We start from the raw sequence: 56,301 nt of genomic DNA, 5'->3' as shown, positions 1-56,301 counted from the left end.
CCCTGGGTGAAGGCCTCGAGCCACTGGCACGTGCCGAAGACGGGCTGGTGGAAGCGATCCATGCACCAAGCCTGTCGCCGTTCCTGTTCGCGGTGCAATGGCACCCGGAATGGCAGGCGGCGCAGAACCCGGACTCGGTGAAGATGTTCGAAGCCTTCGGCCAGGCCTGCCGCCAGCAGGCAGCCAAGGGTCAGGCGGCGAAGAAGGTCGGCTCTACGGCCTGATTCGCGCCAACCGTTTCGCCGGCAAGGCCNNAGGAGCCGGCCTTGCCGGCGACGGGCCCGGCCTGTCACCTCACACCCCCAGCGCCTCGATCAGCAACTGCGCCGGCACCGGCAGTTCCACCCCCTTGCGCGTGACCACCTCATAGGGCTCGCTGCGCGAGTTCAACACCAGCGGCAGTTGCGCCAGCATCCCATGCTCGAGCGCGATCCTGGCCGAGTCCCACGGCATCACCGCCACCAGCCCACGGTCCTGCAACAGCAACGTGAGCGTGGTAAAAGTTGATGAAGTTTCAATGGGATACAGCGGAAAGCTCAAACCCGCCTCACGAAATTCACGCTCCAGCGTCAAGCGCATCGGCATGTTCACCGGGAACACCACCCAGCGTGAATCGGCCAACGCCTCGAGCCTCAACTCGGCACACCCCACCAGCGGGTGCTGCAGATTCGCCACCACCACCAACTGCTCCTGATGCCTGGCCCGGCTCACATAGGCGCCCGGTCGCGGGCTCACGCTGGTTCGGCAGATCACCACATCCAGACGGCCCTGATCGAGCAAGCTGAGCAGGCGGTCGCTGGTGTCCTCGACGATCGATACCGACAGGTCCGGCTGGCTCTCGCGCAGACGCGCCAGGCCCTCCACCAGCATCGGTACCGCCCCCATGATCGAACCCACCGACAGCCGCCCGCCGTGGCCCTGCAGAATACCGATCATCTCTTCGCGCAGGTGCGCCAGGTCGGTATTGATCAGGCGCGCATAACGCACCACGCAGCGCCCCAGGTCATTGGCCTCCAGCCCCTTGCTGGTGCGCTCGAACAGCACCGCGCCCAGGGTCGATTCGATTTCATTGAGGGCCTTGGTCGCGCCCGGCTGGGTAATCGACAGGGCCTGGGCGGCCTTGTGGATCGAGCCCAGCTCGTCGAGGCTGATCAGCAGGCGCAACTGGCGCATGCGCAGGCGCGAAGCCATGGTAGTCAGGGGTGGCAGCATAGGTGATTACTTTTGGTTATCCCTCGGTCAACAGCTGTCATTAGGCAGCAAAGCCACGCAAATTTAAAGTGTCGGACACAGCCCTCCCCACAAGAACAATCAGGAGTCAGCATGCGTCTGATCCAATTCGAAACCCCTGCAGCCGCGCGTCACGTCGGCGTCATCGAAGGCGACCTGATCCAGGTGGTACGCAATACCCGCACCATGCGTGAACTGGCCCTGGCCGCGATTCGCAACACCCGCAGCCTGTGCGACGAAGTGCTCGCCCGCGGCCTGGACGCCACCGCCCACAGTTACGCCCAGGCCCTGGCCGACTGCCGGGTGCTGCCGCCGCTGGACCACGACGACCCCGCCCACTGCCTGATCAGCGGCACCGGCCTGACCCACCTGGGCAGCGCCTCGACCCGCGACAAGATGCACCAGCAGAAAATCGACGACAGCACCGCCCTGACCGACACCGCCCGCATCTTCCAGTGGGGCATCGAAGGCGGTCGCCCGCCCTCCGGCACCGCCGGTGTGCAGCCGGAATGGTTCTACAAGGGCGACGGCTCGATCGTGGTACGCCCCGGCCAGCCGTTCCAGAGCCCCGCCTTTGCCGAAGACAGCGGCGAAGAGCCCGAGCTGGCCGGCCTGTACGTGATCGGCGATGACGGCCAGCCCTACCGGGTAGGCTTCGCCATCGGCAACGAGTTCTCCGACCATGTGATGGAGCGGCGCAACTACCTGTACCTGGCCCACTCCAAGCTGCGCAACTGCTCCTACGGCCCCGAGTTGCGGGTCGGCGAGCTGCCCGCTCACCTGGGCGGCGTCAGCCGTATCCACCGCGGTGATAACCTGCTGTGGGAAAAGGAATTCCTCAGTGGCGAGGACAACATGTGCCATTCGCTGGAGAACCTGGAGTACCACCACTTCAAGTACACCCAGTTCCTGCGTCCGGGCGATGTGCACGTGCACTTCTTCGGCACCGCGACCCTGTCGTTCGCCGACCAGGTCAAGGCCGCGCCCGGCGACGTGTTCGAAATCAGCCTGCCCGAGTTCGGCGCCCCGCTGCGCAATGGCATCAGCGTGACGCCTTCGGCCATCTCACCCGGCGAGGTGAAAGCGCTCTGAACCGCAGGCGGCGCCCCGCGCGCCGCCGCGGCATTTCATAACAACCATAAGAGTGAGATGAGCATGAAAGACACCTCCTTGCAGGCCGCCCCGGCACCTGCCCTGGCTGCCACCGATGCCCAGCGGCCCACCACCGTGCGCTGGCGCATCTTCCTGATCCTGCTGTTGCTGGCCGCGATCAACTACATCGACCGCGCCTCGCTGTCGGTGGCGCTGCCGCTGATCTCGGCGGAATTCGAACTGACCCCGGCCATGGAAGGCCTGATTCTCAGCGCGTTCTTCTGGTCGTACGCACTGATGCAGATCCCCAGCGGCATGCTGCTGGACCGTTTCCAGGTGCGCAACATCATCGGTGCTGCCACCATCGGCTGGGGCGCCTTCCAGGCACTGGCCGGCGGCGCGCACAACTGGATCACCCTGCTGATCACCCGCGTCGGCCTGGGTGTGGCCGAATCGCCGATCATGCCCGCCGGGGCCAAGCTCAACGGCGCCTGGCTGACCCCCAACGAGCGTGGGCGTGGCGCCACCCTGGTGGACGGCGGCGCGCCGCTGGGCACCGCATTCGGCGCGATCATCATCGCCGGCCTGATCACCTGGTTCGACTCCTGGCGCATCGCCTTCGTGATCGCCGGGGTGGGCACCATCGTGGTCGGCATCTGGGCCTGGTGGTACATCCGCAACCACCCTTCCGAGCACCCCAAGGTCAACGCCGCCGAGCTGGACTACATCAACCAGGCCAACGCGGTGGCCAGCGACGGCAACGGGCGCAAGGCGATCCTCAAGGAGCTGCTCAAGAGCCGCTCGGTACTGGCCATGTTCGCCGGCTATGCCTGCTACAACAGCGTGTTCTACGGCCTGCTGACCTGGATGCCGAGCTACCTGCACCAGGCCCACAACCTGGACATCAAGGCCATGGGCGGCGCCACCTTCCTGATCTTCATGTGCAGCTTCGTCGGCGAGCTGATCGGCGGCTGGATCGCCGACAAGTGGAAAGCCAGCGGCGGCCAGCCCAACACCGTGATGCGCAGCATGTTCGCAGGCTCCGCCGCCGTAGCTGCCCTGTGCATCCTGCTGGTGGCCTACACCCCGGATGCCGCGCGGGTCATCGCCCTGCTGTGCGTCGCGCTGTTCTTCATCCGTTGGTGCGGCATGTACTGGTGCCTGCCGGCGATCCTGGGCGGCAAGTCCAAGGCCGGCATCCTGGGCGGCAGCATGAACTTCTGCGGCAACATGGTCGGCGTACTGGTGCCGATCCTGATCGGCCTGATCGTGCAGTTCACCGGCTCCTACTTCCTGGCCCTGATCTTCTTCGTGGTCATGGCCTTCGGCCTGATGCTGTTCTCCGGCCTGATCGACTATCGCGAGCGCGGCCTGGCGTAAGCCCGGCCCACGCCTCTGGAGATGACTGAGATGCAACTCATTACAACAACAGGCAGCGACAGCGCCGCCAACGCCGTGATCCGCCTCAACCCGCTGGACGACGTGCTGATCGCCCGCCAGCCCCTGCCAAAGGGCCTGCACCTGCAGGCCGAGCACATCGAGGTGCTGCAGGCCATCCCGGCAGGGCACAAGGTGGCGGTGCGCGCCATTGCCCCCGGCCAGCCGCTGCGCCGCTACGGGCAGATCATCGGTTTCGCCAGCCAGCCCATCGCCGCCGGCGAGCATGTGCACGTGCACAATCTGGCCATGGGCGACTTTGCCCGCGACTACGCCTTCGGCGTGGACGCCAAGGGCACACCGGCCAGCACCGACGATACCTTCATGGGCATCGTGCGCGCCGACGGCCGGGTGGCCACGCGCAACTACATCGGCATCCTCACCTCGGTGAACTGCTCGGCCACCGTGGCACGCGCCATCGCCGACCATTTTCGCCGCGACATCCACCCCGAGGCGCTCGCGCCCTACCCCAACGTGGACGGCGTGGTGGCCCTGACCCACGGCGTGGGCTGCGCGGTCGACCCCGGCGGCGAGGCGCTGGCGATGCTGCAGCGCACCCTGGGCGGGTACGCGGTGCATGCCAACTTCGCCTCTGTGCTGATGATCGGCCTGGGCTGCGAGACCAACCAGATCCCCGACCTGCTGGCCGCCCAGGGCCTGAACAGCAGCCACACCCTGCGCACCTTCACCATCCAGGGCACCGGCGGCACCACGCGCACCATTGCCAGCGGCATCGCCCAGGTCAAGTCGCTGCTGGCCGAAGCCGATCAGGTGCGTCGCGAGCCGGTCAGCATCAGGCACCTGACCGTCGGCCTGCAATGTGGCGGCTCCGACGGCTATTCGGGCATCACCGCCAACCCGGCACTGGGCAATGCGGTGGATCGCCTGGTAGCGGCCGGTGGCACCGCGATACTGTCCGAAACCCCGGAAATCTACGGCGCCGAGCACCTGCTCACGCGCCGTGCGGTCAGCCGCGAAGTGGGCGAAAAGCTGATCGCGCGCATCCACTGGTGGGAAGCCTACTGCGAGCGCATGGGCGCCGAACTGAACAACAACCCCTCGGCCGGCAACAAGGCCGGCGGCCTCACCACCATTCTCGAAAAATCCCTGGGCGCCGTGGCCAAGGCCGGCTCCAGCGACCTGATGGACGTCTACGAATACGCCGAACCGGTGCGTGCCCACGGCCTGGTGTTCATGGACACCCCCGGCTACGACCCGATCTCGGCCACCGGCCAGGTCGCCGGCGGCGCCAACCTGATCGCCTTCACCACCGGTCGCGGTTCGGCCTACGGCTGCGCACCGTCGCCCTCGATCAAGCTGGCCACCAACACCCGCCTGTGGGAAACCCAGGAAGACGACATGGACGTGAACTGCGGCGGCATCGCCGACGCCAGCACCACCATCGAGGAACGCGGCGAACACATCTACCGCCTGATGCTGCGCATTGCCTCGGGCGAGCGCAGCAAGAGCGAACAACATGGCTACGGCCAGAACGAATTCGTGCCCTGGCAGATCGGCGCCATCACCTGAGCCCCTGCCCTCAACCGACAAGGACCCCGCAATGACCTCTGTTCTCGGCCACAACTACATCGCCGGCCAGCGCAGCGCTGCCGGCACCACCGTACTGCAGAGCCTGGATGCGAGCACCGGCGAAGCGCTGGCGTGCACCTTCATCCAGGCCACTGCCGAAGAAGTGGACGCCGCCGCCAAGGCTGCCGCCAGCGCCTACCCGCAGTTCCGTACGCTGCCTGCGACGCGGCGCGCCGAATTTCTCGATGCCATCGCCGACGAGCTGGACGGCCTCGGCGATGACTTCATCGCCACGGTATGCCGCGAAACCGCCCTGCCCGCTGCACGCATCCAGGGCGAACGCGGGCGCACCAGCGGGCAGCTGCGCCTGTTCGCCAACGTGCTGCGCCGTGGCGACTTCCACGGGGCACGCATCGACCGCGCGCTGCCAGAGCGCCAGCCACTGCCGCGCCCGGACCTGCGCCAGTACCGCATCGGCCTGGGGCCGGTGGCGGTGTTCGGCGCCAGCAACTTTCCGCTGGCCTTCTCCACGGCCGGCGGCGATACCGCCTCGGCGCTGGCCGCCGGCTGCCCGGTGGTGTTCAAGGCTCACAGCGGGCACATGGCCACCGCCGAATGGGTGGCCGATGCGATCCTGCGCGCTGCGCAGCGCACCGGCATGCCGGCGGGGGGATTCAACATGATCTATGGTGCAGGCGTGGGAGAATGGCTGGTGCGCCACCCGGCGATCCAGGCGGTGGGCTTCACCGGCTCGCTCAAGGGCGGCAACGCCCTGTGCAAAATGGCCGCGGAGCGCCCGCAGCCGATCCCGGTGTTCGCCGAGATGTCGAGCATCAACCCCGTCATCCTGCTGCCACAGGCGCTGCAGGTGCGTGGGGCGGCCATCGCCCGCGAGCTGACCGGTTCGGTTACCCTGGGCTGCGGGCAGTTCTGCACCAACCCCGGCCTGATCATCGGCGTGCGCTCGCCGGCGTTCAGTGACTTTGTGCACGCCTTCGTCGCACAGATGGCCGAACAGCCTGCACAGACCATGCTCAATGCCGGGGCACTGGCCAGTTATGCCAAGGGGCTGGAGCACCTGCACCGCCATCCTGGCCTCACGCACCTGGCAGGGGCCGCGCAGAACGGGCGCCAGGCGCAACCCCAGCTGTTCAAAGCCGATGTGAACTTGTTGCTGCAAGGTGATGATTTGCTTCAGGAAGAAGTGTTCGGCCCAACCACCATCGTTATCGAGATTGAGGACGATGCGCAGCTGGCGCTGGCATTGCAAGGGCTGCGCGGACAACTGACCGCCACCCTGATCGGCGAGCAGGCCGAGTTGCTCGAATACCGCTGGCTGGGTGAGTTGCTGGTGGAAAAGGTCGGGCGGGTTCTGCTCAATGGCTATCCGACGGGGGTCGAGGTGTGCGATGCGATGGTGCATGGCGGACCGTACCCGGCCACGTCCGATGCCCGGGGCACCTCGGTGGGTTCACTGGCGATCGACCGGTTCCTGCGCCCGGTGTGCTTGCAGAACTACCCCGATGCACTGCTGCCCGAAGCGTTGCAGAATGCCAATCCGCTGGGAATCCAGCGGCTGGTCGATGGCGTCATGAGCCGCGAGGCTGTCGGCGCCTGATGCGGCGCCTTCGCCGGCAAGGCCGGCTCCTGCACCTGCAGGGGCCAGCCTTCCCGGCGACTGGGGTCAACCCTTGTTGGCAGCCAGGCTGTCAACCAGCATTGCGCTCTGCGCATCGCTGGCTTCGATCATCAGCTGCTTCAGGCTCTTGTCGAAGCCCGGGAACGGCGCTTCGAAGTTGAACGTGGACTTGCCCAGCAGCCCGCCCACGTACTGGATACGCGCCGCGTCCCAGCTCACCTGCTTCTGACGGCCCAGGCGCGGGTCGCGCAGGAACACCAGTTGCATCGGGGTAACGCCCGAATAGTCCGCCTTGTCCAGATCGGCACCGGCCGCGATCAGCGCATTGGCCACGGTCTTGTCACGCTGCGTGATGCAGTAGTGCAAGGCAGTCTGGCCCGCGTAGTTCACCGCGTTGATGTCCTGGCTGGCGATCAGGCGCTGGCCCAGTTCCGGGCGCTCCTTGGTCAGGCTGTTGCTCTTGCACAGCTCGTGCAGCGGCGTGTTGCCGAACAGGTTGGCCGTCTTGGCATTGGACAAGGCCAGCAGCTGGTCGAAGTGCGCGTCCGAGCAATCGCGCCACGCGTTCTTCAGGCACATCATCAGGCGGGTATTGCCCTCTGCGGTGGTCTTGAGCGGGTCGGCGCCCAGGCTCACCAGCATGTCGTAGGCATTCTCGGCCACATAGTGGACCGGCAGCTCGGCTTCGGCGACCAGCGGCTTGTTCAGGTCGATGTCAGAGGCCTGCAGCAGGTACTTGAGCGACTCCACATCGGCCACGTAGCCGTCACGGGTAGACTTGCCGGCCAGCGCTTCCTTGAGCTTGTAGTGGTTGGGCGGCACGTCCTGGTACGGCACCAGCACCTGTACATCCAGCTCGCGGTAGATCACGGTCTTGCCGGTGTCCTGCCCCGCCGCGTAGGTTTCGCGTTTTTCGACGGTCTTTTCCGGCCAGTCGGGCGAGACGAAGTACTGGATCGAATCGCCATCGCGCTGGCCATCCTTGTAGGCAGTGACCTTACGCAGACGGTAGGTGCCGTCGTCGAGCAGCACGAACTCCTCCTGCAGGCCCTCCAGCTTGCCCTGGTTGTAGTGCTTGCGCTCCTGCACCTGGCCGGTCGGGTAGAAGGTTTCCTGCACGCCATCGAGCTGGCCGCTGCCGTCCTTGTCATAGTTGGCGACCACGGCCGGCACCTGCTCGCCATTGACCACGCGCCAGGCCGATTGGGCCAGGGTGCGACCGTTCTGCTTGCTGCCCTCTTCGTGCACCGTGACCTGTTCGCGGGTCTGCAGGCCGCTGGCGCAGTCGAACTGGCTATCGGTCTGCTTCTTGCCGGCGATGACGATGCGCTGCTGCGGCTTTTTCTCGCCGCCGCTGCAATACACGGTCGTGGTGCCGGTCAGCTGGCCGTCATCCAGTTGCGCCTCGATGGCCACCGAGCCGTCGGCATTGTGGGTAACCCAGTCGCCCTGGACCTTGCCGTTCTTGACCTTGAACTCGGAGATCAGCGTGTCGCCTTCCTTCCAGATGATGGTGCCGGACACCGGCTCCTTGGTCTTCTTGTCCACATAAATGGCAGTGGGCTTGCCCTTGCTGCCCTTGGAGGTGGTGACCTCGTCCCACTGGTAACTCGACCCGCAGCCAGCCAGCAACGCGGCAATGCCTGATACAGCCAGTACTTTTTTCACAGAACGTCCTTGGAGTTGAATGTGGCGTGGGGAGTTACTTGATGCGGGTCAGGGTCATGCTGACCAGCTCACCGCCGTCCAGCACCACCAGGCGGTTACCGTTGTCTTCGACGCGCGCGTTCATCACCGCGGTGCCGTTCTTGTCGCGGGCGACGACGGTGTCACCGTCACGCTTCCACTCGTCGATCTCGTACTTGTCGCCCAGCAGGGTGATGTAGTCCTCGTCCAGCTCTGCGGTACCCACGTTGCTCTTGAAGCCCATCACGCTGGCCTGCACGTTGAACTTGCCTTCGATGGCATCGCTGCCGCAGCCGGCCAGGGCGGCGAACAGCGAGGTGAGCACCAGCGTCTTGATGATTTTCATTAACCGAGTCCTTAGCACGTATCTGTCTTGTGGGTTGCACGCTGGCACTTTCATATCAACCTGCCAGCATGAGCAACCTATGACCCTGTCCTACAATTTAAGTTCACTTCATAAACAACTTTAGATTATTTACCTAACTATCTGTTTTAAAACAAAAGATGATGAAAATAGCCTGGGAGCCCGGTGATTTGTTTGCTACGCAGATGGGCCCCGCCATGGCCTATGCTCATCAGCTTGACCCGGATCAACAGCCCGCCGCCGGTGCAGGCGCACCCTGCCCCATGAAGTTGCGCGTGTACCCCCTTGAGGAGAAACGACCATGGCCCGCATGAAAGCTGCAATCTTTGTCGAAAAGAACCGCATCGTGCTCGATGAAAAACCGATCCCCGAGGTCGGCCCCTCGGACGCCCTGATCCGCATCACCACCACCACCCTGTGCGGCACCGACGTGCATATCCTGCGCGGCGAGTACCCGGTGGAAAAGGGCCTGACCATCGGCCATGAACCGGTCGGCATCATCGAAAAGCTCGGCGCCCAGGTTAAGGGCTTCACCGAGGGCCAGCGCGTCATCGCCGGCGCCATCACCCCCAGCGGCCACAGCTATGCCTGCCTGTGTGGCTGTTCGTCCCAGGACGGCCCCGGCACGCCGCACGGTTTCAAACCGGCCGGCGGCTGGAAGTTCGGCAACACCATCGACGGCTGCCAGGCCGAATACGTGCTGGTGCCGGACGCCATGGCCAACCTCTCGCCGATCCCGGACGGGCTGAGTGACGAACAGGTACTGATGTGCCCCGACATCATGTCTACCGGGTTCTCCGGGGCCGAGCGCGGCGGCGTGCGTATCGGCGACACGGTGGCAGTGTTCGCCCTGGGGCCAATCGGCCTGTGCGCGGTGGCCGGGGCCAAGCTGATGGGCGCCACCACCATCATCGGCGTCGACACCGTGCCCGCGCGTCTTTCGGTAGCCCGCCAGCTGGGCGCCACCCATGTGGTGGACTTCAAGCAGGGCAACGTGGTGGACCAGATCATGGCCCTCACCCACGGCCGTGGCGTAGACGTGAGCATCGAGGCGCTGGGCACCCAGTCGACCTTCGAGTCGGCGCTGCGCATCCTGCGCCCGGGCGGCACGCTGTCGAGCCTGGGGGTGTATTCCTCCGACCTGACCATCCCGCTGTCGGCCTTTGGCGCCGGGCTTGGTGACTACAGCATCGTCAGCACCCTGTGCCCCGGCGGCAAGGAGCGCATGCGCCGCCTGATGGAGGTGGTGGCCAGCGGTAGCGTCGACCTCAAGCCGCTGGTGACCCACCGCTACAAGCTCGACGACATCGAGGCGGCCTACGAACTGTTCGCGCACCAGCGCGACGGCGTGATGAAAGTCGCGATCACTCCATAAGCACCGCCATCAGGGCTGCATCGCCGGCAAGCCGCTGCTGAGCACCAGGCTGTCGCGGATCTGCCCCGACAGCGCATTGACCCCCGCCATCACCCCGGTGACGGGGTTCTGCATCAGGCCCTGCCATTCCTCGTTGAGCGCCACATTGAGGATCACCCGCAGCTGCTCGACCATGGCCGGGCGCTCGCTTTCGTGCATCATCGCGCCGATGCCCGCCGAGGCCACCGAGATCAGCGCCCCCACCGCCTTGCCCACCGCAGCCGCCACCGCGCTGGCCGCGCCGCGCGGCACCAGCGTTGCTTCGAGCTGGGCGCTGGCGCGCTTGGCCACCGACGACAGGCCCGTGTCGGACGGCGCCTGGCCTGCCGCCACCGCAGCCTTCTGGATCTGCTCGTTCAACGCCAGGTAGGCCGGCAGGCTCAGCAGCGGCTGGGCCGTGATCAGCTGATGCACCGAGGCGTCGCGTGCGGCCGGCGGGCCGAGGGCGATGGCGGGAATGCGGTTCAGGTGCAGGGCGAACTGGTCGGGGGCGGCGCGGTAGCGCTGGCCGATACCTTGCAGCTGCTGGCCGAGCAGTTGCACGTACAGTTGGGTGGCGCGCTCGCGGATCAGCTGCGGGTTGATTTCCCTGGCCACCGGCTCCAGCACCCGTTCGCGGTACTGCTCCTGCAGGTAGAGCGCCAGGCGGTCCTCGCCGGGCGCGGTCTGCTGGTTCTTGCTGACCTTGTACCAGGCCACCTTGAGGGTCAGCCACTGCTGGGTCCAGTAGCCGGTGAACCACGGAATGAAGTCCGCCTCGGTACGCGCGTGCACTGCGTCTTTCCATACCTTCATGGAGCGTCGCGCATAGTCCTGGGCGGAACGGCTGGCGCCCTCGGAGGCGTCGATGATGTCCCAGTCGACACGTTGCCAGGCGGCCTGGGACAGCACCACCGGGGGTTGCGGCGCTGGTGTCGGCCGGGACCGGGCGCAACCGCCGATGGCCAGCAACAGTGCAAGGGTGCAGAGGGCGAGCAAGATGCGCTGGTTCAAGGTCGGCCCCCCGGTGCAGTGAAGCGCTTGCCTGGAGTATAGCGAGCGGCGCGGGAACCACGGCTGGCCTTGGTCGGCGCTGCTCGGTACCCTGTCGGCACCTGCACACATTCAAGGGAGCTTCCATGCGAGGTGAACTGCGAACCCCGGGCGAGCCGTTCAAGCGCCTGTTCATCGCCCTGCCCTGTACCGAGCAGCAATGCCGGGCCATCGGCAAATGGCGCAGCACACTGGGGATCACCCGTGGTCGTCCGGTGCCTGCGGCCAATTTTCACCTGACGCTGATGTTCCTTGGGGAAGTCGGCGTCTCGCGCCTGCCTGCGCTGTGCGACGCCATGGCGGCGGTGCCGCGCCCCGAAGGCCCGCTGCGCCTGGAGCTGGACCGGCTGGTCGCATGGCACCGCGCTGATGCACTGGTGCTGGAGCCCACGCAGACGCCGGTGGCCTTGCGTCAATGGGTGTATGCCCTGCAGCAGGCGTTGCTGCCGCTGGGCGTGGAAGACAGCGTGCGTGAGTTTCGTGCGCACCTGACGCTGGTGCGCGACTACCCGGGTGATGTACCGGAGACGCCGGAGCCACCGGCGTTCAGATTGAACATCGACGATTTCGTGTTGTTCGAGTCCAGTGGCGGCCGCTACAAGCCGATAGCGCAGTGGCCGCTGGCGTGAACCCCTGCCGACCGTGGTGTCGGCGCTGACTGGCAAGGAAGAGCATGTATTACTGGAACAAGGACAATTTCGAAGGCCTCAGGCGCATTGGCGAGGTCTATGCTTCCCGTGAAGGCTTTGCCGGTTTCTCGCGGTATTGCCTGCTGCGCGAACAGGGCCTGAAAAAGCCGGCGCTCAAGGCGCTGGACGAGTTTCTCGACGGTGCGCGTCAGCGGGAGGTGGGCCAGCAGCGGGCGATTGTCTGCGAGATTGCCGACCTTGCCTTCAGCAACAGTGGTGCGCATCAGTTGTTGTCGCATGCCTTGACCCGCTACCTCAGGCAGGTGCTGCGAGCCTGGTGCGACGAGGGCCCGGCGTTGGCCGAGCCTTATCGCTGGATGGGCAAGCTGACGGGCGAGTCGGCGTGGCTCCAGGCGGCACTGGCGCACGACCCGCAGGATCAGGTGGCGTTGCGGCAGTTGGCGCTGGATGAGCTGGGCGAGGTTGATTTCATGGTTCATCACCTGCATGAGTCGGTGTTTCTGGGTGACATTACCGTTGCGGCGACGAAGCTTGCGCGTGCCAGCGCGCTGGCGCGGCTGATCGAGGCCGAGACGACCCGCAGTTACATTGATGGTGAAGTGTGCAGCCTGCGTGAAATGCTCGAGGCCTGGGCGCAGTATCAGGCGGGTGATCGGGCGGTGGGGTTTGCCCAGTGGTGCGAGGCGCAGGCGCATGAGTTCCGGTTTCTGAAGAGCTACTACTACACCGAATGAGGAGTGGCCCACCTCTATTGTAGGAGCCGGCCTTGCCGGCGAACGAGCGCCACGCGCTCGCCTCCCTAGAGATAAGCCTGCTCCCGCCCCGGGCTGCGCTCGAAATGCCGCTTGTACTCGCGGCTGAACTGCGACGTGCTCTGATACCCCACCCGATGCGCCACCTGCGCCACACCCAACCCCTCGCCTATCAACATCTGCTGCGCCTTGAGCAAACGCAACCGCTTGAGGTACTGGATCGGCGACAGCAACGTGCAGCGTTTGAAGTGCTCATGAAACGTCGAGGTACTCATGTTCGCCCGCCCCGCCAACGCCTCCACGCTCAACGGCTCGGCGTAATGCTCGCGCAAATGGCTGAGGGCTGCAGCGATGCGCGCAAAATGCCCCTGCTGCTCCACCAGCGCCCGCAGCACCCCGGCCTGCGGCCCACGCAAGGCCACGTACAACACCTCGCGCACCCGCGCCGCCCCCATCACCCGGCTTTCCAGCGGGTCGTGCAGGCAACGCAGCAGCCGCTCCACACTCTCGCGCATCGGCGCATCCAGCGCCGCTGATGTCATGGACTCGGGCGTCTGCGCCGCCACCACCTGGCCAGCCCCCAACCCCATGCTCTGCACCAGCTCGCTCAGCACCGTGCGGTCGATCGCCACCGACACGCCCAGCAGGGGTTCATCTTCGGTGGCGAAGGTTTCGCACATGAACGGCACCGACAGTGCCTGCACCAGGTAGTGGCCAGCCCCATATTCCAGGGTGCGCGGCCCCAGCCGGGCCAGTTTGCTGCCCTGGGCCAGGATCATCAGGCTAGGTTCGTAGATCTGCGGGCTGCTCGCCACGTAGTGGCTCCAGGACAACACCTGCACCTGCGGCAGGTGGGTGTCGACCGGGCCCGGGCGGGTGGCAAGGGGTTGGATCAGGGCGCAAAGCGTGGCATTGGCATCGGCGTGGCAGGTGAGCTGCATGGGGTACCGCATCAGAGGATCAGACACGCGCATCATCGCAGATTCGCTGCCCACCGCCACTACCGCACGCCCGATCCCGGAGGATCAGGCATGACTATCGGAGCATTAACCCAGGATCAGGTAGGTCTTGCGTACCGTCTGGCGCACGTCCCAGGTGCCCTGGCTGTTGGCGGCAAAGTACAGCGCATCGCCGGCACCGAACGGGATAGGTTCGCCACCCTCGGGGGTAAAGCTGCCCTCGCCGCTGATGATGTAGCTGTACTCGGCCTGCACCACCTGGCGCCGGAAGCGCCCCGGCGTGCATTCCCACAAGCCGGCGCTGGCGCCCTGCCCGGCCAGCTCCTGGTGCAACGCGGTACGCGCCATGGCTACCGGCTCGCCCAGGGGGGCGCCGACTGCCGCGCTGGGGCCGAAGGCGGTGTCGTCTTCAAGGTGAATCAGTACAGGGTTCATGTGCAGTCCTCAGGATTTGTCTTCAAGCCCGGCCGGGGCCAGGCGGGCCAGCATGCAATCGAGACGGCCGGCGATGTGGCCGGCCATTTCGGCGCGCTCCTTGCGTATCACGGCGTTGCGCACCAGCGAACCGCCCACATAACGCAGCGGCTCCGGCGGGAAGGCCTTGCAGTTGCGCCCCACCAGTGCACAGGTGCTCCAGGCATCCTTGCGCCCCAGGGCCAGGCTGGCCAGGATGCGCCCGCCCAGGCGGCTGGGGCCCACGCCGTTGCCGCTCCAGCCGATGCCGTAGTGGATGTTGCCCTGCTCGCCCAGGCCGCCGAAGGTCGGCAGGCTGTCGTAGGTGCGGTCGATGGGCCCCGACCAGGTATGGGTGATGCGCACGTCATCGAGCATCGGGTAGGTACGGCGCAGGTCGGCCTCGGTCAGCGCGATGCTGCCCGGGTCGTGGCTGAACACCGGCCCGATCCTGCCGCCGTAGGCTATCGCCCCGGTGCCCTTGCCGAAGGCGATACGGCCATCCACGGTGGTGCGGTAGTAGTCGACCATCAGTTGCGAATCGGTGATCGACTCGGCGCCGGTCCAGCCCATCTGTTCCAGGCGGGTCGCCACCGGCTCGGTGAGCACGATGGAACTGTTGACCGGGGTGATCAGGCGCGCCAGTTGCGGCAAGGCAGCCGCCCAGGCATTGGTGGCCAGCACCACCGAGCCGGCACGGATGCGCGCCTGCGGGGTCAGCACCTGCACCGGTGTGCCGGGCTGGATATCGCTGACCGCGGTACCCTCGGCAATCACCACCCCCGCCTCCAGCGCCACCCGGCGCATGCCGCGCACCAGGGCGCCGGGTTGCACGGTGGCGTTGCTGCGCTCGAACACGCCGGCCAGGTGCACCTTCGAGCCACAACGGCGCGCCACCTCGGCAGCCGGCACCCGCTCGAACGGCGTTACCCCAAGGCGGGCACAGGCGGCCAGCGTGGCGTTCCAGGTGTCGATGTGCGCGGGGCTGGTGGCCGTCCACAGCCAGCCCTTCTGGCGAAAGTGCGCGTCGATCTGGTGCTGCTGGCAGAACTCGCCCAGCTCGCTGATCGCGCGCTCGGCGCTGTGCCCCAGAAACAGCGCCTGCTCCGGGGTGCAGAAGCTCGCCAGGGTGCCCACCTTGGGCCACCACGACATCACGAAGCCGCCGTTGCGCCCCGAGGCGCCCCCGCCGCACACGTCCTGCTCCAGCACCATCACGCGGATATCCGGCTCATGCTCCTTGAGGGTCAGGGCGGTCCACAGGCCGACGAAGCCGCCACCGACGATCACCACATCGGCGTCGTGCTCACCCTGCAGCGCCGGGCCGGGTTTGAGGCTGGGCTCGGCGCTTTCCAGCCAGTAGCTGCGTTTGAGCGGTGCGCTGGGGGGCAGTTTCATGAGCGTGCCGCCCAGGCGTTGAAGCGCTGTTCGAGCAGTTCGCCGTGGTCGGCCCAGAAGCTTGCGTTCATCGGCAACTGGCCTTGCAGGTTGGGGCTGCCGGTGGGCAGCTCGCTGACCCGCTGCTCGCTCAGCAGGCCCAGGGCCTCGCGGTTGACCGGCCCGTAGGCGATCTGTTCGGCGTAGCCCTTCTGCTGCTCGGCCTTGAGGGTGTGGTTGATGAACTTCAGTGCTTCGTCGCGCTTCTTGGCCCCACGCGGAATGGCCCAGGCGTCCATGTCATAGATGCCGCCATTCCACACGATGCGCAGCGGGGTCTGGCTCTGCACCGCGCTGATCCGGCCGCTGTAGGCCGAGCTCATCACCACGTCGCCCGAGGCCAGGTATTGCGGCGGCTGGGCGCCGGCCTCCCACCACTGGATGCTCGACTTGATCTGGTCGAGCTTGGCGAAGGCGCGGTCCTGGCCTTCACGGGTGGCCAGCAGGGTGTAGACATCGGCCGCTGGCACGCCATCGGCCAGCAGGGCGAATTCCAGGGTGTACATGGCGCCCTTGCGCAGCCCGCGCTTGCCGGGGAATTTCTCCAGGTTCCAGAAGTCGTCCCAACTGGTGGGGGCCACCTTGAGCTTGTCGGCGTTGTAGGCGATCACCGTCGACCACACGAAAAAGCCCACGCCGCACGGCTGTACCGCACCGGGCAGCAGTTGCGCGGCCACGGCCGGGTCGGGGGCGAACTCTTCGAGCAGGCCTTCTTCACAGGCGCGTGCCAGCTCGGGCATCTCCATCTCGACCACGTCCCACGAGACGCTGCCGGTATCGACCATCACCTTGACCTTGGCCATCTCGCCATTGAACTCGCCGGCCACGATGCGGGTGCTGGTCTGTGCCTGGTAGGTGTCATAGAAGGCCGCCACCTGTGCGGCCTTGTTGGCCCCGCCGTGGGACACCACGGTGAGGTCGGCCAGCGCCGATGTGCTGCACGCAGCGGCAGCGATCAGGGTGAGCGAAAAGGCCAGATTCTTGTGCATTGTTATGTTCTCCGGGTCGGGATGGCTCAGTAGGCCAAGTGTCGAGCCGCAGCCGAGTCGCCACAATCAGACGCAAACAAGATTCAGCCGCGCACCTTCATACGTTCGTACAAAGCCGTTCAAAGGCGCGCCATGCCCGGTTACACTGGCCGTCACCCTGCCCCGGAAGCTGCCCCATGGCCCTGTCTGTCAGCGACATCATCGCCCTGCCCGAACTGCGCACCCGCGTCATCAGCGGTGCCGCAGGGCTGGGCAAGCCGGTACGCTGGGCCCACGTGTGCGAACTGGCCGACCCCAGCGAATGGCTGGGCGACGCCGACCTGCTGATGACCACCGGCATCGGCATACCCGCCGATGCCGATGCCCAGCGCGCGTACGTGGAAAACCTCGCGGGCGCTGGCCTGGCGGGCATGATGATCGGTGAGAACATGCAGGCCCCGGCCAACCTCGAGGCCTTGATGGAGCGGGCCGACGCCCTGGATTTTGCGGTGATGTTCACCCACTACGGCGTGCCCTTCGCCGCCGTCACGCGGGCCATCGTCGATGCCGGCCAGCAGGAGGAGCAGGCGCGCCGCAACGCCATCACCCGGGTCTACGAAAGTGCCCGCATGAGCATTCAGGGGCTGGGCCTGGGCGCACTGCTCAAGCGCCTGGAAAAGGACGTGCAGGCGCGCCTGACCCTGCTCGACGCCGCGTCGCTGGCGCCCTGGCGCGACGCACTGGGCGGCCTGCCGGCAAGCCAGCGCCAATGGCTGGCGGCCCGCCAGCGCGACACCTCGGGCAACCGGCCGGTGGTGCAGCGCCATGCGCTGGAGGCGGGCGAGCTGCTGGTGATGGCGCTGCCGTCCCAGGCCGACTGCCTGCTGGTGGCCGAAGGTGACGGGCTGCTCGACTACGGCCTGTTGCACCACGTGGTGGCGGTGCTGGGCATCGAGCTGGAGCGCCTGCGGGTCGACAACGAGCGCAACCTGCGCCTGGGCTCCGAGCTGCTGGACGACCTGTTGCAGCAGCGTCTGCCGGCGCATCAGGCACAACAGCGCCTGGCCGCCTTCGACATCGGCGCCGAACAGGCCTGCCTGCTGCTCGGCCGCGCCGCCGGGGTGTCACCGGCGGCCTGCGACGAAGCCCTGCAACGCCAGGGTCGTCGCGTGCTGATTCGGGTTCAGGGCGATGACCTGATCGTGCTCGGCGCCGCCGAGTGCATCCCGCAGCTGCAGGCGCAACTGCAGGCGCCGCTGGGGGTGAGCAACCCGCTGGGCCACGCCGGGCGCAGTGTCGAGGCGCTGCGCGAGGCGCGCCTGGCACTGGCCCACACCAGCGCCGCGCAACCGCTGGTGACCTACGCCCAGGCCGGCGCCAGCGTACCGTGGCTGGCGCAGAGCCTGGATGAAGCCGAACGTACCTTCCGCAACGTACTGGGCCCGCTGGCCGACTACGACAGCCAGCAGAACACCCAGCTGCTGCACACCCTGCAGGTGTTTCTGCAACACAACCGCTCGTGGCTGGCGGCGGCCGCGCAGCTGCACGTGCACAAGCAGACGCTGGTGTACCGCATGCGCCGCATCGAAGAGATCACCGGCCGCTCGCTGGACAGTACCGAGGACGTGGCCACGCTGTGGTTCGCCCTGCGCGCGGCGCGCATGGCGGGGCTGGCCTGAGGGCTAGGCGGCAGACGCCCCAGCGTGCTGCCATGGCGCCCCCTTGGCGAAGGCCGCCTCCATCCAGTGCTTGAACGCCAGGGTAGTGGCCGTGGTGAAGCGCGCCGAAGGCCGCATCAGGTAGATGCCCGACGCCGAGTCCAGCTGCCACTGGGGCAGCACGCGCACCAGGCGCCCCTCGGCCAGGTCCTGGTGCATCATCCAGTCGCCACCGGCCAGAATCCCCACGCCGCAGCGCGCCGCCACCAGCAGTGCTTCATTGTCATTGCTGATCAGGCTGCCCTGCACCCGCACCGTCTGCTGCCCGCCCTGCCCATTCAGGCGCCAGTCGGGGAACGAACGCAAGCCGCTGAAACCCAGGCAATTGTGCCCGGCCAGGTCGGATGGCCGTTGCGGTGCGCCGTGACGATGCAGGTAGGCCGGCGCAGCACACAGGATGCGCGTGTGCTCGCACAGCTTGCGCGCCACCAGCCGGTTGTCGGCCAGCTCGCCGACGCGCACGGCCACGTCGAAGCCTTCGCCCACGATATCGACGAAGCGGTCGGCATAGTCGACGTCGACGGTCACCTCGGGGTAGGCCAGGGAAAACCCGGCCACCAGCGGGCTCAGCCAGCGCCGGCCCATCGCCCCCGGCAGCGCCACGCGTAGACGCCCGCGCACCTGCGCCGCACCGTTGCAGGCCTCGAGTTCGGCCGTGCTGATCAGGCTGGCGGCATGCTGCAGGCGCTCCACCAGCCGCGTGCCCTCGTCGGTGAAGCGCAGTTGCCGGGTGGTTCGCTCCACCAGGCGGATACCCAGGCGCTGCTCCAGAGCCGCCAGGCGCTTGGACAGCACCGAGGCATGGCGTTGCAGCACCCGGCCGGCGGCAGCGAACGAGCCGTGCTCGTGCAGCGCCAGCAAGGTGGCAAATTCATCGGCCTGACGGCTGTCGAAAGGGTCCATCGGTGAGTTCGGCCTCGTGCGCGTCGGTCAGGGGATCAGCACGACCGCCCCCTGGGACCGGCCTTGCTCGATGGCAGCATGGGCGCTGGCCACGTCGGCCAGGGGGTAGCGTTGCCATATGTGCGGCTGGATGATACCCGCCGCCAGTGCATCCAGCACATCCTGTGCGCGCTGCTGGTACTCCTGGGGGCTGGCGGTATGTGCCGCCAGTGACGGCCGGGTGAGGAACAGCGAGCCCTTGGCGTTCAGCGTGCCCACCTCGACCGCTGGGGGCGCGCCGCTGGTGGCGCCGAACGACACCAGCGTGCCGCGCGGGCGCAGGCTGTCCAGCGACGCCTCCCAGCTCACCCGGCCGACCGAGTCGTAGACCACATCGACCTTGTGGCCCTGGGTCAGCTCGCTCACCTGGGCCGCCAACGTGGCCGCGTCGAACACCAGCACCGCATTGCAGCCGGCCGCCTTGGCGCGCTCGACGCTTTGCGCCCTGGACACCACACCAATCACATGGGCGCCCAGGTGCCTGGCCCACGGCACCATGATCTGCCCTACCGCCCCCGCCGCACCGTAGATCAGCACACGCGTGCCGGGGCCTACCGGGTAGCTCGCCTTGAGCAGGTACTGGGCGGTGATGCCCTTGAACAGCACGGCAGCCGCGTCTTCGAACGACACGGCAGCGGGCAGCCTGACCAGGCGCTCGGCCGGGTACAGGCGTGCACTGGCATAGCCACCCAGCGGCCCGGTGGCATAGGCCACACGGTCGCCCACGGCCACCTCGGTCACGCCCGCCCCCAGCGCCCGCACGGTGCCGGCACCTTCCAGGCCCAGCGCGGACGGCAAGGCAATCGGCACGGTGCCCTTGCGCTGGTTGATGTCCAGCGGGTTGACGCCGATCGCGGCCTGTTCAAGCCACACCTGGCCCGGGCCTGGCGCTTGCACGGCGCCGGCCTGAAGCTGCATCACCTCGGGGGCGCCTACCGCCTGGAGCGTGATTGAAGTCACCATGATGTTGCCTCTTGCAATGGTTGAAGGTCTGCAAAGGCTAATTAGCGCACATGTAAACGACAATACAGCGCCATTGCCGAACATATGTGCACCTGATGCAGCAATGCCACATGCCCTTCGGCCCCCTACAGCGCCCGCACCAGCGCCGCTGCCACAATGCCTGCCGCAATCGCCGGCAGCGGCTTTTTCACCAGCAGCATCACCACCGCCGTGCTCAGCAGCGCCAGGCGTGCGCCGTTGTCGCCGTTCACCGCCAACGGCGTCAGCACCGCCACCAGCACCGAGCCGGACATCGCGCTGATGAACTGCTGCACGCGGTAGTTGATGGGCACGAACGACATCACGAACACACCCCCCCAACGGGTGGCCAGGGTCACCAGGCCCATGATCACCACCAGCAGCAGCGTGCCGGCGCCTGCAGTTTCAACGTTCATGCTTGTTCTCCATCCACACCACACCCAGAATGCCGCCCGCCAGCGCGCCCACCACCACGTGGCTGTTCTCCGGCAGGTACCAGTAGGCCAGCAGCGACGAACCGGCCGCCACGATCCAGATCATCAGCATGCGCAGGCTTTTGTGCCCGCCCAGCACCATCGCCAGCAGAAAGCAGCCCATCACCATGTCCAGGCCCAGGCTGACCGGGTCGTGGATCGCATTGCCGAAATGCAGCCCCAGCCAACTGCCCAGGCACCACGCCGACCACAGCGCGATACCGCCGCCCAGCACCAGGCCCAGGCCCGGCTTGCCGGCGTTCAATGCCTGCATGGCCATCGCCCAGTTGGCGTCGGACACCACCAGCATCACGCCGTAGCGCCGGGCAGTGGGCAGCTCGCGCAGCCAGGGGTACAGCGTGGCGCCCATCAGCAGGTGACGGGCATTGATGGCGAACACGGTGATAATCAGCGGCACCAGCGGTACCTGCTCGCCCCACAGTTCCAGCGCGGCGAACTGCGAGGCGCCAGCGAACACCAGTGCGCTCATCAGCAGGGTCGCCGCGTCCCCCAGCCCGGTCTGGGCTGCAGCGAGGCCGAAGGCCACACCGAACACCACGACGAACAGGGAAATCGGCAAGAGTTGCTTGAAGCCAGCCCAGACGTCGCTCCACGCAAGCCTGGATAGATGCTTCTCTACGGTTGACAAGGCACAGCCTCCTTCGTGTGGCGATCTTGTCATGCACCGGCCCGAAGGGGCGCATGCCGAACCGCTCGTTTTATAGTGACGCACGCGCGCGCTGGCGTGCGGGCGCTACTATGCCCGCACACACGCGCGTCACAAAGCCTGTTGTGCAGTTGTCGGCGAATTTACTCTCGCGTCGGTGCCTGGGGGCGCAAGGCGGCCTCGATGGCGGCGATGTCTATCTTGTCCATCTGCATCATCGCGTCGAAGGCACGCTTGGCCGCAGCCGGGTCGGGGTGAGTGATCGCGCCGGTCAGCGCGCGCGGGGTGATCTGCCACGACAGCCCCCACTTGTCCTTGCACCAGCCGCACACGCTGGCCTGGCCGCCGTTGCCGATGATCGCCTGCCACAGGCGGTCGGTCTCGGCCTGGTCGTCGGTGGCCACCTGGAACGAGAACGCCTCGCTGTGATGGAAGGCCGAGCCGCCATTGAGTCCCAGGCACGGGATGCCCATGACCGTGAACTCCACGGTCAGCACATCGCCCTGCTTGCCGGCAGGGAAGTCGCCGGGGGCACGGTGCACGGCGCCCACCGCGCTGTCGGGAAAGATGCTGGCGTAAAAGGTGGCAGCCTCCAGCGCCGCGCCGTCGTACCAGAGGCAGATCGTGTTCTTGCTGTTCATCGTGGTTCTCCACAGAAAAGCGACAGACCTCTGCAGTCTAGTCGCCCGCGGCGCAACCCTTGAGCCAGTCGATCAGTACCTGCACCCGCCGGGGCAACGGGTCGCGCGGCGGGTGAACCAGAAAGTAGTCATAGCGCCCCGGCTGGGAAAACCCGCCGAACGGCAGCACCAGCTCGCCCTGGTCGATACGCGCCTGCACCAGGCGCTGGCGGCCGATGGCGATACCGGCGTGGTGGATGGCCGCCGTCACGCACAGGTCCGACCGGTCGAAGGTCAGGCCGCGCTGCGGCAAGGCGTCCAGCAGCCGCTGCTGGCCAGCCCACAGTTGCCACTCGGCATCGAACACCGCGTTCTCCCAGGCCAGTGCATCGTGCAGCAAGGTGCACTGGCGCAGATTGGCGGGGTTGTCGAACAGCTGGTGCAGCTCGGCATAGCGCGGGCTGCACACCGGGGCGATGGTCTCGCTCATCAGCGCATGGCTGACCAGGCCGGGAAACTCGCCATTGGCGTACAGCAGCGCCAGGTCGATGTTGTGCGTGCGAAAGTCGACCGCATCGTTGCCCACCCGCACGTCCAGCGCGATGTTCGGGTAGCGCTGGTGGAAGTCGGCCAGGCGCGGCACCAGCCAGCATTGCGCTGCGGACGGGCGTGCGTACAACGCCACCGCCCCGCGCAGCTCGGCCTCGGGCGATGGCTCCAGGGCATCGCCCAGCTGCTCCATCACCCCCTGCAGTATCGCGAACACCCGCTCGCCCTCGGCTGTCAGGCGTATGCGCCGGGTCAGCCGCTCGAACAGGCGCAGCGCCAGGGCCTGCTCCAGGCGGGCGATACGGTGGCTCACCGCACTGGGGGTCAGGCACAGCTCCTCGGCTGCCTGGGCAAAGCTCAGGTGCCGCGCCGCCACCAGAAAGGTGTGCAGGTTGGCAAATTGCGAGCTGTTCAGGCGTGCGCTCAAACGCGGGGGCAGGTTCAGCATCGGGGCAGGTTCCGCTAGTGTCCGGCCAGCAGTGTACGGCCCTGCGCCAGATACGCCTGCATTTCATCGTCCGGCACCATGCTGCCGCCGGTGCCCCACACCAGGTGCGTGGCATTGGCCAAGCGCTGCGCGCTCAGGCCCAGGCGCTGGCGATAGCCCTGCCGTTCCCCGGTCACCCGCAGGAACCCCGGCAGCCCGGCCAGCGCCGAGGGTTCCAGGCGATGGCCCTCGATGGCTTCGAGTTGCGCCAGTTGCCGATACAGCTGCTCGTCGGTAACGGTGTAGTAGCCGTCGATCAGGCGCTGCATGGAGCGCCCGACAAACCCGGACGGGCGCCCCACCGCCAGGCCGTCGGCGGCCGTGCGGTTGTCGATGCCGAAGTCGTACACGCTGACCTGCTCGTGCAGCCCGGTGTACACCCCCAGCAGCATGCAGGGCGAATGGGTCGGCTCGGCGAACACGCAGTGCACCGCGTCGGCGAAGATCTGCTTCAGACCGAATGCCACCCCGCCAGGGCCACCACCAACGCCGCATGGCAGGTAGACGAACAGCGGGTGCTCGGCATCCACCCTGATGCCCGCCGCCTCGAGCTGGCGTTGCAGGCGACGCGCCGCCACCGCGTAGCCGAGGAACAGGTTGATGGAGTTTTCGTCATCGACGAAATGGCAGCGCGGGTCGGCCTCGGCCTGCTGGCGCCCCTGCTCCACCGCCACGCTGTAGTCGGACGCATACTCGATCACCTCCACCCCGCAACTGCGCAAGCGGTCCTTCTTCCACTGCCGGGCGTCGGCCGACATGTGCACGCTGGCCTTGAAGCCCAGGCGCGCACTCATGATGCCGATGGACAGGCCCAGGTTGCCGGTGGAGCCGACCGCCACGCTGTACTGGCCGAAAAATGCCCGCGCGCGGTCGCTGTCGAGGCTGGCGTAGTCATCCCCAGGCTGCAGGATGCCCGCCGCCAATGCGAGGTCTTCGGCGTGCTTGAGCACCTCGTAGATACCGCCACGCGCCTTGATCGAGCCGGAGATCGGCAGCAGGTTGTCGGCCTTGAGCCACAGCGCGCCCTGCACGGGTACCTGCGCTTCGGCGCACAGCGCGGCCTGCACCTGCGCCAACGGCAGCAGGGGCGACTCGATGATGCCCTTGCTCACCGCCGTCTGCGGGAAGGCCGAGGCAATGTAGCTGGCAAAACGTTCCAGCCGCGCGCTGGCGTCGTCCACATCGGCCAGGGTCAGCGGCACGTCGCCCAGCGCCTGCGCTGTCGGGGCCAGGCCCGGGTTGAACCAGGTGGTCGGTTGCAGGCGCACCAGGTCGGCGATCAAGGGGTGGCTGTGCTGCCACTGGTCCAGGGTCTTGTCGTGAATCATGCGGTTCTCCAGAAAAGTGACGGTAGTACGGGCAGGCTCATACCCAGTGCGACAGCAGCAGGGTCATGCCCAGGGCCACGACCGAAGCCAGCAGTGTCGCGGCGGTGAATTTTTTGAGCGCCTCGCCCAGCGACACGCCCAGGTATTCCTTGACCACCCAGAACGCCGAGTCGGTGACGGTAGTCCAGCCAATCGCGCCGGCGCCAATGGCAATGATCACGATCTCGCGGTTCTGCCCCGGCATCGCGTCCAGCAGCGGCAGCACCATGCCGGCGGCGCTGACCATTGCCACGGTGGCCGAGCCGACCGCCAGGTGCATCAGCCCGGCGACGAACCAGGCCAGCAGGATCGGGTTCAGGTCCCACTGCGACAGGGTGCTGGCCAGCACCTTGCCAACCCCGCTGTCGATCAGTACGCCATTGAAGGCACCGCCGGCACCGATGATCAACAGGATACTGGCCAGCGGGGTGAAGGAGCCGGCAGTCAGCGCCTGCAACCGGGCCATGCCCAGGCCACGGCGCAGGCCCAGCGCCCAGTAGGCGAAGCACACCGCGATGGCCAGGGCAGTGAGCGGGTTGCCGAGGAACATCATCAGCCGGTACAGCCCGGCCTCGGGCGCCAGGGTCATGCTGGCCAGGGTCTTGCCCACCATCAGCAGCAGCGGCAGCAGAATCACCAGCAGGGTCAGGCCCAGGCCCGGCATCGACTGGCCAGCGGCTGGCGTGGCGGCAGGCTCTGCCGCGGCCTGCGCGTCGGGCGCAGCGTGCCGCGGGCACACCAGCGTGGCCCATACCGGGCCGGCAATCACCGCGGTCGGCAGGCCGACGATCAGCCCGTACAGGATCACCTTGCCCACGTCGCCCCCCAGCAGCTGGGTGATGGCCATTGCCGCCGGGTGCGGCGGCAGCATGCAGTGCACGGTCATCAGCGATACGGCCAGTGGCAGGCCGACGTAGAGGATGTTGAGCCGGGTCTGGCGGGCCACCACGTAGATCAGTGGTATCAGCAACACGAAACCGACTTCGAAAAACACCGGTATGCCCACCACGAAGCCCACCAGCATCATGGCCCACGCCGTGCGCTGTTCACCCAGGGCGTCGAGCAGCGAGCGCGCAATGCGTTCGGCGCCGCCCGACACCTCCAGCAGTTTGCCCAGGATGCTGCCCAGGCCGATCACCGCCGCAAGAAAACCCAGGGTGCCGCCCATGCCCTTCTCGAACGAATCGGCGATGGCCGGCAGCGGCATGCCGGCCCCGGCGCCCACCACAAAACTGGCCAGCATCAGCGCCAGGAACGAGTGCACCCGAAACCTGACCACCAGCACCACGATCAGGCCGATGGCCGCCATCAATATCAGTAACAAACCTGCGTCTTCGTGCATGACTTCGCCTTTATTTGTTTTAGTGAGCGATTGCCGCGCAGGGCGCGGTCGGAGGCGATTAGGCGGCACGCAGGCAGGCCTTTACAAAGGATGGTTTTTCAGCGCACAGGTGATCTGAGGTCACCTGCCAGGGCCCTCGCCGGGCGGACACCTGAACCTTAAACCGCTATGATTCCCGCCATCACTCATGACCCCTTTGGCCGCTGGTAACCACCGCATGATCGAAGTCACCGAAGTTTCCATTGCGCAGCTGCGCGCCGCCCTCGAATCGGGCCAGACCACCTCGGTCGAGCTGGTGAAGGCCTACCTCGCCCGCATCGATGCCTACGACGGCGCAGACACGCCCACCGCGCTCAATGCGGTGGTGGTGCGCAACCCCGAAGCCCTGCGCGAAGCCCAGGCATCCGACGAGCGTCGTGCCCAGGGCAAGCCCCTCGGCCCGCTCGACGGCATCCCCTACACCGCCAAGGACAGTTACCTGGTCAAGGGCATGACCGCCGCCTCCGGCAGCCCGGCCTTCGCCAACCTGGTGGCCTACCGCGACGCCTTCACCATCGAGCGCCTGCGCGGCGCCGGGGCGATCTGCCTGGGCAAGACCAACATGCCGCCCATGGCCAACGGCGGCATGCAGCGCGGCGTGTATGGCCGGGCCGAAAGCCCGTACAACGCCGCCTACCTCACCGCACCCTTCGCCTCGGGCTCGTCCAACGGCGCGGGCACGGCCACGGCGGCCAGCTTCGCCGCGTTCGGCCTGGCCGAGGAAACCTGGTCCAGCGGCCGCGGCCCGGCCTCCAACAATGGCCTGTGCGCCTACACCCCTTCGCGCGGGGTGATCTCGGTGCGCGGCAACTGGCCGCTGACGCCGACCATGGACGTGGTGGTGCCCTTCGCCCGCACCATGGCCGACCTGCTCGAAGTGCTCGACGTGGTGGTGGCCGAAGACCCCGACACCCGTGGCGACCTGTGGCGCCTGCAGCCCTGGGTGCCGATCCCCAGCGTGGCCTCGGTGCGCCCCGCCGCCTACCCGCAACTGGCGGCGGACAGCGCGGCGCTGGCCGGCAAGCGCTTCGGCATCCCGCGCATGTACATCAATAAGGACCCGGATGCCGGCACCTCGGACAGCCCCGGCATCGGCGGCCCGACCGGCCAGCGCATCAACACGCGGCCTTCGGTGATCGCACTGTGGGAGGCGGCGCGCAAGGCACTGGAAGCGGCCGGCGCCGAGGTGCTCGAAGTGGATTTCCCGCTGGTATCGAACTGCGAGGGCGACCGCCCAGGTGCGCCCACCGTGTTCAATCGCGGCCTGGTGTCCAAGGCATTCCTGCACCATGAACTGTGGGACCTGACGGCCTGGGCCTTCGACGACTTCCTGCAGGCCAACGGCGACCCGCAGCTCAACCGCCTGGTGGACGTGGACGGGCCGAAGATCTTCCCCCACGACCCCGGCACCCTGCCCAACCGCGAGGGCGACCTGGCGGCGGGCATGGACGAGTATGTGCGCATGGCCGAGCGCGGCATCACGCCGTGGGACCAGATCGCCACCCTGCCCGATGGCCTGCGCGGGCTGGAGCAGACGCGGCGCATCGACCTGGAAGACTGGATGGACAGGCTGGGGCTGGATGCGGTGCTGTTCCCGACGGTGGCCGATGTGGCCCCGGCCGATGCCGATGTGAACCCGGCCTCGGCGGATATTGCCTGGAGCAACGGGGTGTGGGTGGCCAACGGCAACCTGGCGATCCGTCACCTTGGGGTGCCGACGGTGACGGTGCCGATGGGGGTGATGGCGGACATCGGCATGCCGGTGGGATTGACCTTTGCCGGGCGGGCGTATGATGACTCGGCGTTGCTGCGCCTGGCCTCGGCGTTCGAGGCTACGGGTTCAAAGCGCTTGATACCGCCGCGAACCCCGATGCTGGCACGCCGTAAATAGATAGAGGTTGGTGCCTATCGCGGGTCAAGCCCGCTCCCACAGAGAACATCACTGGGACCGAACCCAGCGCACATTTCCTGTGGGAGCGGGCTTGACCCGCGATCGAGCGCGCAGCGCTCGCAAGACCGATCGCCACGAACTATCAGACAAAAAAGGGGGACGCCATCACGGCGCCCCCCCTTTTTGTCAGCCTGAACCCATCAGTTCCAGGGACGATCGCCGTTCTCGTCCTTGATGCGGGTCGGCAGGCCCATCACGTCCAGCGCCTTCAGGAACGGCTCGGCCGGCAGTTCCTCGACGTTGGCCATGCGCTGCACGTCCCACTCGCCACGGGCCACCAGCAGGGCCGCCGCCACCGGCGGCACGCCCGCGGTGTAGGAGATACCCTGGCTGTCGGTCTCGGCATAGGCCTCTTCGTGATCAGCCACGTTGTAGATGAACACTTCGCGTGGCTGGCCGTCCTTGGTGCCCTTGACCAGGTCGCCAATGCAGGTCTTGCCGGTGTAGCCCGGCGCCAGCGAAGACGGATCCGGCAGCACGGCCTTGACCACCTTGAGCGGCACCACTTCCAGGCCCTCGGCGGTCTTCACCGGCTGCTCGGACAGCAGGCCCAGGTTCTTCAGTACGGTGAACACATTGATGTAGTGCTCGCCGAAGCTCATCCAGAAACGCACGTTCGGCACGTCGAGGTTCTTGGACAGCGAGTGCACTTCGTCATGGCCGGTCAGGTACAGGTTCTGCGAACCCACCACCGGCAGGTCGTCGGTACGCTTGACTTCGAACATGGTGTTGCTGGTCCACTGGCTGTTCTGCCAGCTCCACACCTGTCCGGTGAATTCGCGGAAATTGATTTCCGGGTCGAAATTGGTGGCGAAATACTTGCCATGGGAGCCGGCATTGACGTCGAGAATGTCGATCGAATCAATGCGGTCGAAATACTGTTGTTGCGCCAGTGCTGCATAGGCATTGACCACACCCGGGTCGAAGCCCACGCCAAGAATGGCGGTGATGTTCTTCTGCTGGCATTCCTCGAGGTGCTTCCACTCGTAGTTGCCATACCAGGGCGGCGTCTCGCAGATCTTGCCCGGTTCTTCGTGAATGGCAGTGTCCAGGTAGGCCACGCCGGTATCGATGCAGGCACGCAGCACCGACATGTTGAGGAAGGCGGAACCGACGTTGATCACGATCTGCGATTCGGTTTCGCGGATCAGCGCCTTGGTCGCCTCGACATCCAGTGCATTGAGCGAAAAGGCCGTGATGTCGGCGGGTACCTTCAGGCTACCCTTGGCCTTGACGCTGTCGATGATGGCCTGGCATTTGGAGATGTTGCGTGACGCGATGGCAATACGACCGAGTTCGTCGTTGTGCTGCGCGCACTTGTGGGCCACCACCTTGGCGACACCTCCTGCACCAATGATAAGAACGTTTTTCTTCAATTTCTTTATCTCTCCTTTCCGCCAGCTTACGAGAGGCTGGACAGGTAGTCGTCAAAACCAAATTCGCGAACCACCTCGACAGTACCGTCAAGTTGTTTCACTACGATGGATGGCATCTTCAAACCGTTGAACCAGTTTTTCTTGACCATGGTGTAGCCTGCCGCGTCGATGAACGACAGCCGATCGCCGATGGCCAGCGGACGATCGAATTGATACTCGCCGAAAATATCCCCGGCCAGGCAGGATTTGCCGCATACCATGTAGGTGTGCTCACCCTCGCTGGGCGCCAGCTTGGCGTTGAGGCGATAGATCAGCAGGTCGAGCATGTGCGCCTCGATGGAGCTGTCGACCACGGCCAGGTGCTTGCCGTTGTACAGGGTGTCGAGCACGGTCACTTCCAGCGAAGCGCTCTGGGTGATCGCCGCTTCGCCCGGCTCCAGGTACACCTGCACGCCGTACTTCTGCGAGAACGCCTTCAGGCGCGCGCAGAATGCATCCAGTGCATAGTCTTCGCCGGTGAAGTGGATACCGCCGCCCAGGCTCACCCACTCGACCTTGTGCAGCAGCTCGCCGAAGCGCTCTTCGATGGTGTTGAGCATCTGGTCGAACAGGCCGAAATCGCCGTTCTCGCAGTTGTTGTGGAACATGAAGCCGGAGATCTGCGACATGACCGCATCGATCTTGACCGGGTCCCATTCGCCCAGGCGGCTGAACGGGCGCGCCGGGTCGGCCAGCAGGTAGTCCGAGCTGCTCACCTGCGGGTTGACGCGCAGGCCGCGCACCTTGCCTTCGGTGGCCTGGGCATAGCGCTGCAGCTGGCCGATGGAGTTGAAGATGATCTTGTCGCAGTTCTCGATCATCTCGTCGATTTCATCGTCGGCCCAGGCCACGCTGTAGGCGTGGGTCTCGCCTTCGAACTTCTGGCGGCCGAGCTTGAGCTCGTAGAGCGAGGACGAGGTGGTGCCGTCCATGTACTGCTGCATCAGGTCGAACACCGACCAGGTGGCGAAGCACTTGAGCGCCAGCAGGGCCTTGGCCCCGGACTGTTCGCGCACATAGGCGATCTTCTGCATGTTGTGCAGCAGCTTGGTTTTGTCGATGAGGTAGTACGGCGTCTTGATCATTTCGAGGCCCCCGGCAAGGCCGGCCAAAAAAAGGACACGCATTGTGCCTTCACTGCACGGGAATCGAAAGCTCGGAAGTGATTTTTGCCCGACGCGGATTTTTCGGGTGCACCAATCGCAGGTCGAGCCCGCCCCCACACGATCACCCTGGGAGCGGGCCTGGACGTCAGAAGTCCCAGCGAGTGCTGAACATCACGTTGCGCGGGTCACCGTAGTACGAGGAGTTATAGAAGCCGATGTTGGTGTAGTAGTACTTGTCGAACAGGTTGTAGACGTTGACCGACGCCGACAGGTGCTCGGTGAACTGGTAGCGCGCCATCAGGTCGACCAGCCAGTACGGGGTCTGGGTGAAAGTGTCATTGGTGCCCTTGGCGTAGTTGTTGAGGACCTGCCAGCCCTTGCCCTGCCAGCGTGCCCCACCGCCCACGGTGAGCTTGTCGAGGCGCCCGCCAAGTTTGTAGGTGGTGTAGAGGTTGAGCTGATCTTCGGGCTCCCAGGTAGCTACCTTGGCCCCGCCCTGGTCGCGGCTGACCTTGTGCGTGTAGCCGGCCTGCACCTGCCAGCCGGGTGCCAGCTCCCCGGACACCTCCGCCTCGTAGCCCTTGGTTCTGGACTTGATGCCCATGTAGGCGTAGTCGATGTCGGGGTTGGTTGGCCTGGCGTTGTAGAACGTGTCGGCCTGCGGGCGGTTATCTTCGTGCACTTCGAAGTAGGCCAGGCTGGTGTTCAGGCGACCGTCGTAGAACTCACCCTTGATGCCCACCTCGTAGTTCTGGCCCTCGTTGGGCTCGAGCATCCTGTTGCGGCTGTCACGGTAGGCCGTCTGCGGCAGGAAGATATCGGTGTAGCTGGCATACGCAGAGAAGTTGCTGTTGAGGTCGTACACCACCCCGGCATAGGGCACCAGCCGTCCGCTCTCCTGGCTGTCGCTGGTGCCGGTGACCTGAAAGTTTGCCAGGCGGCTGCCCAGCAGCAGCGAAAGGTCATCGGTGACACTGAAGCGCGCAGTCAGGTAGCCGCCACTTTGCCGGGTGGTTTCGTCGTTGCGCTTTGTCACCGAGCCCCAGTCCGGCTCGATGGCCTGGCCGTGCCAGCTCTCCAGATCGTATTCGTTGTCGAAGTAGGTGACGTTGTTGTAGTTGTCGCCCTTCCAGTGCGAACTGGACACCGAGCCACCCACCACCAGTTGGTGTTCGCGCCCGAACAGGCTGAACGGCCCGGTAGCGTAGAGGTCGCCGCTGTCGCTGGTGGTTTCGCCGGTGTACTTGCGCGAATAGATCGACGACACGGTCGGGGTGTCGGGCGACACCGAGCCCAGTGGCGCGTCATAACCATTGATCTGGTGGTTGTACTGACCCTTGATGACCCAGTCATTGGCCAGGCGATGCTCCAGGGTGGCGAACAGCGTGCGCGAGTACTGCTCCCAACTGCTCCACTTGGCGCCATTGTTGAACGAACGCGGCAGGCTGATGGGGTTGCCCTGGGAGTCGTACACCGGACGGCTGCCCGACCAGCCCGAGCCCCTGGGGTCGCTGTCCTGGTAGTCGGCGCCCAGGGTCAGCAGGGTGTCTTCGTCCAGGTCCACTTCCAGGATGCCGTAGTACACGCTGGTCTTGCGCTCGTAATGGTCCATGAACGAGTGCTTGTCCTGATAGGCGGCCACCGCCCGGCCCCGCACGTTGCCACTGTCGGTCAGCGGGCCGCTGAGGTCGATCTCCGAGCGGTAGTTGTCCCAGGAGCCGGCGCCCAGGTCAACATGCCCCCTGAAGTCGGCCGTCGGCTTCTTGCGGATCAGGTTGATCGTGCCACCGGGGCCGCCCGCGCCGGTGAGCAGGCCGGTGGCGCCCTTGAGCACCTCGACCCGGTCATAGATCGCCATGTCGGTAAGGGTCTGCCCGGCCGAGTACTGCGCGTCACGCAGGGTCGGGATGCCGTCGTACTGGAAGTTGACGATGGAGAAGCCGCGCGAATAGTAGTTGGTACGTTCACTGTCGTAGGTCGACACGGTGATGCCGGGGGTGTGGCGCATCACATCGTCGATGGCGTTCAGGCCGAAATCGTCCATGGCCTGGCGCGTGACCACCGAGATCGACTGCGGGGTTTCCCGCGGGGTCAGCACCATGCGCGTGGCGGTGGCGATGGTGCCCGGCGTGTAGGAGCCGGTGCCTTCGGTGATGGTGCCCAGCTGGTTGGCGCTGACTTCGGTGGCCTGCAGCTCCAGCTGCGCACTGCCGGTGGCCAGCCTTGGCATTACCCGGTAGCCCTCGCCTTCGGGCATCGCCTGCAGGCCCTGGGGCGCGAGCAGTCGCTCAAGGCCCTCGGCGATGGCGTAGCTGCCGTCCAGGCCGCTGCTGTGGATGCCTTGGGTCAGGGCCGAGTCGACCGCTATCATCACCCCGGCCTGCTGGCCGAATGCGCCGAGCACGCGATCGAGGTTGCCGGCGCCGATATGGAAGGCGTGGGTGGCGTGGGCATCGGCGCCGGCCAGTACGCCCTGGCTGGCGCACACGAGGGAAAGCCCGAGGATGGCCGTGCGCAAGGCACCGGCAAGCGGAGTGAGGCGGCTGTGCATAAACAATTCCATGGGTTGAGGGTGTTGGCGATGCGCTGTTTTTCAGCGTCTTCCCTGGTCTTGATGCATGAGATGGAAAAAACTGCCGCCGCTGTTAAAAATAATCGTTCTCAGGCCACGACCACGTTTGCCCAGTAGCCGAACACACGCTGTACCCGTATCGGCAACACACTGGCCAGCAGGTCGAGGCTGGCATCGGGCCGATCGAGGGAGAACGAACCCGACACCTGCAAGGCCGCCACCGCCGGATCGCAGCGCAGTACGCCGCGCCGGTAGCGGTCGAGCTGGGCCAACACCCGGCCCAGTGGCATGCGCTCGGCAATCAGCAGGCCGTCAACCCAGGCCTGGGCGCCCGCGTCGAGGGGTTCGACACTGCCGACCTGCTGCCCGAACGCCACCTGCTGGCCGGCGCTCAAGGTCATGCGGGTGCTGCCGGCCCAGGCGATCGAGGCACTGCCTGCCAGCACCTGCACCTGGGTACCCGACACCCCGGGCAGGCCCTGGCTGACCACCAGCCGCGAGGCGGGCTCGGGGCGTACCCAGCCATTGGCGGTGCGCACCGCCAGCGAAGCACCTTGCCCCAGGGTGAGCATGATCCGCCCCAGGTTGAGCGCCAGCACGTCTGCGTGCGCATCCACGCCGGTGCGGGTATCCAGGGTCAGCTCCACCTCGCCAGACAACGCCACGTGATGACGCTCGCCGGTGGCGGTGCGGTAGTCACTGAACAGTTCCGGCAGCAGCACCCGCTCACGCACGCTCAGGCCAGCCGCCAGTACCACCCCCAGCCCGGCGAAGCCCTTGAGCACATTGCGCCGCGACGCAGTGCCACGTGCCTGCAGCAATCCGCGCGCGCCGGCGGCCGGTAACGTCCTGGTGCCCTGGCGCAGGTCATGGGTGAGCCCGGCAAGACGCTGCCAGGCCAGTTCATGCTGGGGGTTTTCATTGCGCCAGTGCTGGCAGGCCTGCTGCTCGGCCAGGCTGCTGACACCCGACTGCAGGGTGACCATCCACAGCATGGCCTGCTCTACCACGCCGGGGTCCAGCGGCTGGTTGTCGATCCGGGCGAAGCGGCTCATGCGCCGTAGACCGCCGCATAGCAGTGGCGGTAGGCCTTGAGCATGGCCTTTTGCACCACGTTCACCGTCAGGCCCTGGTGTTCGGCGATCTGCGCGTAGGTCAGGCCGTCAAGCTGTGACAGCAGGAAGATCTCGCGCACCTTGCTACCCAGCCCATCGAGCACCTGGCCCACCGCATCCAGCGCCTCGAGCACCAGCAGGCGAGTTTCCGGGGACGGCACCAGCGCCGGTTCAAGATGGGCCAGCGACTCCATGTAGGCCTTCTCCAGCGCATGGCGCCGAAAGTACTGGATGCACAGGCGGCTGGCCACGGTGGTGAGGTAGGCGCGCGGCTCGCGGTACACCGGCGGTGCCTCGCTGCGCAGGATGCGCACGAAGGTGTCCTGCGCCAGGTCCAGCGCCTGCTCCCGGTTGCCCAGCTTGCGGCGCAGCATCTGCGTCAACCAGCTGTGGTGTTGAACGTAGAGTTCGCCCACCGCATGGTGGGTGCTGGAAAGTGGATGCATCGGCAGGGTTCCGGGACGCAGGCTGACGGGAGTCGTGCATGGTAATACTTCTCATTAGCTTGCGGTGGATTTTTATGATTGCCGCCGAAACAACCTGCTTCACCGACACTGGCAGGCCGGCGCTCAGGTGCAGTACTGTGCGAGGCAGCCAAAGGGAGGGCTGCATATGGATCAAGCGACACTCACCACCTTGTTGACCAAGCTCCGCAATTGCGACCTCGAGGGCGCGGCCGCCGACCTGCAGGCCCAGGCAGTGGCACTGGCGGCCCGAGGGGAAGAGGCACTGTCCGACTTCCTCGCCCGCTATGCCTTCCGCTCGTTGCAGGGCAAGCACAGCCCGGACAAGACATCGCCGGCGCTGGCCCAGGCACTGCACGACAGCGAACAGCACCTGCAGCGGCTTCACGACGAGCGCAAGGCGCTGCTCGACGACATCCACACCTACTTTCTGGAATTCGAGAAGATTGCCGTCAACCTGACCCCGGCACTGATCGAACCGGCGACTTTCAGTGAGCAGAACCGCGACAACCTGCCGTTCATCGAGGACTACCTGAGCGGCCGTCGCGAGGTGGTGGACGATCTCAACCTGCAGAGCGTGCTGAAAAAGCAGATCAAGTTCTACCTCAACCTCAACCTGCACGATGAACGCCCCACGTTGCAGGTCAGCTATCGCAAGACCCACATCCAGCCGGGCAAATCCTGGCGGTTCGTGGAGCTGAGCCAGCAGGCCGGGCAACGCAGCGAACAGTTGAACCGGCTGGTGCAACTGGATACCGAGTGCGATGCGGTGCAGCGCCAGGTATCACGCCTGAAATGGGAGCTGCGCTGCAACGAGGATACCGGCAACCAGCAGGTGGCCGACTTCCAGAAAAAACTGGGGTTGTTCATGGCCAGTGTGGCTGCACAGGCCTGAGGCCGACCGGGTGGCGGCACCGGCCCGGCGCCCCCGCCCGGCCATTCGCGGATCAGCCCAGGCGGCCCCAGACCTGCACCAGCCCCACCAGGTGCACCACCCCGAACCCCAGGCACACCAGCGAGCTCACCACGATGAAGCGCTGGCTGCGCCCGGTATTGGCCAGCACGAAGGGCCCGGCGATACCGCGCAGCAGGTACACCAGCGTGATCGCGCACAACGCCGGCAGCAGCAACGGCAGCGGCGCGATCACGCCCGCCCCCGACAATGCAAAGGCCGCCCAGCTCAGCAGCACCAGCGCAATCGCTGCCGTGACCACCGCCGGAAAGGTCCGGCCCGCCTCCGCCGCCCGGATGAAGCGCTCACCCGCCCCGAACAGGCGATACCAGGTCGGCCCCGCGATGATCGTACCCACGTGCAGCACGGCCGCCAGCGCGCTGAGCGCCGCGGCAATCACCAGCGCCAGATTGTATTCACCTGCCATAACGGTTCTTCCTTGTAGGAGCCGGCGTTGCCGGCGAAGCGGGCAACGCGTTACTTGGCCGAACCCTGCATGTATGTCGCAAAGTTGTTGATATGGTCGTCCAGGTTGTCTTCGAGCATCATCCGGTACTGGTCGCAGAAGTACGTGAGCATCGCCTCGCGTGCCTGCGCCATTTCTTCCCCCGACTTGAAGTTGCGCGCACTCACCCAGGCATTGAACCGGGTGGTGCCGAACATCATCGAGGCACTCACCTTGCCCAGGTCCTGGACCTGCCCGAGCTGCTCGTTGGACAGCTCTATATGGGCGTCGGCGCGGTCGTAGAACGAGTCGTCAGCATTTTGCGGCATTGCGTGTCCCTTTCTCATCACGTCTGGTTATTGCAGCCCCCTCCTGCCGTCCGGCCAACCGTCGGCGAGTGGATATCTGCGCGAAGCTGATTATGCTTCAAACGAGCGGGCAGCGCTGCGAGGTGTCTGTGCGCATTGCGTAGTCCGATGACATCAGCCCCAGGGCTTGGGTGAAGTGGCAGTGGGTGTTCCGGCCTACAACAACAATCCGGAGAAAACTCATGGCGACAATCGACAGCACTTCCACAGGCAGTGCGCCCAGGCGCGGGATCACCAAAGAGGAACGCAAGGTCATCTTTGCCTCGTCCCTGGGCACCGTGTTCGAGTGGTACGACTTCTATCTGTATGGCTCCCTGGCGGCGATCATCGCCAAGCACTTCTTTGCCGGGGTCAACGAAACCACTGCCTTCATCTTCGCCCTGCTCGCCTTCGCCGCCGGGTTTGCGGTAAGGCCGTTCGGCGCCATTGTGTTCGGCCGCCTGGGCGACATGATCGGGCGCAAGCACACCTTCCTCATCACCATCGTGATCATGGGCGTGTCCACCGCGGTGGTGGGCCTGTTGCCCAGCTACTCGAGCATCGGCGTGGCGGCCCCGGTGATCCTGATCACCCTGCGCCTGCTGCAAGGCCTGGCGCTGGGCGGTGAATACGGCGGCGCCGCCACCTACGTGGCCGAGCACGCACCGCCCGGCAAGCGCGGCTTTTTCACCTCGTGGATCCAGACCACCGCCACGCTGGGGCTGTTCCTGTCGCTGCTGGTGATCCTGGCGTGCCGTACCGTGCTGGGCACCGAGGCGTTCGAGGCGTGGGGCTGGCGCATACCATTCCTGCTGTCGATTCTGCTGCTGATCGTGTCGGTGTACATCCGCCTGCAACTGAGCGAGTCGCCGGTATTCAACCGGATGAAGGCCGAAGGCAAGGCATCCAGGGCGCCGCTGACCGAGTCGTTCGCCCGCTGGGACAACCTCAAGGTGGTGATCATGTCGCTGCTCGGCGGTACCGCCGGCCAGGCGGTGGTGTGGTACACCGGGCAGTTCTATGCGCTGTTCTTTCTGTTGCAGACGCTCAAGATCGACCCGCAGACCGCCAACCTGCTGATTGCCGGTTCGCTGCTGATCGGCACGCCGTTCTTCGTCATCTTCGGCAGCCTGTCCGACCGCATCGGGCGCAAGGGCATCATCATGGCCGGCTGCATCCTGGCGGCGCTGACCTACTTCCCGATCTTTCATGCGCTGACCCAGTACGGCAACCCCGACGTGTTCAGTGCCCAGGCACGCAACCCGGTGACGGTGGTCGCCGACCCGGCGCAGTGTTCGTTCCAGTTCGACCCGGTGGGCAAGGCGCGCTTCACCAGTTCGTGCGACGTGGCCAAGAGCGTGCTGGCCAAGCGCGCGATCCCCTACGTGAACGAAAAGGCCGAGCCCGGCAGCGTGGCGCAGGTGCGCATCGGCAGCACGGTGGTGCCCAGCTTCGACGGCAGCCGCCTGCCGGCCGCCGACTTCAAGACGCAGAACGATGCCTTCGCCGCCACCCTGGGCGCGGCCCTGAAGGACGCCGGCTACCCGGAAAAGGCCGACCCGAACAAGACCAACTACCCCATGGTGCTGTTGCTGCTGACCATCCTGGTGATCTACGTGACCATGGTCTACGGGCCGATAGCCGCGTGGCTGGTGGAGCTTTTCCCGGCGCGTATCCGCTACACCTCGATGTCGCTGCCCTACCATATCGGCAACGGCTGGTTCGGCGGCTTCCTGCCCACGGTGGCGTTCGCCATGGTCGCGGCCACGGGGGATATCTACTACGGGCTGTGGTACCCGATCGTGATCGCGGTGATGACCGCCATCCTGGGTACCTTCTTCCTGCCCGAGACCAAGGACCGCGACATCAACCACAGCTGAAGCCGCCCGCCCTCCCGGGTGCCGGGAGGGCGCGGTGCAGCCTACTGCGAGAGGTGCCGGATCATCGCCACCGTCAGGTACAGGCGCGGCGCGATGCTGGACAGTTCGATGTATTCATCGTCGGCGTGCAACCCGGCCCCGACCACGCCCATGGTTTCGAGCACCGCCGGCGTGGCGCTGCCGGGCACATAGGCATAGCCGGCGTCGGTGCCAAAACGCATGGCGATGGGTTCCAGGCTGCGATCGATCTGGCCATACAACTGCTGGGCAGTGCTGGCCAGGGCGGCGGAGCCTTCATTTCTGGCCAGCGGCGGGCGCCCCTTGCGCAGGGTCAGCGTGACCTGCGTGTCGGCGATGAGCCGGGCCTGGCTGATACGTTGCGCGTCGGCCAGCACGCGGTCGCTTTCGGACAGGTCGGCATAGCGCATGTCGGCTTCGGCGGTGGCCAGCGCCGGGATGATGTTGGCTTTCTCGCCGGCCTTGGCCAGGGTCCAGTTGACCGTGGTGCCTTTGGCCGGGTCGCCCAGGTCCTTGAGCTGCACCACCTGGTGCGCCAGCTCGGTCAAGGCGTTGCGCCCGTCTTCAGGGGCGGAGCCGGCGTGTGCCGAGCGACCGCGCACTTCCAGCAGCAGCTGGTTGATGCCGTTGGTGGCCACCGTCACCGCGTCCTTGTTCGGGGGCTCGTAGGAGAAGACGTAGTCATGCTTGCGCGCAAGCTCGGCAATGATCTGCCGGGAGCCGAGCGAGCCCATTTCTTCATCGGGGTTGAACAGCACGGTCAGGGTGGCGTAGTCGTTGAAGCGCACATCCTGCAGCAGCTTGATCGCATGCAGGATCATCGCCACCCCGCCCTTCGCGTCGGCCACCCCGGGGCCATAGGCACGCTCGCCCTCGATGCGAAACGGGCGCCTGGCGGCGGTGCCGGGGCCGAACACGGTGTCGTAATGCACCATCAGCATGAAGCGCTTGCTGCCGCTGCCCTTGAAGGTGCCGACGATGTTGTTGCCCACCGAGGGCGTGGCGGCGCTGGTCTGCACCGTGGCGCCCAGGGCCTCCAGGCGCTTGACCAGCAATGCGCCGATGTCGGTGAGGCCTTGCTGGGTGCCGGTACCGGTGTCCACCGATACCAGGGTTTTGAGGGTATCCAGGTAGCTCGACTGCTCGGCCTTGGCTTTTTCCAGCAGGTCCTGGGCGGGGGAAGCGATGGCGCCGGTACAGGCGAAGGACAGGCAGAGCGCCAGGGCGCTGGCGTAGGGAGGGCGAAACAACGGCATAGGGCGGGGCCTCGGTGCAGGGTGGCAAAAGGGTGTGTTGCATGACGGGCAAGGGATCAGCTTAGACTGTCGGCCCTGTATTGCGAGCAACCGGGTTGGACCCTCCATGACACACCAGTACCAGGGCAGCTGCCTGTGCGGCGCCATCCGTTATCAGCTCAGCGCGCCCCTCAAGGCGGTTTCGCACTGCCATTGCAGCCAGTGCCGCAAGGGCCACGGGGCGGCGTTCGCCAGCTACGCCAGCGTCAGGCGCGACGACCTGCAACTGCTGCAGGGAGGCGAGCGGCTCAAGTCGTACGCATCGTCCGAGTCGGTGGCGCGCCAGTTCTGTGGCGACTGCGGTTCATCGCTGTTCTGGTCGCGCTCACAGGGGGACCATGCCGACTGGATCTCGATTGCGCTGGGCACCCTGGACTCACCCCTGACGTTCGACAGGCAGCGCCATGTGGAGGTGGCTTCGAAGGCGCCGTGGTACGTAATCGAGGACCATTGGCCACAGGGTCGATAGGGTCTTTTGCACTGCCCGCGACAGGCTGGCCCAGGTTTGCGACAGCCGGCTGAAACGCTTCGCGCAAGCACTGCGAAAAACCGATTCAAACGCTTACAATCGCCGCTTTCCGTGCACTTCATGCAGGCCCGCTCGCCATGGCGCTAGACCCACCCACGATGCTCACCATCACGATCGCCCTCGCCGCGGCCGCCGCGCTGTACCTGGCGATCGAGTGGCGCAGCGTGCGTGAACCCTCGCTGCTGTTCTGGAGTGCCGGGTTCGCCACCATCACCGTGGGCTGTACCCTTGCGCTGCTGCGCAGCAGCGGCCTGCTGCTGATCGGTATCTGGTTCGCCAATGGCCTGCTGGTGACGGCGCACTGGCTGTTCCTGCTGGGTGTCGGGCGTTTCACGCAAACGCAGCTGTCGCGGGGCTGGTACCTGGTCTTCGTGGTATGGCTCGCGCTGCTGGTGGTACCCGAGGAGCCGCAATGGTCCAAGCTGATGCTGCTGGTCAACTCGCTGCTGGTGGCACTGCTGGCGCTCAAGGCCAGCGCACTGCTGCGCCCGCATGGCAAGTCGCTGAGCGTGGGGGCGGTGCAACTGCGCTACGTGCTGCTGATGCACGGCCTGTTCTACGTGGCCAAGGCGATCACGGCGGTGGTGCCCGGCACGCTGATCGACCTGGCGGCGTTCCGCGGCCAGATCATCCAGATCTCGCTGGTGGAAGGCGCCATGGCAATCATGCTGATTGCGCTGTCGATGACCGGCACCGAGCGCTACCGGCGAGAAAAACGCATCGCCCGCCTGGCCGCCCGTGACCCGCTGACGGCCCTGTACAACCGCCGCGCCCTGGAAGTCCGTGCGCCGCGCCTGCTCGAAGACGTGTCTGCCACGCGGCCCGGAGCGTTGCTGCTGATCGATATCGACAACTTCAAGCTGGTCAACGACCTGTTCGGGCATAGCGCCGGTGACCGCCTGCTGGTCGACCTGAGCGAGATGATCCGCGCGGTGCTGCCCACCGGCGCCCTGGCGGCGCGACTGGGTGGCGATGAGTTCGTGATTCTGCTCAACAACGCCCCCACCGAACGTATCCTGGCGCTGGGCGGTGCCTTGCGCGAGCAGTTCCGGCAGGCCGCCGCGCAGCTGTTCCCCACGCCTGCGCCAGTGACCCTGAGCATCGGCGCCAACCTGTTCGACCAGCCGCCGGGCAGCCTCACGGCCCTGATCGAACAAAGCGACAGCGCGCTCTACGCCTCCAAGCGCGGTGGACGTGACAGTATTCGCGTGGTGGACCGCACCGCAGCCGCTGGCGAACCCCTGCACACGCCTTGAGGCAGTACCAATGGATAAGGTGAACAGCAGCATGATCGCCACAACAGCACTCGAACCCTCGCACTGGCCGCTGTACCGCGACCTGCGCCTGCAGTCACTGCAGGACTCGCCGGATGCGTTCGGCAGCACCTACGGCTCGGAGGCCACGCGCACCGATGAAGACTGGTCGGCGCGCTTGCAGGCGGCGGCAAGCTCCGGCCAGGGCCGTGCGTTTGTTGCGCTGGAGGGCGAAGCGCCCTGTGGGCTGGTGTGGTGCAAGCTGGCCGGTGCAGGGCCCGGCGTTGCCGAGATATTCCAGATGTGGGTCGACCCGGCCTGCCGCGGGCGCGGCGCCGGACGGGCACTGCTGCAGGCAGCGCTGGACTGGGCCCGCCGCCACGACATGCAGCGGGTACGGCTGGGGGTCACGATTCAGGACAGCCCTGCCATGCACCTGTACACCGCGCTGGGCTTCAAGCCGATTGGGCCACCCGAACCGCTGCGCGCGGGCAGCGCGCTGATGTCCCAGGGCATGGAGCTGGTACTGGATACCGTGCAGGCCCGCAACGACTGACACCGCGCGCCCCTGGCAGAACAGGATCCCGAAACCTAATCGGCGGCAAACAGCTGCTGTTGCCGCGCATACGCCACCAGGCGCTCCTCCAGCTGGTCGGGGTCGAGGTAGAAGCGAGTATCCAGTGCATCCAGCGCGGCCTCGCAGGCCAGGTCGGGCTCATCGGCATAGGTGGGCATACGCAACTGACGCTCGCCCTGCTCGGCAGGCACTGCCTGGGCGCCGAACAACAGGCCCTTGGCCTCCTCCAGCAGCGTGAGGGTCTGCAACGCGCCGAGTTCACGCAGCCCCGCGCACGCGCTGGCATAGTGATCGCCCGAGGAGTTGCCGAAGTACTGGTCGAAACCGCCGTTGTACACCTCGCCCTGCAGCACGTTGACCGCGTAATAGTGCTGCTCGGCCAGTGCCAGCCCGGCAAAGCCCTGGGGCGTGCGGAACACCCGATCGACCAGCCCAGACCAGTACAGCGCCTGCGGGCTGGCCAGGTACTGCTTGCGCTCCTGGGCGTAGCGCTTGCCGTTCTCGATGTTCTCCCGGTAGCCGCCCTTGCAGGGCATGCACAACCCGCCGGTGCGCGCTGCGGTGCTTGCCAGGATCACGTTGCCGCAGGCGCGGCAGGGTTGGTTGTCGCTCATGCGCACCCCATGGTCATTGCGTGGTGAGGGCGCGCCCCTTGCGCGTCGCGCCCAACGTGGCGCACATGCTACAGCGTGCCGGCCTGCGCGATCCAATCGCCTTGGCGCATGGGTTTGGTTTACCCTCGGTACCGACACCTTGCCCACCCTCGCCCACCCCATGCATTACCGCTTCGAGGCCAAGATGAACCGCATCCCTACCTTCACCACCGCGCGCCTGCAGCTCACGCCCCTGCAATTGAGCGACGCTGCGGCGATCCAGCAACTGTTCCCGCAGTGGGAGGTGGTGCGTTATCTCGACAGCCGCGTGCCTTGGCCGTACCCGGACGACGGCGCACTGACGTATGTGCGCGACCTGGCGCTGCCCGCCATGGCGCGTGGCGAGGAATGGCACTGGATGATCCGCCTGGTGCAGAACCCGCTGCAGTGCATCGGCAGCGTGTCGCTGCACGATACCCCCGGTAACCACCGCGGTTTCTGGCTGGCGCCGCAGTGGCAAGGCAAGGGCTACATGCGCGAGGTGTGCGAGGTGATCAACCGCTTCTGGTTCGACACCTTGAATCGCCCGACCCTGCAGGTGCCCAAGGCCGTGAGCAACCTGGCGTCACGGCGCATATCGCTGCGCGAGGGCATGCACCTGCTGCACGTGCAGCCCGGCAATTTCGTCAGTGGGCCGATGCCCCAGGAAACCTGGGAGCTGACGCAGGATGAATGGCGCAAGCGCCGCGGCGACGCCAGCCCCGCAACGCAACCCGCTGGCGAGCTGGAAGCCACCCTGCACTACCTGGAGCAACGCCTGCTGCAGCAGGACGTACGCAGCAACACGGCCTTGCTGTCGACGCTGCTGGCCGATGACTTCATGGAGATTGGCGCCAGCGGCAAGGCCTGGCACAAGGCGGATGTGCTCTCCAGCCTGCCCGTCCAGGCATTCAGGGTGCGCACGATCAGCGATTTTCAGGTACGCCCCCTGGCGCCGGACGTTGCGCTGGTGACCTATACCTGCCACAGCGACACCGCGTCGCTGCGCAGCTCGGTATGGCGCAGGCTCGATGGCCATTGGCAGATGACCTTTCATCAAGGCACCCCGGCCGCGTAATGCCGCAGACGGTGCGGCCCCACCCGCGCCGTTTGCCTGCGGCGCCCATGCGCGGCATCATCTGCCGCCCCTGTACAGCGAGCCACCTTGATGACCGATTACCGCGGGCTGATGCTCGAAGACACCCGGCAAGGCGCCAGCGACGCTGCGCTTGCACAGCTGGAGGCCAGCCTTGGCGCGCCCCTGCCGGCTGACTACCGTGAATTTCTCACGACCTGCAACGGCGCCTACCTCGAGTACGACGTGGCGGTCACCCTGGCCAGCGGCGAACGCGAGTTGATGAGCTTCTCGCTGTACGGGCTGGACCTGGACGGCGAATGGGAGTCGAACCCCTACGAGCTGGAACGCGCACGCCAGCGCCCTGGCTACCCTGCCCACGGCCTGCTGCCGATCGGGCGTGACGGCGGCGCCAGCCTGTTGCTGCTGGACCTGCGCGAGGGGCGCCAGCAGGTGGCCGCGATGGTCGCCGCCCTGCCCGCCTGGACCGGCCGCCGCCAGCAAGGCGACGAATACGTGGTGCTGGCCGAAAGCTTCAACGACTACCTGGCCCTGCTGCATGTGGCCGAAGAGACCATCGTCAACCATATCGACAGCTTCATCATCAGCCAGGACAGTGTGCAGGCCACCCTCGCCTGGCTCGATTCCGGCAGCCGCGGCTGGCGCGAACGCCACCGTGAGCGCTGGAACGCGCGGGTAAGCGACTGGCCAATATGACTCCCAGGGAAACACCGCAATGAAGCTGACCAGCCAGATCCGCCCCTACGACAACCAATGGCCCGAGCGCTACCTGGCCGCCAGGGCAGGCATCGCCCAGGGTTTTGGCAGTGAACTGATCGACATCCATCATGTGGGCAGCACGGGCGTACCCGGCCTTGCCGCCAAGCCGGAGATCGACGTGCTGGTGGTGGTCCAGGCGCATCGGGAAACCGCAGCACGCCACGCCCACATGCAGGCTCTGGGGTACGTGCGCGGCTCCGACCTGTCGCCGGGCCACCACTTCTACCGTCGTGATGTCGACGGTATCCGTACCCACAAGGTGCACGTGTGTGCCCAGGCCCACCCACAGATTGCCTGGATGCTGCGCTTTCGCGACCTGCTGCGCAGCGATGACGACCTTCGCCAGCGCTACCAGGCGTTGAAGCTTGAGCTTGAAGCAACCAATCGTGACGGTATCGGCGAGTACCTGGCCGGCAAGGCGCCATTCATCGAGGCCGCGATGCGTGGCCAGGTGCAGTCGCAGGGCGGCGTCTAACGGGCATATCCGCAATCAGTGGCTATGCTTTGCGCGTGATCCACGCACGTTGCGTCATGCGTTGTTCCGCTCATTCAGCCATTACATGGAATGCAGGCTTATGAAATCGATTCGCTCCCTCGCCCACGCCGTTGCCCTCGCCTCACTCATGACCACTGCCAGCTTTGCGGCCCACGCCGCCGAACTGCCGCTGGGCAGCGAAGCGCTGCAAGACCACATCAGCACCCAGGTGCTGGCCGTGGACCCGGGCAACTTCCGGGTCACGATCGAAGGCCCGAACAACAGCCAGGTGCCTATCCAGCTGACCAAACAGGCCAAGGACCTGCACAACCTGAAGGTGGGCGACAAGGTCGACATCACGGTGACCCGTGCCGTGGCCTATGTGCTCAACACCAGTGAGGGCGGCGCGCCGAAGGTCACCGACGAGACCGGCACCGTGCGCGCCACCAAGGACAACCCCAACCCGGGCGGCGAAGCTTTCCGCCAGGTGCGCGTCACCTCCAAGATCACCGCCATCGACCTCAACGCCCATGAAGTGACCCTGCTGCCGCCCCAGGGCAAGGTGAAGGTGGTGAAGGTCGAGGACCCTGAACTGCAGGCGCGCATGAAGAACCTCAAGGTCGGCCAGACGGTCGACGTGGTGTACACCGAAGTGCTGACCGTGAAAACCTCGCGCCCGTGAGGTATGCTCGCCGAGTCGACTGACTCGAACGGCTCTGGCGCGCCGTTCCCGGCCGGATTTCCCCGGCCAGGAACGCACCGCCCACCACCCGATGGCCAGCCGCGCCTGCCACGGGTATTCCATTGGAACACCCCCCTTTTTCACGTCGCTTGACCGTTGCACAGGGGAACCGGGATGAACGCAAAAACAGTGCCTGGCCGCTTGTCATGGGGCCTGCCCTGCCTGCTTGCATTCGCCCTGCTGCTGACCGGCGGCTGCGCCGGCAAGACGGCCGCCAATCGTTATGCCGCCCAGGGTTCCAACTGCTACGCAAAGGCGGTGCCCAGCGCTGGCGAAGGCGGCCTGGCCTGGGGCTCGACCCTGGGCCAGGCCCGCAAGAAATCCATGGACAACTGCATGCGCTACGCCAGCCGCTCCGGTGGCACGCCCAGGACCTGCCAGGTGGTACTGGCCCAGTGCAAGGGCCAGTAACGCATCGGCAAGGCGAACCTGTTTGAACGGAGTGTGTGATTGAACAAGCGAATCGTGGTAATTGGCGCAGGTATCGTCGGTGCGTCCCTGGCGTATCACCTGGCCGGCAAAGGCGCAGAGGTGACGGTACTGGATGCTGGCGATGTGGCGTGCGGGGTGACCGGACGCTCGTTCGCCTGGATCAACACCTCCCACAGCGCCACCGACCCCATCGCGGCGCTGCGCGGTGCCGCCATCGAGCAATACCGACGCCTGGAGTCGGAGCTGCCGGGCCTGGCCATTCGCTGGTCAGGCGCCCTGACCTACGGTGTGCAGGCGCCCAGCCCCTCTGCCACCCTGGTGAGTCGCGAGCGCATCCGCGAGCTGGAGCCGAACCTGCGCCACCCGCCGCTACAGGCCAGCCATGCGCCCGATGAAGGCGCGCTGGACGCGGTAAAGGCCACCCATGCCCTGCTCGCCGGCGCCCGAGCGAAGGGCGCAACGGTACTCACTCACACGCAGGTGGTGGCCCTTGCAACCCATGGCACCAGGGTAACGGGTGTGCAGACAGCGGCAGGCATCATCGAGACGGACATGGTGGTGCTGGCTGCGGGAACCGGCACTGCGGCGCTGACCGAGGCTATCGGCCTGCCGCTGCCCATTTTGGCCTCGCCGGCGATATTCATCCGCTACGCCGCACCTTCGGGCCTGGTGCGCAGCATTTTGTCCAGCCCGGACATGGAGGTGCGCCAGGCTGACGACGGTACCCTGCTGGCAGCGGAGGATTACCTGGACGACGCACCGCAAAACCAGCCCGCAGCCCTGGCGCTGCGCACCGCCAAGGTCATCCGGAACGAGCTCGATGGCGTCACAGCTCTGCAGACGCAGCAGGCCTGCATCGGGCTCAGGCCGATGCCTGCCGATGGCATTCCGATCATCGGCCCGCTGCCCTCGGTTGCCGGGGTCTACGTGTGCACCATGCACCCCGGCGTGGTGCTGGCGGCTGTGGTCGGCCAACTGGCCAGCGAGGAGATCATGCAGGGCAAGACGTCGCCGGCCCTGGCACCTTGCCGCCCGGAGCGGTTTTTCAAGGACGGCGCCCCATTGCACCACGCCTTCACTGCTAGGCTGGATTGATACCCACTGCCCAGGTCAGCCCCATGCCCTACTCCCCCGCCGCATTGCAGATGCTCGAACAGCTCGGCATACCGTTGAACGCGGTGATCGAGCGCCATCTGCAGGAGTTCGTCGAAGCCAGCCTGCTGCAGTGGGCCGAGACCGGCCAGGACAACCGAAAGCACGAACTGATCGCCGTGGCCGCTCAGGCCTGGCGCCAGTTGAAAGCGGCTGCCGGTGCCGAGGGCGTGGCGCTTTACCTGGTGTCGGCCTTCAGAAGCGTCGAACGGCAGAAGACCATCATCCAGCGCAAGCTGGAAAAGGGGCAGAGCATCGAGCAGATCCTTGCGGTCTCGGCCCCGCCGTTCTTCAGCGAGCATCACACCGGGCGTGCCGTCGACATAGGCACCCCCGGCTGCACCGACCTGGAGCCCGAATTCGAAGCGACACCGGCATTCAGATGGTTGACCCGCAACGCAGCGACCTATGGCTTCGAGCTGTCGTACCCGCCCGACAATGGCGCAGGCTACGTGTATGAGCCCTGGCACTGGCGCCATGTAGCCAGCTGATTCAGGCGGGCTGCGACGTCGCCGCCCGTGCAACCAGGCGCCGGTGGGCCCACACAGCCACCAGCAGCACCAGGGCACCGGCCACCAGCGCCACACCGAAGCCGGCCCGTGCACCGCTGCCATCCACCACCGGCCCCGATACCGCCGCCCCCACGGCCACACCGATGTTCAAGCCGGCCAGCAGCCAGGTCATGCCCTCGGTCAGACGATGTTCGGGCACCAGCCGCTCGACCAGGGTCATGGCCACGATCAGGGTCGGCGCAAAGAACAGCCCCGCCACCAGCACCGCCACACCCAGGCCCGGCAGGCTGGCGACCAGCAACAGCGGCAGGGTCGTGGCAGCGGTTGCCAGCCCACCCAGCAACAGCAGGCGCGGCAAGGGCACCTGCAGCTTGAGCGCACCGAACAGCAGCCCCGCCACGCACGACCCCACGGCATAGGCCGACAGCACCAGGCTGGCCGCCGCCGGCTGGCCGCGTTGCTCGGCAAAGGCCACGCTGACGATATCCACGGTGCCGACGATCATGCCCATCGCCACCATCAGCAGGGTCAGCAGGCGCACGTTGGCCAGGCGGATCACCGAGCCCGAACGATCCCCGGCAGCTTCCCGGGGCTGGATCGGCGGCTCGGTACTGCGCTGGATGACCAGTGCGAACACACCCAGCACCAGCAACAGTGCGGCCGCAAGCAGGCCCGCCTGGGGCAGTACCACCACCGCCAGGCCCACCGACAGCGGCGGCCCGGCAATGAAGCTGACCTCATCGAACACCGTCTCCAGCGAATACGCCGCTTGCAGCTGCGGCTGGCCACGGTACAGGGCCGTCCAGCGCGCACGCACCATCGCCGACACGCTCGGCATGCACCCTGCCAGCACCGCCCCGATGAACAGCGCCCAGTCGCCAGCCCGTTGCCAGGTGCTGGCCAGCACCAGCAGCAGCCCAAGGAGGCTGATGGCGGTGGCCGCAGGCAATACGCGGCGTTGCCCGAGGCGATCCACCAGGCGCGATACCTGTGGCGACAACAGCGCATAGCTCAGCACGAAGACCGCCGCCACTGCCCCGGCCAGTGCATAGCTGCCACGCAATTGCGACAGCAAGGTGATGATGCCGATGCCTGTCATCGGCAGTGCGGTACGCGCCAGCAGCCCGGCCAGGGCAAAGCCCAGGGCACCCGGCGCGGCAAAAAGGTCTCGATAAGGGTTGGCCATCTGATGCTCCAGGGCGGTGAATTGGCCGCTGACACGGCGGCGCGACAAGTTACATACGGCATGTATGTATAAAAAGCGTATATTCATACGCACCGAATGTAAATAATCATACGCACCGTATGTAAGGAGACATGCCCATGGCTCGCCGCACCCGTGCCGAAATGGAAGAAACCCGCGCCACCTTGCTCGCCACCGCCCGCAGCGTGTTCAGCGAACGCGGCTATGCCGATACCTCGATGGATGACCTGACCGCCCAGGCCGGGCTGACCCGCGGCGCGTTGTATCACCACTTCGGCGACAAGCAGGGGCTGCTGGCGGCCGTGGTGGCGTCGATCGACGCCGAGATGGATGCACGCCTGCAGGCGCTCTCCGACACTGCCCAGACGCCCTGGGAAGGCTTTCGCCAGCGGTGCCGGGCGTATCTGGAAATGGCGCTGGAGCCGGATTACCAGCGCATCGTGCTGCGCGATGCCCCAGCCGTGCTGGGGGGCACCTCGACGGACGCGCAACGCCATTGCATCGCGTCGATCCAGGCACTGCTGGAACGGTTGATCGAACAAGGCGTGGTGGCCGAGGCCGACCCGCAGGCCCTGGCCTCGCTGGTCTACGGCAGCCTGGCCGAGGCTGCGGTGTGGATCGCCCAGGGTGATGACGGCGATGCGCGACTGGCGCGCAGCACCGGCGCACTGGAACTGCTGCTGCGCGGGCTGCTGGCCAAACCATAGGGCATCAAGGCCACGCGAGGGTGGCCCGATTGGGGTGACAGCGGCGCACTAGGCCCACTGCAGGTTGAACACCATGAAGTGCAGCACCACCCACACCACCAGCGCCAGGTGAGTGAGCTGCAGGCCCTCCTGGCGTATCCAGTAGCCGAACCACAGCCCCCCGAGCAGCATGGCGAAAAGAAAGCCCAGGGCTGCGCTAAGCGCCAGGTTCAACCAGGGCCGGGCTGCGTCCAGGCCGCTGCCCAGCAGCAGATGGTAGCAGCCCGCCCAGGCGGCCAGCACCGCCCCCGCCTGCAGCAGCACGACGACCATCAATGCCGCCCGGTGCACGGCGGGCGAGTGGATGGCCCGCGAGCACAGGGGCAGGTCGATCGCCGGTGCCTGGCGCAGGGGCGCCATCGACAGCGTGCCCCCGACGGCCGCCGCCGAACTGGCAAAGGCCTGCAGGTTGTTGACCAGGGCGATGCTCAACCACAGGGTGAACCCTGCGGCCAGTACCATCTGAAACATCAGCAGTGAAGTTGCAGTATCCACGAAGCGGTCCTCATCAGTTGTTCAGGGTGTTTGCGCTAAGCGTCCTGCCGGCAGGCGCGCGCCAGGCCAGGGCCTTGTACAGGTTCACGGCGTTGCCATAGGAGGCGGCCTGTGCCCGCGCGATGTCCTGGCGCAGACGCAACAGGTCGCGCTGGCTGTCCTTGACCGCCAGGTAGCTGCCCGAACCTGCGCCATAGCGCTGCTGGGCGATGGCGAACGCCGCCTCGCCATGCCGCGCCGCCTGCACCAGGCCGAGCAGGTGGCGCTGGTGCTCGGCCAACTGCGTGACTGCGCCCTCCACCTCTTCCACCGCCACCAGCAGCACCTGTTCGAAGTGCGCCGCCTCGCCCTGGGCCAGCGCCTGGGTACCGCGCAGGCGCGCCCGCACCGAGCCCAGGTCGAACGCTGGCCAGGTCAGGCCGGGCGTCAGCTCGAACGCCCGCGCCGCACTGCCCAGGTCGCCGTCACGCAAGGCAAAGAAGCCGATGAACCCACCCAGGTTCAAACGTGGGTACAGGTCGGCAGTGGCAGCGCCCACATCCTGCACACGGGCAGCCAGCAGCCGTTCGGCCTGGACCACATCGGGCCGGTTGCGGATCAGCTGATCCACATCCCCCAGTGGCAGCTGGCGCGCCAATGGCATCGGCGGCATGTCACCCAGCGCGATGGCAAAGCTGCCGGGGCGCTGGCCTGTGAGCACCTGCAGCCGGTACAGGCGCCGCTGCAACTGGCTGCGCAGTGGCGCCACAGTCGATTGCGCCAGCAGCAGGTTGCTCTGCGCGCTCTCCAGCGCTTCGGGCAGGCCGGCGCCGGCGTGCAACTGCGCCTGGATCAACTGCACGGTCTCCTGCCAGCTGCGCACCGCTTCTTCGGCCAGCAGCCCTTGCTGGCGTAGCCCCTGGGCCTCGAAGTAGGCCTGGGCCACCTGGGCCGCGATGCTCAACTGCACCTGTTCCAGGTCGGCCGCGGAGGCCTGCGCACGGGATTGGGCGGCGCGCTCCAGGTGATCGAGGCGGCCGAACAGGTCAAGCTCCCACTGCAGGTCCAGCCCCGCCCGCCACGATTCGGACAGGCTGCGGGCCGGCGGCTGCCCCTGCCTGGCCTGCTGTGCCAGGCTGCGCTGGTAGCTCGCGCTGCTGGTCACCGTCGGCAGGCGCTCCAGCGCCTGTTCATCCACATGGGCACGGGCCAGCAGCAGGCTGGCATGCGCCTGCTCGATGGCGTGGTTGTGGGCCAGGGCGTTGGCGATCAGGCGTTCCAGCTGCGGGTCATCGAAGAAGGTCCACCAGGCTGACGTCGGCTGCACCGGCGTCGCAGCGAAGGCCTGCGCCTGCGGGCTGACCACATGAATGGGCGCCACCTCGGGGGCGTGATACTGCGGCCCGACGCTGCAGGCACCCTGCAACGCCACGGCGCCCAGCAACAGCGGATAACGGCTGAACACCTTCATGGCCTTGCCTCCCTGTGCCCAAGCGCAAGGCCCTGCTCGGCCTCCTCCAGTTGCTGCTTGCGCGGGCTGTGCACGCGATGATCACGGGCCAGCCAGGCATACACCGTGGGCAGCACGAACAAGGTGAACAGCGTGCCTATCAACATGCCGCAGACAATGACCACACCCAGGCCGAAACGGCTGTTGGCACCGGCGCCGCTGGCGAACAGCAGCGGCATCACGCCGAAGGTCATCGCGGCGGTGGTCATCAGTACCGGGCGCAGGCGAATCTGCGCGGCGCGGATGATCGCCCCGGCACGGTCGAGGTTCTCGCGCAGCTGGATCTCGTTGGCGAACTCGACCATCAGAATGCCGTGCTTGCTGATCAGCCCGATCAGGGTCACCAGCCCGATCTGCGTGTAGATGTTGAGGGTGGCCCAGCCCAGTGCGAGCGGCAACAGTGCGCCGCAGATCGACAGCGGCACGGTGACCAGGATGATCAGCGGGTCCACCAGGCTTTCGTACTGGGCCGCGAGCACCAGGTAGATGACCACCATCGCGGCGAGAAACGCCAGCACCAGCGCATTGCCTTCCTGCACGTACTGGCGCGACTCGGACTGCCAGTCATGGCTGAACTCCGGCGGCAGTTCGCTGGCCAGTTGCTGCAGAAACGCCACCGCCTGCCCCTGGGAAACCCCCGGTGCCGGGATGGCCTGCAGCGTGCTCGCATTCTGCTGGTCGAACTGCAGCAGCCGGTTGGGCTCGACCGTCATCTGCAGCCGCACCACGGCAGACAACGGCACCAGTTGCCCCGCTTCGCTGCGTACATACTGGCGCTCTAGCGCCTGGGGCGTCAGGCGCTGATCCTGGGTGCTCTGCGGGATCACGTCATACGAGCGGCCATACAGCGCGAAGCGGTTGATGTACTGCTCGCCCACCAGCACGGCCAGGGAGTCGCCGAGGGCCTGCATGCCGATGCCCAGGCTGGCGGCCTTGGCGCGGTCGACCGTCACCTTGACCACCGGGTTGTTGTAGTCCAGGTCGCTGTCCACCACCGCGAACAGGCCGCTGTCGCGGGCACGCTGCTTGAGGGTTTCCATGGTCTGGTACAGCACCGGGTAGTCCTGCGCGCTGCGCAGCACCATCTGCACCGGCAAGCCACCGCTGGAGCCTGGCAGCGAGGCCACCTGGAAGGCAAAGATGCTGCTGCCCTCCACTTCGCTCACGGCCTGCTGCAGGTCGGCCTGGACCTGATCGGCCGAGCGCTCGCGGGCCTGCCACAGGCTGAGGTTGATGCCGCCGAAGCTGCTGGCCGGCCCGTCGGTGCCGTTGATGATCCAGGTGTCGGTGGTTTCCGGCAGGCTGTGCATCACCTGGTCGAGTTTGCTGGCGAAGCGCTCGGCATAGTCGAGGCTGGCGTACTGCGGCGACTTGATGGCGGTGAGCACGGCGGCCTGGTCCTCGGGTGGCGCCAGCTCGCGTTGCGGCTGCAGGTACAGCCACGGCAGGCTCAGGCACACCAGCAAGGCGACGCCACCGCTGACCCAGCGACGCGACAGCGAGTGCGCCAGTGCCCGCCCGTAGGCGCTGGCCAGCCCGCCGAACACCTTCTCGGCAAGCCTGGCCATGCGCCCCTCCTGCTGGCCGGGCTTGAGCAGCAGCGAGCTCATCACCGGCGACAGGGTCAGGGCCACCACCCCCGAGACGATCACCGCCCCGGCCAGGGTCAGGGCGAACTCGCGAAACAGCGTGCCGGTGAGCCCGCCGATCAGGCCGATAGGGGCATACACGGCGGCCAGCGTGAGGGTCATGGCGATCACCGGCCCGGCGATCTCGCGGGCACCGACCAGCGCGGCGGCCACCGGCGTCTGGCCCTCCTCGATATGGCGGTGCACGTTCTCCACCACCACGATCGCGTCGTCCACCACCAGCCCGATGGCCAGCACCATCGCCAGCAGGGTCAGCAGGTTGAGGCTGAAGCCGAACGCCAGCATCAGCCCGGCCGCGCCGAGCATCGACAGCGGGATCGCCAGCACCGGGATGGCTACGCTGCGCAACGAGCCCAGGCACAACCAGATCACCAGCACCACGATCACGATCGCCTCGACCAGCGTGTGCAGCACTTCCTGGATCGAGGCCTCGATAAAGCGTGCAGTCTCGTAGGCCAGCGCCACGTTGACCCCTGGCGGCAGGGTCTGCTGGATCTGCGGCAGCAGCTTGCGAATGCCGTCGACGATCACCAGCGGGTTGCCCGCAGGCGTCGGGAACAGGCCCAGGTGCACCGCCGGGCGGCCATCCATGGTGGCGCTGGTCTGGGTGGCCGCGGCGCCCAGTTCGACCGTGCCCACATCGCGCAGGCGCACCAGCGCCGTGCCGTCATTGCGAATCACCAGGTCGCGAAAGGCCTCGACACTGGTCAGGTCGGTATCGATGCGTATGTCGGCCAGCACGAACTGGCCGCGTACCTGCCCGGGCGTGGCCTGGTAGTTGTTGCTGCGCACGGCATCGGCCACCTCGGCGGCGGTCACGCCGCGCCCGGCCATGCGTTCGCTGTCCAGCCACAGGCGCATGGCCAGGGTCTGGCCACCGAAGGTCTGGATCTTGGCCACGCCGTCGATACCGGAAAGCTGCGGCTCGACCACCCGCGACAGGTAGTCGCTGAGTTCGGGAATCGACAGCGTGTCGCTGGCAAAGCCCACATAGGCCACGGCGGTGGAATCCCCGGCCGACAGCTCGACCACCGGGTCGTAGGCCTTGTCCGGCAGGCGGTAGCGCACCTGGTTGACCTTGGCCATGGTCTCGCTCAGCGCCTGGGTCGAGTCGCGGTTCAGCTCCATGCGCAGGGTCACCAGGCTGCGGCCCTGCACCGACGACGAAGACAGGTAGTCGATGCCTTCCACTGACGACACCGCCTGGGTGATCGGCTGGGTCACGAAGCCCTGCATCAGTTCGGCCGATGCACCCGGGTACTCGGTGCTGACGGTAATGGTGGCGGTTTCCAGCAACGGGTACTGGCGGATGGGCAGCTTGCCCAGGGCGAACAGGCCGGCCAGCACGATCAGGCTGCTGACCACCAGGGCCAGCACCGGGCGACGCACAAAACTGTCGGTGAACCTCATGAGGCGTCGCCCCCGTCGGCGTTGTGCAGCGTGTCATTGGCCACCTGCTCCACCTGCATGCCGTCACTGAGCTTGAGCTGGCCCGAGACCACCACGCGGTCGCCCGCCTTGAGCCCGGAGGTGACTTCCACCTGGCCCTTCCAGCGCTCGCCGGTGGTCACCTGCACGCGGTGCACGCTCAGGCCGCGTTCCGGGTCGTGGTTGGCAATGAACACGGTCTGGCCGTAGGCGGTATAGGTGATGGCGGTTTCCGGCACGGCCATCACCCGGGTCGGCTGCGCCGCCGCGAGCTGCACGCTGGCGTACATGCCGGCCTGCAACTGCCCGTCCGGGTTGGCCAGGGTGGCCTGCACCCACACTGCGCGCGCCTTGCCCACCATCGGGTCGATGGCGTTGATGCGCGCCGCAAAGGTCTTTTGCGGCAGTGCATCCACCGCCAGGGCGGCGGTCTGCCCCACCTGCAAGCCCGGGGCGGCATGCTCGGCCAGCGAGAAGTTCACCCGCAGTTGCGTGGCGTCCACCAGGCTGGCCACGGCGTCACCGGCATTCAGGTACTGGCCTTGATGTACGCGGCGGATGCCCAGCTTGCCGGCAAAGGGGGCCCGGATCGCCTTCTGCGCAATCCGTGCATCGACCTGCTGCAGTTCGCCCTCGGCCATCTGCACGGCGGCGGTGGCGTTGTCGAGTTGCTCCTGGGTAGTGACATTGGCGGTGCGCAGCTTGCCGATGCGCTGATGCAGGGTGCGGGCATTGCGCAGCTGTGCGCTCAGGCGCACCCGGTCGGCCTGCTCGGGGGCATCGTTGAGCTGCACCAGCAGTTGCCCGGCCTTGACCCTTTGCCCCGACTCGAAGGCGATGCGCGTGATGCGCCCGGTGGTTTCCGCGGCCACCTGCACCTGGTGGGCGGCTTCCAGCTCGCCGGCGGCGAAGGTCTGGCGGGGCGCCTCACGCGAGGTGACGGTGGCCAGCGCGACCTTGGTCACCGGCCACGCCGCAGTGGCGTGCGCCGTCGAGTCCTTTCTGGTCAGCAGCATGACGACGGCCAGCACGCACACAACAGCGGCGCCCCCTCCCAACAGCATCCTCTTGCCCATCTTTGCTCCGCTCATCGGTGTGGTGTGTTCGCTGCACAGCGCATCCCGTGCCGACGGCTGGCATCGGCACGGCAAAGCGGTTGCAGGAAAGATCGGGCCGGACTATAAAACCTCAACTTAACTTGAGGTCAACACACGTGGCGGCAGAAAAGACGATGGATGGTGCGCGCTCGCTCACCATCGGCGAGGTGGCCAGACGCAGTGGCGTGCCGATTTCCACCTTGCACTTCTACGAGTCCAAGGGGTTGATCGCCAGCACGCGCAATGCCGGCAACCAGCGGCGATTTCCGGCGTTGGTGCTGCGCAGCATCGCGATCATCAAGGTGGCGCAGCGCACCGGGATTCCGCTGGAAGAGATCAAGCACGCGATGAGCCGCTACCCGCCCAACAGCAAATTGACGGCGGCGCAGTGGGGTGAGATGTCATCGGCCTGGCGCGAGAACCTGAATGCGCGCATCCGGACGCTGGAGGCATTGAGGGATAGCCTGGACAACTGCATCGGTTGTGGCTGCCTGTCGCTGGATGATTGCCCGTTGCGCAACCCGGGGGATGCGCTGGGGCAGGATGGACCGGGGCCGAGGATTCTGGAAGGGGCTGCCGAGGGTTAGGCGCGAGGGTTGCGGGTGGTCTGGCTGATGCACCGTGCACGCAGGTTCTGCGACCGCTT

General features: G+C 66.4%; 54 protein-coding genes and 1 pseudogene. 25 read left to right on the top strand and 30 right to left on the bottom strand.

What is annotated here, in order from left to right; genetic code table 11:
• Nucleotides 1–224: gamma-glutamyl-gamma-aminobutyrate hydrolase family protein (locus tag B4I46_RS11820; RefSeq protein WP_286900323.1), on the top strand; the 224-nt coding region annotated here is incomplete at its 5' end.
• Nucleotides 225–294: 70 nt separating this feature from the next.
• Here B4I46_RS11820 and B4I46_RS11815 read toward each other — a convergent pair.
• Nucleotides 295–1,212 carry a LysR family transcriptional regulator gene (locus tag B4I46_RS11815; RefSeq protein WP_054914590.1) on the bottom strand — a complete coding sequence of 306 codons (918 nt, stop codon included), beginning with the start codon at nt 1,210–1,212 and terminating at the stop codon, nt 295–297.
• Nucleotides 1,213–1,323: 111 nt separating this feature from the next.
• Between B4I46_RS11815 and araD1 the strand changes: the two genes are divergently transcribed.
• From araD1 to B4I46_RS11795, 4 genes are all read left to right on the top strand, one after another.
• The gene (gene araD1, locus B4I46_RS11810; RefSeq protein ID WP_058540128.1) at nt 1,324–2,322 is read left to right on the top strand and encodes an AraD1 family protein; all 999 of its coding nucleotides are present in this window, start codon (nt 1,324–1,326) and stop codon (nt 2,320–2,322) included.
• 63 nt (nt 2,323–2,385) lie between these two features.
• On the top strand, nt 2,386–3,702 hold the full coding sequence (locus B4I46_RS11805) for an MFS transporter (protein WP_376787195.1): 1,317 nt from the start codon (nt 2,386–2,388) through the stop codon (nt 3,700–3,702).
• 30 nt (nt 3,703–3,732) lie between these two features.
• Nucleotides 3,733–5,289 carry a UxaA family hydrolase gene (locus tag B4I46_RS11800; protein ID WP_286900317.1) on the top strand — a complete coding sequence of 519 codons (1,557 nt, stop codon included), beginning with the start codon at nt 3,733–3,735 and terminating at the stop codon, nt 5,287–5,289.
• Between the two features lie 31 nt (nt 5,290–5,320).
• Entirely contained in the window at nt 5,321–6,907 is a 1,587-nt protein-coding gene (locus tag B4I46_RS11795; RefSeq protein WP_286900314.1) for an aldehyde dehydrogenase (NADP(+)), read from the top strand.
• 66 nt (nt 6,908–6,973) lie between these two features.
• On the opposite strand, the gene B4I46_RS11790 is transcribed toward B4I46_RS11795, so the two are convergent.
• Together B4I46_RS11790 and B4I46_RS11785 are read right to left on the bottom strand one after the other, a co-directional pair.
• Entirely contained in the window at nt 6,974–8,596 is a 1,623-nt protein-coding gene (locus B4I46_RS11790) for an ankyrin repeat domain-containing protein (protein ID WP_043861350.1), read from the bottom strand.
• A 34-nt stretch (nt 8,597–8,630) separates the two neighbouring features.
• The gene (locus tag B4I46_RS11785) at nt 8,631–8,960 is read right to left on the bottom strand and encodes a hypothetical protein (RefSeq protein ID WP_043861351.1); all 330 of its coding nucleotides are present in this window, start codon (nt 8,958–8,960) and stop codon (nt 8,631–8,633) included.
• A 319-nt stretch (nt 8,961–9,279) separates the two neighbouring features.
• On the opposite strand from B4I46_RS11785, the gene B4I46_RS11780 reads away from it, so the two are divergent.
• Nucleotides 9,280–10,353: an NAD(P)-dependent alcohol dehydrogenase gene (locus B4I46_RS11780; protein ID WP_043861352.1), complete on the top strand. Its 1,074-nt coding sequence runs from the start codon at nt 9,280–9,282 to the stop codon at nt 10,351–10,353.
• A 9-nt stretch (nt 10,354–10,362) separates the two neighbouring features.
• Here the strand turns inward: B4I46_RS11780 and B4I46_RS11775 are convergent, their stop codons facing one another.
• On the bottom strand, nt 10,363–11,385 hold the full coding sequence (locus B4I46_RS11775) for a hypothetical protein (RefSeq protein ID WP_123752565.1): 1,023 nt from the start codon (nt 11,383–11,385) through the stop codon (nt 10,363–10,365).
• Between the two features lie 125 nt (nt 11,386–11,510).
• On the opposite strand from B4I46_RS11775, the gene thpR reads away from it, so the two are divergent.
• Together thpR and B4I46_RS11765 are read left to right on the top strand one after the other, a co-directional pair.
• Nucleotides 11,511–12,053 carry an RNA 2',3'-cyclic phosphodiesterase gene (gene thpR / locus B4I46_RS11770; RefSeq protein WP_043861354.1) on the top strand — a complete coding sequence of 181 codons (543 nt, stop codon included), beginning with the start codon at nt 11,511–11,513 and terminating at the stop codon, nt 12,051–12,053.
• A 44-nt stretch (nt 12,054–12,097) separates the two neighbouring features.
• On the top strand, nt 12,098–12,808 hold the full coding sequence (locus tag B4I46_RS11765) for a hypothetical protein (RefSeq protein ID WP_078480350.1): 711 nt from the start codon (nt 12,098–12,100) through the stop codon (nt 12,806–12,808).
• Nucleotides 12,809–12,873: 65 nt separating this feature from the next.
• Here the strand turns inward: B4I46_RS11765 and B4I46_RS11760 are convergent, their stop codons facing one another.
• The 4 genes from B4I46_RS11760 to B4I46_RS11745 form a co-directional block, all read right to left on the bottom strand.
• Entirely contained in the window at nt 12,874–13,767 is an 894-nt protein-coding gene (locus tag B4I46_RS11760) for an AraC family transcriptional regulator (RefSeq protein ID WP_054914598.1), read from the bottom strand.
• 105 nt (nt 13,768–13,872) lie between these two features.
• On the bottom strand, nt 13,873–14,220 hold the full coding sequence (locus tag B4I46_RS11755) for a cupin domain-containing protein (RefSeq protein WP_286900309.1): 348 nt from the start codon (nt 14,218–14,220) through the stop codon (nt 13,873–13,875).
• Nucleotides 14,221–14,229: 9 nt separating this feature from the next.
• On the bottom strand, nt 14,230–15,636 hold the full coding sequence (locus B4I46_RS11750; protein ID WP_286900307.1) for an NAD(P)/FAD-dependent oxidoreductase: 1,407 nt from the start codon (nt 15,634–15,636) through the stop codon (nt 14,230–14,232).
• Nucleotides 15,633–16,664 (bottom strand): ABC transporter substrate-binding protein, encoded by a 1,032-nt coding sequence (locus B4I46_RS11745; protein WP_286900306.1) that lies wholly within the window; start codon nt 16,662–16,664, stop codon nt 15,633–15,635. The genes B4I46_RS11750 and B4I46_RS11745 overlap by 4 nt, the downstream gene beginning before the upstream one ends.
• A gap of 176 nt (nt 16,665–16,840) precedes the next feature.
• Here B4I46_RS11745 and B4I46_RS11740 point away from each other — a divergent pair, with 176 nt between their 5' ends.
• The gene (locus B4I46_RS11740) at nt 16,841–18,322 is read left to right on the top strand and encodes a PucR family transcriptional regulator (RefSeq protein ID WP_286900305.1); all 1,482 of its coding nucleotides are present in this window, start codon (nt 16,841–16,843) and stop codon (nt 18,320–18,322) included.
• Nucleotides 18,323–18,325: 3 nt separating this feature from the next.
• Here B4I46_RS11740 and B4I46_RS11735 read toward each other — a convergent pair whose 3' ends face one another.
• From B4I46_RS11735 to B4I46_RS11700, 8 genes are all read right to left on the bottom strand, one after another.
• A complete protein-coding gene (locus B4I46_RS11735) occupies nt 18,326–19,264 on the bottom strand; it encodes a LysR family transcriptional regulator (protein WP_274096349.1) in 939 nt (312 codons plus the stop codon).
• 27 nt (nt 19,265–19,291) lie between these two features.
• On the bottom strand, nt 19,292–20,266 hold the full coding sequence (locus B4I46_RS11730) for a quinone oxidoreductase family protein (protein WP_054914602.1): 975 nt from the start codon (nt 20,264–20,266) through the stop codon (nt 19,292–19,294).
• A gap of 125 nt (nt 20,267–20,391) precedes the next feature.
• Nucleotides 20,392–20,700: an AzlD domain-containing protein gene (locus B4I46_RS11725; protein ID WP_043861362.1), complete on the bottom strand. Its 309-nt coding sequence runs from the start codon at nt 20,698–20,700 to the stop codon at nt 20,392–20,394.
• Nucleotides 20,690–21,406 (bottom strand): AzlC family ABC transporter permease, encoded by a 717-nt coding sequence (locus tag B4I46_RS11720; RefSeq protein ID WP_043861363.1) that lies wholly within the window; start codon nt 21,404–21,406, stop codon nt 20,690–20,692. Before B4I46_RS11720 ends, B4I46_RS11725 begins: the two co-directional genes overlap by 11 nt.
• 161 nt (nt 21,407–21,567) lie before the next feature.
• Nucleotides 21,568–22,065, bottom strand: a complete 498-nt coding sequence (locus tag B4I46_RS11715; RefSeq protein WP_286900300.1) for a VOC family protein — start codon at nt 22,063–22,065, stop codon at nt 21,568–21,570.
• A gap of 37 nt (nt 22,066–22,102) precedes the next feature.
• Nucleotides 22,103–23,041: a DNA-binding transcriptional regulator DsdC gene (dsdC, locus tag B4I46_RS11710; protein WP_058540116.1), complete on the bottom strand. Its 939-nt coding sequence runs from the start codon at nt 23,039–23,041 to the stop codon at nt 22,103–22,105.
• Between the two features lie 14 nt (nt 23,042–23,055).
• Entirely contained in the window at nt 23,056–24,408 is a 1,353-nt protein-coding gene (locus B4I46_RS11705; RefSeq protein WP_100632810.1) for a D-serine ammonia-lyase, read from the bottom strand.
• Nucleotides 24,409–24,445: 37 nt separating this feature from the next.
• Nucleotides 24,446–25,789, bottom strand: a complete 1,344-nt coding sequence (locus tag B4I46_RS11700; RefSeq protein ID WP_210014905.1) for a gluconate:H+ symporter — start codon at nt 25,787–25,789, stop codon at nt 24,446–24,448.
• A gap of 217 nt (nt 25,790–26,006) precedes the next feature.
• Here B4I46_RS11700 and B4I46_RS11695 point away from each other — a divergent pair, with 217 nt between their 5' ends.
• Nucleotides 26,007–27,719 carry an amidase gene (locus B4I46_RS11695; RefSeq protein WP_043861368.1) on the top strand — a complete coding sequence of 571 codons (1,713 nt, stop codon included), beginning with the start codon at nt 26,007–26,009 and terminating at the stop codon, nt 27,717–27,719.
• A gap of 200 nt (nt 27,720–27,919) precedes the next feature.
• On the opposite strand, the gene B4I46_RS11690 is transcribed toward B4I46_RS11695, so the two are convergent.
• The 5 genes from B4I46_RS11690 to B4I46_RS11670 form a co-directional block, all read right to left on the bottom strand.
• Nucleotides 27,920–29,155, bottom strand: coding sequence for a saccharopine dehydrogenase family protein (locus B4I46_RS11690; protein WP_043861369.1), 1,236 nt, complete (start codon nt 29,153–29,155; stop codon nt 27,920–27,922).
• Between the two features lie 26 nt (nt 29,156–29,181).
• Complete coding sequence (gene nspC / locus B4I46_RS11685; protein ID WP_043861418.1) at nt 29,182–30,279, bottom strand: carboxynorspermidine decarboxylase; 1,098 nt, start codon at nt 30,277–30,279, stop codon at nt 29,182–29,184.
• A gap of 166 nt (nt 30,280–30,445) precedes the next feature.
• Nucleotides 30,446–32,851 (bottom strand): TonB-dependent siderophore receptor, encoded by a 2,406-nt coding sequence (locus B4I46_RS11680; protein WP_078480337.1) that lies wholly within the window; start codon nt 32,849–32,851, stop codon nt 30,446–30,448.
• A 110-nt stretch (nt 32,852–32,961) separates the two neighbouring features.
• Nucleotides 32,962–33,927: a DUF4880 domain-containing protein gene (locus B4I46_RS11675; RefSeq protein ID WP_058540111.1), complete on the bottom strand. Its 966-nt coding sequence runs from the start codon at nt 33,925–33,927 to the stop codon at nt 32,962–32,964.
• A complete protein-coding gene (locus B4I46_RS11670; protein WP_043861372.1) occupies nt 33,924–34,433 on the bottom strand; it encodes a sigma-70 family RNA polymerase sigma factor in 510 nt (169 codons plus the stop codon). The genes B4I46_RS11675 and B4I46_RS11670 overlap by 4 nt, the downstream gene beginning before the upstream one ends.
• 166 nt (nt 34,434–34,599) lie before the next feature.
• On the opposite strand from B4I46_RS11670, the gene B4I46_RS11665 reads away from it, so the two are divergent.
• Entirely contained in the window at nt 34,600–35,346 is a 747-nt protein-coding gene (locus tag B4I46_RS11665; protein WP_058540110.1) for a hypothetical protein, read from the top strand.
• A gap of 52 nt (nt 35,347–35,398) precedes the next feature.
• On the opposite strand, the gene B4I46_RS11660 is transcribed toward B4I46_RS11665, so the two are convergent.
• Entirely contained in the window at nt 35,399–35,830 is a 432-nt protein-coding gene (locus B4I46_RS11660; protein WP_058540109.1) for a hypothetical protein, read from the bottom strand.
• A gap of 50 nt (nt 35,831–35,880) precedes the next feature.
• A complete protein-coding gene (locus B4I46_RS11655; RefSeq protein WP_043861375.1) occupies nt 35,881–36,177 on the bottom strand; it encodes a DUF3144 domain-containing protein in 297 nt (98 codons plus the stop codon).
• 221 nt (nt 36,178–36,398) lie between these two features.
• On the opposite strand from B4I46_RS11655, the gene B4I46_RS11650 reads away from it, so the two are divergent.
• On the top strand, nt 36,399–38,075 hold the full coding sequence (locus B4I46_RS11650; protein WP_054914613.1) for an MFS transporter: 1,677 nt from the start codon (nt 36,399–36,401) through the stop codon (nt 38,073–38,075).
• A 41-nt stretch (nt 38,076–38,116) separates the two neighbouring features.
• Here B4I46_RS11650 and B4I46_RS11645 read toward each other — a convergent pair whose 3' ends face one another.
• Entirely contained in the window at nt 38,117–39,349 is a 1,233-nt protein-coding gene (locus B4I46_RS11645) for a M20/M25/M40 family metallo-hydrolase (RefSeq protein ID WP_078480332.1), read from the bottom strand.
• Between the two features lie 106 nt (nt 39,350–39,455).
• Here B4I46_RS11645 and B4I46_RS11640 point away from each other — a divergent pair, with 106 nt between their 5' ends.
• The 3 genes from B4I46_RS11640 (at nt 39,456) to B4I46_RS11630 (ending at nt 41,726) form a co-directional block, all read left to right on the top strand.
• Entirely contained in the window at nt 39,456–39,857 is a 402-nt protein-coding gene (locus B4I46_RS11640; protein ID WP_043861378.1) for a GFA family protein, read from the top strand.
• A 137-nt stretch (nt 39,858–39,994) separates the two neighbouring features.
• Nucleotides 39,995–41,173, top strand: coding sequence for a GGDEF domain-containing protein (locus B4I46_RS11635; protein WP_080922866.1), 1,179 nt, complete (start codon nt 39,995–39,997; stop codon nt 41,171–41,173).
• Nucleotides 41,174–41,204: 31 nt separating this feature from the next.
• On the top strand, nt 41,205–41,726 hold the full coding sequence (locus tag B4I46_RS11630; RefSeq protein WP_043861419.1) for a GNAT family N-acetyltransferase: 522 nt from the start codon (nt 41,205–41,207) through the stop codon (nt 41,724–41,726).
• 35 nt (nt 41,727–41,761) lie between these two features.
• On the opposite strand, the gene B4I46_RS11625 is transcribed toward B4I46_RS11630, so the two are convergent.
• Nucleotides 41,762–42,361 (bottom strand): DMP19 family protein, encoded by a 600-nt coding sequence (locus B4I46_RS11625; protein WP_043861380.1) that lies wholly within the window; start codon nt 42,359–42,361, stop codon nt 41,762–41,764.
• A 184-nt stretch (nt 42,362–42,545) separates the two neighbouring features.
• On the opposite strand from B4I46_RS11625, the pseudogene B4I46_RS11620 reads away from it, so the two are divergent.
• From B4I46_RS11620 to B4I46_RS11585, 8 genes and pseudogenes are all read left to right on the top strand, one after another.
• Nucleotides 42,546–43,088, top strand: a pseudogene (locus B4I46_RS11620) (GNAT family N-acetyltransferase); the annotation flags it as partial.
• 36 nt (nt 43,089–43,124) lie between these two features.
• Nucleotides 43,125–43,457: a DUF4440 domain-containing protein gene (locus B4I46_RS11615; RefSeq protein WP_370409171.1), complete on the top strand. Its 333-nt coding sequence runs from the start codon at nt 43,125–43,127 to the stop codon at nt 43,455–43,457.
• A gap of 90 nt (nt 43,458–43,547) precedes the next feature.
• Nucleotides 43,548–44,171 carry an SMI1/KNR4 family protein gene (locus B4I46_RS11610; protein WP_054914615.1) on the top strand — a complete coding sequence of 208 codons (624 nt, stop codon included), beginning with the start codon at nt 43,548–43,550 and terminating at the stop codon, nt 44,169–44,171.
• Nucleotides 44,172–44,190: 19 nt separating this feature from the next.
• Nucleotides 44,191–44,709 (top strand): GrpB family protein, encoded by a 519-nt coding sequence (locus B4I46_RS11605; protein WP_286900290.1) that lies wholly within the window; start codon nt 44,191–44,193, stop codon nt 44,707–44,709.
• Between the two features lie 100 nt (nt 44,710–44,809).
• Complete coding sequence (locus B4I46_RS11600; protein ID WP_043861383.1) at nt 44,810–45,391, top strand: hypothetical protein; 582 nt, start codon at nt 44,810–44,812, stop codon at nt 45,389–45,391.
• 174 nt (nt 45,392–45,565) lie between these two features.
• On the top strand, nt 45,566–45,862 hold the full coding sequence (locus B4I46_RS11595) for a hypothetical protein (protein ID WP_043861384.1): 297 nt from the start codon (nt 45,566–45,568) through the stop codon (nt 45,860–45,862).
• Between the two features lie 39 nt (nt 45,863–45,901).
• On the top strand, nt 45,902–46,978 hold the full coding sequence (locus tag B4I46_RS11590) for an NAD(P)/FAD-dependent oxidoreductase (RefSeq protein WP_286900287.1): 1,077 nt from the start codon (nt 45,902–45,904) through the stop codon (nt 46,976–46,978).
• Nucleotides 46,979–47,001: 23 nt separating this feature from the next.
• Nucleotides 47,002–47,526 (top strand): M15 family metallopeptidase, encoded by a 525-nt coding sequence (locus B4I46_RS11585; RefSeq protein WP_286900285.1) that lies wholly within the window; start codon nt 47,002–47,004, stop codon nt 47,524–47,526.
• 1 nt (nt 47,527) lies between these two features.
• Here B4I46_RS11585 and B4I46_RS11580 read toward each other — a convergent pair whose 3' ends face one another.
• Complete coding sequence (locus tag B4I46_RS11580) at nt 47,528–48,733, bottom strand: MFS transporter (RefSeq protein WP_286900284.1); 1,206 nt, start codon at nt 48,731–48,733, stop codon at nt 47,528–47,530.
• A gap of 137 nt (nt 48,734–48,870) precedes the next feature.
• Between B4I46_RS11580 and B4I46_RS11575 the strand changes: the two genes are divergently transcribed.
• Nucleotides 48,871–49,458 (top strand): TetR/AcrR family transcriptional regulator, encoded by a 588-nt coding sequence (locus tag B4I46_RS11575; protein WP_054914619.1) that lies wholly within the window; start codon nt 48,871–48,873, stop codon nt 49,456–49,458.
• Between the two features lie 48 nt (nt 49,459–49,506).
• Here B4I46_RS11575 and B4I46_RS11570 read toward each other — a convergent pair whose 3' ends face one another.
• The 4 genes from B4I46_RS11570 to B4I46_RS11555 are packed head-to-tail and all read right to left on the bottom strand — an operon-like array spanning nt 49,507 to nt 55,634.
• Nucleotides 49,507–49,992, bottom strand: a complete 486-nt coding sequence (locus tag B4I46_RS11570; protein ID WP_286900282.1) for a DUF2165 family protein — start codon at nt 49,990–49,992, stop codon at nt 49,507–49,509.
• Between the two features lie 13 nt (nt 49,993–50,005).
• Nucleotides 50,006–51,442 (bottom strand): efflux transporter outer membrane subunit, encoded by a 1,437-nt coding sequence (locus B4I46_RS11565; RefSeq protein ID WP_286900279.1) that lies wholly within the window; start codon nt 51,440–51,442, stop codon nt 50,006–50,008.
• Nucleotides 51,439–54,540 (bottom strand): MexW/MexI family multidrug efflux RND transporter permease subunit, encoded by a 3,102-nt coding sequence (locus B4I46_RS11560; RefSeq protein ID WP_043861391.1) that lies wholly within the window; start codon nt 54,538–54,540, stop codon nt 51,439–51,441. Before B4I46_RS11560 ends, B4I46_RS11565 begins: the two co-directional genes overlap by 4 nt.
• Nucleotides 54,537–55,634 (bottom strand): efflux RND transporter periplasmic adaptor subunit, encoded by a 1,098-nt coding sequence (locus B4I46_RS11555; protein ID WP_116054300.1) that lies wholly within the window; start codon nt 55,632–55,634, stop codon nt 54,537–54,539. Before B4I46_RS11555 ends, B4I46_RS11560 begins: the two co-directional genes overlap by 4 nt.
• Nucleotides 55,635–55,789: 155 nt before the next feature.
• Between B4I46_RS11555 and soxR the strand changes: the two genes are divergently transcribed.
• The gene (gene soxR / locus B4I46_RS11550; protein WP_054914623.1) at nt 55,790–56,242 is read left to right on the top strand and encodes a redox-sensitive transcriptional activator SoxR; all 453 of its coding nucleotides are present in this window, start codon (nt 55,790–55,792) and stop codon (nt 56,240–56,242) included.
• Nucleotides 56,243–56,301: the final 59 nt, after the last annotated feature.

Source organism: Pseudomonas sp. UBA7500 (assembly GCF_002478435.1).
Taxonomy (GTDB): domain Bacteria; phylum Pseudomonadota; class Gammaproteobacteria; order Pseudomonadales; family Pseudomonadaceae; genus Aquipseudomonas; species Aquipseudomonas palmensis.
Note: the sequence above shows the minus strand (reverse complement) of the source record. Positions and strands in the feature narration are given on the sequence as shown.

Coding starts and splice junctions, on each gene's coding strand:
- B4I46_RS11630 (WP_043861419.1), top strand. CDS start 41,205: ATGATCGCCACAACAGCACTCGAACCCTCGCACTGGCCGCTGTACCGC.
- B4I46_RS11560 (WP_043861391.1), bottom strand. CDS start 54,540: ATGAGGTTCACCGACAGTTTTGTGCGTCGCCCGGTGCTGGCCCTGGTG.
- B4I46_RS11730 (WP_054914602.1), bottom strand. CDS start 20,266: ATGGTGACTTCAATCACGCTCCAGGCGGTAGGCGCCCCCGAGGTGATG.
- B4I46_RS11670 (WP_043861372.1), bottom strand. CDS start 34,433: ATGCATCCACTTTCCAGCACCCACCATGCGGTGGGCGAACTCTACGTT.
- B4I46_RS11645 (WP_078480332.1), bottom strand. CDS start 39,349: ATGCCGTTGTTTCGCCCTCCCTACGCCAGCGCCCTGGCGCTCTGCCTG.
- B4I46_RS11725 (WP_043861362.1), bottom strand. CDS start 20,700: ATGAACGTTGAAACTGCAGGCGCCGGCACGCTGCTGCTGGTGGTGATC.
- dsdC (WP_058540116.1), bottom strand. CDS start 23,041: ATGCTGAACCTGCCCCCGCGTTTGAGCGCACGCCTGAACAGCTCGCAA.
- B4I46_RS11600 (WP_043861383.1), top strand. CDS start 44,810: ATGAAATCGATTCGCTCCCTCGCCCACGCCGTTGCCCTCGCCTCACTC.
- B4I46_RS11780 (WP_043861352.1), top strand. CDS start 9,280: ATGGCCCGCATGAAAGCTGCAATCTTTGTCGAAAAGAACCGCATCGTG.
- B4I46_RS11715 (WP_286900300.1), bottom strand. CDS start 22,065: ATGAACAGCAAGAACACGATCTGCCTCTGGTACGACGGCGCGGCGCTG.
- araD1 (WP_058540128.1), top strand. CDS start 1,324: ATGCGTCTGATCCAATTCGAAACCCCTGCAGCCGCGCGTCACGTCGGC.
- B4I46_RS11785 (WP_043861351.1), bottom strand. CDS start 8,960: ATGAAAATCATCAAGACGCTGGTGCTCACCTCGCTGTTCGCCGCCCTG.
- B4I46_RS11735 (WP_274096349.1), bottom strand. CDS start 19,264: ATGGACCCTTTCGACAGCCGTCAGGCCGATGAATTTGCCACCTTGCTG.
- thpR (WP_043861354.1), top strand. CDS start 11,511: ATGCGAGGTGAACTGCGAACCCCGGGCGAGCCGTTCAAGCGCCTGTTC.
- B4I46_RS11675 (WP_058540111.1), bottom strand. CDS start 33,927: ATGAGCCGCTTCGCCCGGATCGACAACCAGCCGCTGGACCCCGGCGTG.
- B4I46_RS11595 (WP_043861384.1), top strand. CDS start 45,566: ATGAACGCAAAAACAGTGCCTGGCCGCTTGTCATGGGGCCTGCCCTGC.
- B4I46_RS11660 (WP_058540109.1), bottom strand. CDS start 35,830: ATGGCAGGTGAATACAATCTGGCGCTGGTGATTGCCGCGGCGCTCAGC.
- B4I46_RS11625 (WP_043861380.1), bottom strand. CDS start 42,361: ATGAGCGACAACCAACCCTGCCGCGCCTGCGGCAACGTGATCCTGGCA.
- B4I46_RS11695 (WP_043861368.1), top strand. CDS start 26,007: ATGATCGAAGTCACCGAAGTTTCCATTGCGCAGCTGCGCGCCGCCCTC.
- B4I46_RS11760 (WP_054914598.1), bottom strand. CDS start 13,767: ATGCAGCTCACCTGCCACGCCGATGCCAATGCCACGCTTTGCGCCCTG.
- B4I46_RS11680 (WP_078480337.1), bottom strand. CDS start 32,851: ATGCACAGCCGCCTCACTCCGCTTGCCGGTGCCTTGCGCACGGCCATC.
- soxR (WP_054914623.1), top strand. CDS start 55,790: ATGGATGGTGCGCGCTCGCTCACCATCGGCGAGGTGGCCAGACGCAGT.
- B4I46_RS11815 (WP_054914590.1), bottom strand. CDS start 1,212: ATGCTGCCACCCCTGACTACCATGGCTTCGCGCCTGCGCATGCGCCAG.
- B4I46_RS11745 (WP_286900306.1), bottom strand. CDS start 16,664: ATGCACAAGAATCTGGCCTTTTCGCTCACCCTGATCGCTGCCGCTGCG.
- B4I46_RS11585 (WP_286900285.1), top strand. CDS start 47,002: ATGCCCTACTCCCCCGCCGCATTGCAGATGCTCGAACAGCTCGGCATA.
- B4I46_RS11580 (WP_286900284.1), bottom strand. CDS start 48,733: ATGGCCAACCCTTATCGAGACCTTTTTGCCGCGCCGGGTGCCCTGGGC.
- B4I46_RS11610 (WP_054914615.1), top strand. CDS start 43,548: ATGACCGATTACCGCGGGCTGATGCTCGAAGACACCCGGCAAGGCGCC.
- B4I46_RS11665 (WP_058540110.1), top strand. CDS start 34,600: ATGGATCAAGCGACACTCACCACCTTGTTGACCAAGCTCCGCAATTGC.
- B4I46_RS11755 (WP_286900309.1), bottom strand. CDS start 14,220: ATGAACCCTGTACTGATTCACCTTGAAGACGACACCGCCTTCGGCCCC.
- B4I46_RS11800 (WP_286900317.1), top strand. CDS start 3,733: ATGCAACTCATTACAACAACAGGCAGCGACAGCGCCGCCAACGCCGTG.
- B4I46_RS11555 (WP_116054300.1), bottom strand. CDS start 55,634: ATGGGCAAGAGGATGCTGTTGGGAGGGGGCGCCGCTGTTGTGTGCGTG.
- B4I46_RS11795 (WP_286900314.1), top strand. CDS start 5,321: ATGACCTCTGTTCTCGGCCACAACTACATCGCCGGCCAGCGCAGCGCT.
- B4I46_RS11740 (WP_286900305.1), top strand. CDS start 16,841: ATGGCCCTGTCTGTCAGCGACATCATCGCCCTGCCCGAACTGCGCACC.
- B4I46_RS11575 (WP_054914619.1), top strand. CDS start 48,871: ATGGCTCGCCGCACCCGTGCCGAAATGGAAGAAACCCGCGCCACCTTG.
- B4I46_RS11705 (WP_100632810.1), bottom strand. CDS start 24,408: ATGATTCACGACAAGACCCTGGACCAGTGGCAGCACAGCCACCCCTTG.
- B4I46_RS11700 (WP_210014905.1), bottom strand. CDS start 25,789: ATGCACGAAGACGCAGGTTTGTTACTGATATTGATGGCGGCCATCGGC.
- B4I46_RS11765 (WP_078480350.1), top strand. CDS start 12,098: ATGTATTACTGGAACAAGGACAATTTCGAAGGCCTCAGGCGCATTGGC.
- B4I46_RS11605 (WP_286900290.1), top strand. CDS start 44,191: ATGAAGCTGACCAGCCAGATCCGCCCCTACGACAACCAATGGCCCGAG.
- B4I46_RS11655 (WP_043861375.1), bottom strand. CDS start 36,177: ATGCCGCAAAATGCTGACGACTCGTTCTACGACCGCGCCGACGCCCAT.
- B4I46_RS11565 (WP_286900279.1), bottom strand. CDS start 51,442: ATGAAGGTGTTCAGCCGTTATCCGCTGTTGCTGGGCGCCGTGGCGTTG.
- B4I46_RS11650 (WP_054914613.1), top strand. CDS start 36,399: ATGGCGACAATCGACAGCACTTCCACAGGCAGTGCGCCCAGGCGCGGG.
- B4I46_RS11640 (WP_043861378.1), top strand. CDS start 39,456: ATGACACACCAGTACCAGGGCAGCTGCCTGTGCGGCGCCATCCGTTAT.
- B4I46_RS11635 (WP_080922866.1), top strand. CDS start 39,995: ATGGCGCTAGACCCACCCACGATGCTCACCATCACGATCGCCCTCGCC.
- nspC (WP_043861418.1), bottom strand. CDS start 30,279: ATGATCAAGACGCCGTACTACCTCATCGACAAAACCAAGCTGCTGCAC.
- B4I46_RS11750 (WP_286900307.1), bottom strand. CDS start 15,636: ATGAAACTGCCCCCCAGCGCACCGCTCAAACGCAGCTACTGGCTGGAA.
- B4I46_RS11805 (WP_376787195.1), top strand. CDS start 2,386: ATGAAAGACACCTCCTTGCAGGCCGCCCCGGCACCTGCCCTGGCTGCC.